The organism is Proteiniphilum acetatigenes DSM 18083, from assembly GCF_000380985.1.
GTDB classification, from domain to species: Bacteria; Bacteroidota; Bacteroidia; order Bacteroidales; family Dysgonomonadaceae; genus Proteiniphilum; species Proteiniphilum acetatigenes.
Map to the genome: position 1 here is coordinate 433545 of NZ_KB905693.1, position 57671 is coordinate 491215.

The window sequence follows — 57671 nt, forward strand, 5'->3', positions numbered from 1 at the left end:
ATTTCAATTCCACTATGGTGCAATTTTGGGCTTACAAGGATTTGATTACAGCGATTGAATCAAAAGATTTCAATTCCACTATGGTGCAATTTTGGGAAAGACATAGCCCGCCCTTCATCCGTTCACACATGAAATTTCAATTCCACTATGGTGCAATTTTGGGCTGCAAACCGGTTACTTTAAGTAAGCCACATTATCATTTCAATTCCACTATGGTGCAATTTTGGGCAAGTGAGAATTAACGAAAAACTATTGAGATGAAATTTCAATTCCACTATGGTGCAATTTTGGGATTCGCCCAGTTCGAATCCAAACTGCCGTTTTACTGATTTCAATTCCACTATGGTGCAATTTTGGGGACGTGTACGAGAATGATAAGTGCGTAGTTAGGCGATTTCAATTCCACTATGGTGCAATTTTGGGTATCTACTGCATTTCATTGCCAGCTCGCCAAACCAATTTCAATTCCACTATGGTGCAATTTTGGGCAGTAAAGCATATCAGCACTATCATCATGTACTCTTATTTCAATTCCACTATGGTGCAATTTTGGGATCTATACCCAAGCTCTTCCAATTTGCCCCTTAATTCATTTCAATTCCACTATGGTGCAATTTTGGGCTAAATGATGCCGATCTTCTTAATTTGATGAATAATTTCAATTCCACTATGGTGCAATTTTGGGGACGTGTACGAGAATGATAAGTGCGTAGTTAGGCGATTTCAATTCCACTATGGTGCAATTTTGGGCTACTCGAAAAAAATGATTTGCGTCACATTTATTCATTTCAATTCCACTATGGTGCAATTTTGGGTTTACAGAAAAGGAGAAAAGAAAATGAATATGAATGAATTTCAATTCCACTATGGTGCAATTTTGGGGCGTTAAAAACGGCAAAAAAGAATGCTGGTTATCAGCATGAAAGTTTAAAATACAGAACAATTTTTATGTAAAAAAGTTGTCGATCGGTAAAGATATGAAAATCCTTGGAGATCGACAACTGATTGTATCATCTGATTTTCAATAAGTCAAAGATCTCTTAAAGGAGACAGACAGCAGAAACAGGCTATAAATAGGTATTATCGACAACCCTCTACAGGAAATTGTCAATACTATTTCTCTCTTTACCAATGATTTGTTTCTCTAACCATTTTTCGCTTCGTCCGGAAAAAATAATCAGGCTATCTTCCTCTTTCATTAGTTTCTCTGCCTGTAAAGTTAATTCTTTCAACTGTACTTCCGAAATCTCTCCTTCGAAAACCGAATTTTGGATCCAATTCAAATACTTCCGGCAGAGTTTAAGCATTTTTCCGACACGCTTCTCTCCAATATCGTACACGAGAATCACATACATTACCAATACATTTTAAAAGGTTTGTATTCTTCCATCCCGAGCAGATGTTTGCTTAACTTGTAGCATTCCAGCTTAATAAGATGCCGGTAACTTACTTTCCGCTTTAGGGAACGGTGTTGAATGGTTTCTGTCAAACGTTCTTCAAAAGCTTGTACAAATATCTTTTTTCCGTTGGGATTCAGCAGACAGCGATTGAGCTTATGATCGAAGTGTTTTTCCTGCAGAGACTTTTTATTCAGCAGTTTGAAGATCACCCTATCGACCAAAATCGGTTTGAATATCTCCGAAACATCGAGTGAGAGCGAATAGCGACGTTCGCCCGGTGTATGAAGATAACTGATCGTCGGATTGAGTTGCGTTTGATGAATCGCCCGGAGGCATTGCGAATAACACATCATGTTTCCGAATGAAATTAGCGCGTTCACCTCATTGCGTGGTGGCCGTTTACTTCGGCCATTCATCTGAAAATCATTAATGATCAGGCTGAATCCATCATAATAGGTTTGACGGATGTTGCCTTCAAGTCCCATCAATTCAGCAACATCCGATGTAGCAGACAATTGCAAAGAATACCGTTCTATAACTTCGATGATTCCATCCAGATCCTTTCCGCGTGTATGATAATACCGGAGATTTTTCAGCATATTAAAAGCAGCACCTTCTACAAACTTTCGAGCCAGTATAATACGCTTTTTCTTATCCTGATGATGCGATGTTTGGGCCAGAAGCATTCTTCCCGACAATAGGCTGTCTCGTGGCATAAACGATCCGGTATAATTTTCGTAATAATCAAAAAAGTGGACGGCAATGTCGTTCTGCCCTAAAAAATTATAGAGAGCGCTATTGGCATTCAATGATCCGAAAGCGTAAAATTCCGCGATGTTCTCCACAGGAAGATATCGTGGTTGTCCCGGATGTTCCAATCCGTTGCCATCTTCTTCGACAGGTGTAAACTTCAACGTATTGTCTTTACGCTGCAACGTACCGGGGTTAAACAAATAATAGGTTTTCTTCATGAACGCTTATGCTTTAATCATTCATTCTTCTTCCACGTAACAAAACTCAAAATAACTGCAACTCTTGCATATTCTGGCGTTGATGATGGGAGGGCAATTGTCGGACCGGATGATTTCCTTTATGCGTTCTTTCATTTCCATGATTTTCGTCCGGTCTTCATCTGATATCGTTACTTGTTCGGTATGGCGCAGTGTGGGGTATTCCAACAGTCCGCTAACACCATCGATCCCGTTTTGTTCCAACACAAAAATGTAATATTTCACCTGCCACTGGTGCGCCCGTTCAACCTTGTCAGATCGTTTTATTTCGTGGATGATTTTGTTGCGGGCATCATAGAAATCGATTTTGCAACCGTCCACTTCCAACTCTTCATACCGTTCAGGACGTTGTGGATAGCTATTTTCATGGATGAGTTTGCCATCATACACCAAGTCGGACGTGTGCTCCATGTTGATCCCGTTTGCAAACAGCCAGAGCTTTCGTTTACAAACCTGATAGTAATTAAAATGGGTGCCTGTGACCTGCATGATGGGAAACCGGTTATTCTTTGGATGAAAAAGGTTCTATCCGTTCGACGGACTTTATCTTGGCCGCGCTTTCGATGGCTTTTACGGCGATATCCCGAACGCCGGCTTCCGCATTCGTGGCTTTTTCACCGTATTCTTTTACCTGGGCCTGCAACTCCTGTATCTTTTCTTGCAGCGACTTAATCTGCTGGTCTCTTAACCGGATTTCTCCTTCGTGTTGTTTAGAGGCAAGCTTTATATCAAAATCGTACTGCGTTTTCAATGCTTTTGCGACCTCTTCTTCTTTTGCTCGAACAGCGTTTTCCAGTTTGTCGGGAAATGCAGCATTTTCTTTTCTTAACTCGTTGAGTTCCGTTTCCGCGTTTTTGACCGTCTGTTCCCGTTGTGCTATTTCTTGTTCGAACGCTGCCCTGCGGTCGGTCAACTCTTTTTCGAGGCTGGCTTTTTTCGTCTCGTATTCGTCCTTTTCCTTCTGACGGGTTACTTTCAACGTGTACTGATATTCGTCTTCTTCACGCTTGCGTCGCTTGACTAATTCGTCGGCATATTCTTTTTCTTCCGTTTTATGCTTTGCCTGTTCCTGCTCCCATTGGTTTTTCTTTTCGTTTATCTCTTTGTTGAAAGCTTCTTCTTTCTCTTTCATCATCTGCTCGAAACTTTCTTTCTTTTCCTTTTGGGCAAGCAGCATGGCCGCCAGTGAGTCGGTGTTGGCCGACAGGGAATAGAGGTCTTCAAGATACTGTTTTTCAATGGTGATGGCGGCACGGAGCTCTTCCAGTTTCTTGAATTCGCCGCTTAAGCTCGCCTGAAGTTCATCCAACGAATTGATTAGCGAAGATTTGAGGTTGGCAATGCTCTTTGTAATGTTTTCATTGTTGATGCCGGCAACCTTTTCCACTATCTCTTTTTTTACTTTTTCTTCCTGCACCTGTTTGGGGACACCGGCTTTTTCTTCCTGTACTTTTTTCAATAAAGCGTCATATGCTTTGAGAATTTCTACTTTTGTATTCTTTTCCGTTACCATATTTGTTTTGTTTAGTGAATTTATTGTTCGTTGTTCGTTTCAAAATTAATTATTTTGGATGATTTCTCATGCTTTTTGCCTGAAAAGAACCCATTCTCCGACAATTCCGGGCATGATTATGCGGTACGGGGGATTTTATGTCCATTTTACTTTACTGCACAACACTTTTAGCGTTTCCAAAACATGATCGACAGAAGGAAGCATATTTTCTTTCAAATGACCCCTCAGACTGTTTTCCCACGCTTGTTTCATTTTTTTTATCTGTTCTTCTTCAAAAAAATCTCCATAATCTTTAAAAGGGATATTCTTAAATGCCGCTTTCTGTTTGAAAGTTGTTTTAATGGCTTCCCAATTTATTAGTTCCGGCTGCTGTAGCAACTTCCACAAGTCATAATAATCTCTTGGAGCCGGATAACTTCTTTGTAACAAAGACCTGAACTTTTCTGCGATCACTTCCGTCAAAGAATAGCAGGGGATTAATATTTGTTCAAAAAAACAAGCATCCGAATAGTTGCTTAAAAGCAAACGCGGGACAGGAGCGTTTACTATCTTCTCATAATGTACGATCTCTATTTTAATCATGGTTGTCCATCTCTTGTCATCCGGAGGTTGATGCGTTTTTTTGTGATTGGCTCCCCAGAATCGGATATTTGACGTGTAGCCTACCTGCATATCATTCCACCAAACAGGTTCTATTTTCACTTTTGAGAACAGAATTCCAATCTGCATTGTAATCGCATCGCAGACCGATTGTAACATTTTGTTTGTTATTTGTAGTTGAGTGTTTGCCAGCGTGAAATCGAGGTCCTCCGAAAAGCGATAATCGTCAAAATAGCATTTTTTCAAACAGGTTCCGCCCTTGAAAATTAAGTTTTCTTGAGCCCATTCGTTACGGAACAAAGCAGCAAGAACATGTCCCAGTACCCAGTTTTTGTCAATTGTATCGGGAGGAACTCCTTCTTTTTCCGCAATCCTCAGTATTTCACGCTGTAAAATCATCAATACATCTTGTTGATCATAGACGATAATTTATCTTCCGGAACATTTACGCGGATACGCCATTTGGAATTAAATATACCTTCATCACTGCTTGACGGGTCTAACAAAGAATATTTCCGGTTCACGAGCTTAAGCACTTCGGATTGAAAGCGGATGAACCCTTTCATCTCAAATAACTCGGACAAATAAGCCATCCGCTTTAATACGGATAAATTATTCATTTGTTTACCATATTTCAAAAGTTTAGTACTACTCGGTGCCGCCATATAGAATGCCCGTATCAATTCCTCGTATCCTCCCGAATATTGAGGTAGATCAAAGCAATCCAGCAAGGTCTTTTCCACATCCGTCATATAATAGGCTTCATTGCCATAACCCGCCTGGACATGTCCGCACAGTTTTTCCGGTTTTACCTTTATAAACTTGTAGCGTACACCAAACACCTTCTTGTCGTTTTTGCGCGATGAAGATTGCACATACACCACATTCGGAATCTGTTCCGTCAGTCCATGCAAGTTTAACGCCGACCAGTAGGCAACAGCACTGTTTTTCAACAAAACATTGGCAATAACATACGGATTACGGAAATTACGAACACAATACTTCGATTTTTCAATTCGATATAAAATTTCTTTTGCTGTTAATCTTGTAAGTATATCTTGTAATACAGCTATACTATACCCTCCCATTGACAGAACTTTATCAAATTCAAAGAATAGTAACTCATTATCATTTATTGACTTTAAAAAAGCCAATTCGTCTTGAGATAAATTTTTTCTGTTAGTCCTCATATTTTTATTACTTTTTGTTGCAATATTCCATAGCAAAAGTACACATTTTATTGCAACAAAAGGTAACGATGTTATACACATTTATAACTTGTATATGACTTTGAAGAATTTTGACTTATTAATGGTAATACCAGAATCTTTTTACTTCGTGTAGTTTTAGCATTACTATAACTGTTGACATTATCAAAAGTAAGTTTATTTGCAAAATCATCGTATTCCTGCAACAAACCAAATGACACGTCTTTCACGTCAAATACCTTAACATTAGGTTCGTTTGGGTTATCATTGTATCTTACAAACTGAAAGAAACAACCACGTTTTCCAAAGTGATTTATCCGATGAAGATATTGTTTTAAAAACGCAGCGCCTTCATCATTATTAACTTCAAAGATTATTTCCAAATCATCATCTATAAAGACATATTCCCGAAAACTCACGGTAGATTTGAATGGTTCATTATCCCGTTGCTTTTGAATCTTAATGAAACAGTTATTTACGCAAAAGTTCCCCTTAATATAATAATCAATAGCTGCATCCCGAATGATTTCAAAATGCTTTTTATTCTCATAAAAATCTTCACCTCCTAATGAAATTGCCTGATTAAGAAAAGCCATTTTAATTGCATAGGGAGACGGTAAAAACAACGATTTTGCACCGGAACTTGTAGAGTTACTATCCCGCAGAGAAAATAATGCAGTAGGTCTATAAATCGCTGAAAACCTCATAATCATTGAATTTTATATGGTTTATCCTTGATAAGTTCCACAAAAATTGCAGATAATTCTCCCAATCCATTAAAATTTTTAATCTCAATAGACTCTGTTTCTATTGAATTAAGATTTCTTGCAATTGTCTCTATTTCTTGTTTATATTTAGGATTGATAGCACTGATAGTTGGAGCCGGTAATAATTTATATGATATTGCAACTACTCCTTTAAAATCTGTAATATGTGGCTTCTGAGTGCTTGTCATTGCCCCTTTAGGATTAAGGAATGAACTTAGTAAGCTTTGAAGAATTGCTTTGTATCTACTAATTCTTTCCGACTCTTCAATAGAGTATTTACGCGAGATATCATTGAAGCCGATACGATATGCATCTAAACTACAAACAAAAGCATAAACACCGTAATTGGCAGGACGATGAAAAATATTTTGTCCTTCATTGCTTCCGGTTCCGCTTCCCTTTTCTCCCGCATCCGCAACTAACTTTGTGTGAACATAGGTTTCCGTATTATTTTTATCAGGAATACCAACTGTCCATGCGAATTCAATCACTGATTTTCTTGGCGTATTAGAAGCCCCTTTGTTTTCACCGACTTTATCCGTTATCAATACACCATGCGTATCGCATACTGTACAAGTTTTAATTAATGCGTCAATTACTTCTGACGAATTAGAGTCTTTTTCCCCCACATTAGGAAATTTTTTCAATAAATCAGCGGATGAAATCCTATTAGGGTCTAACCTCCTGGAATAATCGCTCAATGCTAATCCGCTTTCAACGCTATGATTAACTAAATGCCCTGCATGAATATGCTTGAACATATCTCCACTGACACCATTTACTGTTTGTTCGTTCCCTTCCTTATCAATGATAGTTAATTGACGAGTCATGATTTGATTACCTTCTCCACCTTCATTGTTGAGCGAGTGAAGGTTTAATGTTATTTCTCCACTGATTGAGATTGATGCTACTTGTTTTGCCATTTTTGTATGATTTAAATTGTTATTATTCTTCAACTATTTCTTCTGTTGTATCTTGTTCTTGCTCATTCGATTTGGTTGTTTCCTTTGCAGGAAGAGCAAATCCATAAGAAGCTAATAATGCTCCAACCAACTTGGAGGGAAATTTATCCAACAGAGTATAAAATTCGATAAGTTCATTTTCCCTGACACTTGCTCTTAATGAGCTGCCGGTTTTTTCAGCTTGACGTGCAGTCTCCGAATTATAGAGAGCTATAAATTCTCCTGTAAATTCAGCCAAATCTTCTTTTGATTTTGATTTGTTTTGTAAAGTTTGTGCTATCCCATACCGAACATCGTATTTACGATTTTCTTTCGGGGTGTACTGTAACGAAACAGTACTTTTGCGGATTGCTCCTGCAACCGCTTTGAACCCAATATTTGAGATGATTTCCGATAATTTTAATTCATTTGTATCCATACATTTATAAAATTGATTAAGTGTTTCTATTGAAAATGACCGTGCGTATTTCTTATTCGAAACTCGAGTACTTAGATAAATTGCATACCAATATGAAAATCTGAAAAAGCTATTGATATCCGACCCACTGATAAAATTACGATATAATAATAATCCTTGAACTGTATCGCCTGATTCCTTTATACTTCCTATTATTTGCCTTTGCTCCTCTAAGATATCAATCCAAGTTTGGTTTTCTTCTTTACTGCCTGTTTTAATAAAGTCCGGAACCTGGATAAATCCAATATTGACAACCGCTTTATTTTGTCCCAAATCTTTTTGGTACACAGAATGTAGTCCGGCAACTATGTCTTTTACTTTTTTTCTTCTTCCCATAAATCCGGAATGTTCTATTATCATTTGGGTGAGCAAAAGAATATTCAGTATATCTATCTCAATTGGCGTATTTCCTTTTAAATATTTCTTGAACTTCGGAATTAAAATCGATTTAAAGTGATAATTAATTTGCCTGTATTCAGGTACAAAAACTTTTAAATCATAACTACTGCCTACTTTTACCAATTGACAAATCATATCTGATAATGCTCCTGATATCTTCAGGCTTTCGCTAATCCAGGAGGAATCAAAATTCTTTCTGTTAAGTCCGTCCGCTTTCGGTTTGTTTAATCCTTGTCCCTGATTCGGATTATATAATTGGGTTGCCGTTACACTCTTACTAAATGAGAGAGATTTTATTTTTTTCTCAGATTCTTTATTGACATAGCTGTCTTTTCCATAGGTATGAATTATTTCATTGATAAATTGAGTGAAAAACTCTTTGTTATTAAACAAGTTTTGATAGAGTTTCTCAAAACTCGGGAAATTATTTGGCGTAATTATTTGTGCATAAACATCTAATGTAAAGTCTATACGTTTTTCATTCTCAAAAATTCTTTCGATTTCATTAACCCTTCTCTCTCGTTCAGATTTTTTATCTTTTCCCTGATACTCTTTATAAGCTTGATTTAATAATGCCTGTCGTTCCCTCTTCCATTCTTTCTGAACAGGATAATCAAAATAATCGGGAAGTTGACTCACTTCACTATCTGTTTTTTGTTTTACATATCTAAAAAGAGGAAAATAACTCAGTTTTTCTATCATTTCATCTGATACAGGAGCATTTGTTGACACTTCATAGTACACTTCTTTATCGGAAATGATAATATCAGCATCAGAAACATTAATGCTATCAAATACCTTGGAAAGCAAATTGGCAAAACCATAGGTTTCCAATAATTCGGCATAAGTACCTGTCCGTTTTTCTATCTTAAATGTATTCATATATAGTATTTTTCAAATGATTCTGTTGCTTTTTGGTCACATAAACGTAAAATTCTGACAACAAAAAAATAAAGTATCCATTCTTTGTCATTATTTGGTATTATATCATCCAATAATTCACCTCTCTCTTTTTTTATAAGATTCCCTTTAATTTTATATTCCATTAATAGATGCTCCATTTCTTTTATACAAATATCTGAAATAAAAAAATCAGGAAAAGATTTGGTTTCAGGACTATGATGTTTTAAAATAGCATTACATACTCCTTTAGCAATACTTTCAGAATACTCATCATAGAGTATCTCATATGCCTGTAATGCACCTATCCCTGCATGTGGCGGTTTGCTTTTTATACGACATTCTTTCGCAAGTTCTTTGTCTATACTATCGTCATAATCAGTATGCGCCAATACTTCGGTTGGATTGTCAATACCTGTTTTCCGCTTCTGAAATTCTTTCATTGGCTTTTGCCAGGCTGCATTCAATTTACCGTAATCGTGCAAACAAATAGTCAATCGTATCAACTGCTCCCAATCATTCTTTCCGCCCCAAAATCTATCCAATTCATTAAAAGTAAATTTTAAATATGGTTTAAACTCTGTTTCAAAGCAGTTCAATAAAGCTTTATTATGTTGATAAAACGTATCCTTTTTATATGTAATGATTTGTTTATTTTTTTCCCGACTATCTTTTATTGGCGATGAAATATTATTATCATTGGAATGTACCATTAACCCTGCTGTTGTGTAATCAAAATAACGATTATCAACAAAAACAACATCAAAATGATTTTTCAGTTCTTCGAATTGCAATCTGCGAAGAAAACAAGAATCTTTGTCTTGCCATTCAAAATCAAATACACTTTCCTCTCCATGTATGGCTTTTGCAAATACCCAATCGTCCGGGGCTATCTTGTTTTGTTCAATTTGCTTTGCCCAACCAATAAAACTCCATTTATATATGCTTATCGTCTCGTACTTCCAAGGAATAATCTCTTTATTCTTCCAATTCTCTAAATCTATCAAAACGATTTCAATGCCTTGTATATCCCGAATCGTTTCCTTGTAATGGTTTTTGTTACAATCATTCCATGACTCCCTGATTCTTACTATATTATATAGATTGGCTGTGATGTTTCCTATTTTTTGACTTTCATCTTCTCTCAAAATGGTATTTACAAGAGCTATGGCTGTGTTTTCATTGATTGAATCATATTTGCTTAATTCAATTAATGACTTCTCACAAAGTTTCTTGCTATAAGGCAGATACTTGTTGTTTAATTTTTTAATTTCAGCGCGATCATCCTTATCTTCTGTCTCTATTTTTATTTTTTCTTTCTCTTCAAGATTAAGAACGTCATAAACAAATATATCGCCATATTCGTTGGCAAAACGGGCACATCTTCCTACCCTTTGTAAGAATGAGTTAATGGGTGAAATCTCCGTATGCATTGTATCGCATGAGATGTCCATGCCGGCTTCTATCACTTGTGTAGCGATAAGAATCGCATTTTGTTTTTTGTTATCCTTGCCAAAATATTCTTTTACTTTTTGTTCCTGCTGTTTTCTGTCCGAATCAAAATAACGGGAATGAATACAAAACAACATTGTCTCTTTTGGCTTATGCTTTTCCAATTCCAAATATAACTTCTGTGCTGTCTCCACTCTATTGCAGATTACAATTGTTTTGTCTTTATGCTTATCCAGAATGTCAGAAGCATTTATCTTTTTATCGGAACAAACGGTCACCGATTTTTTTATGATTTTACCTTCAGCCGGTTTAAGTGAGTTTATCTTGTCGATATCTTCGGGAAAATCATTGATTGAAACTACTTCAAATCCAAGTTCATTCTTTATAAACTGAATATAATCATCCGTCAAAGTGGCAGTCATAATACAGACATGGCATAGGTTTTTTAGTATTCGAATCATCCCTAAACTTGTCGCCATTGACAATTTAGGCTCTAATAAGTGAAATTCATCAAAAATCAGATAACTGCCAATCAAAGCTCCAGCATTAATATTTGCTTGTCGTTGTGAAAGAGGTAACGGAAAACACAAAAAATTGCTTAATGTTTGATCTATAGTTGAAAAGATAATTCTTTTTTCAAAATACGGGTCATCACTGTATTCTCCGGTTTGAATGGATATTAATTTGCTCAATTCAGGGTATAATGCTTGGGTATCTTCTTTATTTAGCGTTGCCTCAATATCATTATAAATGGAATTTGCCAATGTCCGCAAAGGCAAACTGTAAATCATTTTTTGTGGGAAATCTGATATTTTATTTTGAGTTGCATACAAAAAAGGCATTACGGAAGCCCATGTTTTCCCTGCTCCGGTAGGTACGGACAGAATTACATTTTTCCCTGAGAGTAATAGTTCAACAGCCTTAATCTGATATTGATAAGGGGTAAAACCTGTTAGGTGTTTGTAAAATATATTAAATGTCTCTTTCATTTTACATTTCAATTTCGAATTTTTTCCAAAAATGGTGTTTTCTCAATATCCATTGACGATCCGCAAAAATTACTGGGAATAATACCTAAATACTTTCTTTATGCGACGTGTATTATTCTATAGGCCTGTTCTCCTTACTTTATTGCTCCAAACCCAATCCCCGTGGAATTTCCTAATCCGACATTCCATGCGAAAAGTTTTGTTTCCGGTTTCCCATTGATAATAACCGGGCACCAGTTTGTTTTATTTTGTACTCCCTTATAAGTGATTATTTGAGTTTCTGCTTTCGGGTAGGTGGTATCAAATCTTATTTCGAGCGTGTCGTCCACGATACCGACTTTTTCCATCTTCGTACGTAATGTCTTTTCCATACATTCTTCCGAAACGGGATCGCCAAAAAGAATATGGTCGATAAGGTTCCCATTTCTCCTTTTGATGAGTATCGGACTGGCAGGCATAAACCGTTCCTTTTTGCTAAGATCGGGGTCTTCCTTTAGTGCCACTTCAACGACTTCCAGATCATAAAACATGGTTTTGTCCTTCATGATGCCGGTCACTATTTTACCGATCAGTTCTGGATCATGGGCGCTAAAAAAAAATGATGTTCCGTTATCAAATTTTAATCCCTTTTGAGTGGCTCTGCCTCCCGTAAGACGGGAAAAGGAATAGAGGGAAAGCGCTCCGTGTTCGGTATTCTGCCCCATCCATTTATGTATGCACCCTACCAACAGCGGTTGATGGTGGAAGGGGATTACTTGCTTTTTCGTATCGATTCTAAGATGTATTCTCATACTCGGTTTCGCTATGTTTACATAGAATATATAACCGTGGTAATCCTTACTTTTCCCTTTTCAATTCATGAGGGTATAAAGCAATAAATATTATTATAAGCAGTGCATACAAAATTAGCGATATTTCTTCTAAAAAGAAAAAATATTTAATAGGTGTTTGAGTATGGCTGTGTGCACTATCAAAAGATCTCCCCACTATGATTGCCGGGGACGTTCAGAGGGTCTGATTATAAATTACCTGGTCATGTGACATATCTTCCGACAGTAGATACTCACAACCTGAACTTAAAGCCGAAGCAAGTATTAAAGAGTCATAGTAGGAATAGCCATAGTTTTCATGTATTGTCAAGGCTTGCTTTATATCGTCCGTGCCTATCGGAACAACAATAAATCCTTCCGTAATTTCGTCTATTGCCGCTTTGACCGTGCTGGAAGGCATTTTAAGTTTCTTCAGGCATACATTACTAAATTCATTTATTACCTGAATACTTGTGATACAATCATGAGTTTCGATAGCATCATAAACCCGTTTTTGTTTCCATTCCTCATCTTCAGAATATAAATAAACAAAAACATTGGTATCTATAAAAGCTTTAGCGTTCATTTGCTTCTTCGCGGTTAAAGACAAAATCCTTTGTTCTTAATTTCATAGCCGTGAATCGTTTTCTTTTTCTATCATGTTGAGCATTATCCTCGGAAAACACAATTACCCTGACAGCAGATGTAATTTTTGTTCTGTACTGTTCAGGAATAGGAATTGCTCCATCTCGAACAAACGAGTTAAATTCAATTGCTTGCATAATTTTATGTTTTAAAACTTCTATGCAAAGATATAATTTTTTGCGTATAACCAATGATTCTTTTTGAGTCAGATTTATTTAAGAAATATCTCAATCACCGGTACATCGTGGTTCGGACGTTCTACCGGAAGGGTCAGGATAACATCATTCTCCCTTGAGGTTTCGACGGTATGGCTGCCGGACTGGGTTCGTGAGTGGAATTTAATCTCCGAGGCATCATGTAGCAATTGCACGTATTCGATCTTATCTTTCAATCCCGGTAAGTGGAGCGACTTGAATGGCCATTCGAGCACATGAATATACAACCTGTGTGTTTCCGGATTATATGTCAGAAGGCAGTTCTGGGGAGTTTGGTATTCGTCCGGCGCCTGTGTACATCCGTAGATTGAACGGTCATGAAATCTCATCCACTTGCCGATACCGTCCAGACGTTCATTGGCACGATCATCAAATACTCCCCGTGCTGTGGGTCCTACGTTGAGGAGCAGATTACCCCCCTTGCTGACGGTCTCTATCAGCATTACAATTAACTGATGTGTACTTTTCCATGTATATTGGTCACGATAATAACCCCATGAACCGGAAAAGGTCTGGCAGGTTTCCCATGGCACACGTTCACCATTGACGGTTGGCCATTCCTGCGGCATAAATTGTTCGGGCGTGATATAATCCCAACCCCAGTCGGTATGATCCAGATCCATCCGGTTGTTAATAATGATCTGCGGTTGCAATTCGCGGGCGAGCCTTGCCAGACCCTCCGAATCCCAATCCTTATGCCCTTTTCCCCCTTCACCCGGATAGGAGAAGTCCATAAACAATTCGTCTATCTGACCGAATTGGGTCAACAGTTCCCGTAACTGGTCTTTCATATATTGACGATATATATTCATATCCCGTTTTGCATTCTCTTTCTTTCTCTCTTCCGGGTCAGTGGGAACAGGGGGATGGCCCCGGTCGAAGGCAAAATGCGGATGGTGCCAGTCGATCAGCGAATAATAAAAACCGATGCGTATCCCTTCAGCACGGAAAGCATCCACGAAAGGTTTTATGAGATCTTTTCCATAAGGGGTATTGGTTACCTTATAGTCGGTGTATTGGGTGTCCCACAGGCAAAACCCGTCGTGATGCTTGGTTGTCAGTACAACATACTTCATTCCGGCTTTCTTGGCTTTGGCCGCCCATTCTTTGGGATCATAAAGGTCGGGATTGAAATGGTCGAAATATTTTTTATACTCGGCAGCCGGAATTTTTTCATAAAGTTGTACCCATTCGTGCCGTGCCGGCAGGGCGTATATGCCCCAATGGATAAACATGCCGAACCGGTCGTTGGTCCACCATTCCATCCTTTGGGCTTTCTGTTCTTTGGTTTCACTCCATGTCTGTCGTTGTGAAAACAGTAAATTGCTGCTAACCATAGTGAAAAAGACAACAGCCAGAATCATTTTTTTTGTGTTCATAGCGATTAAACGTTATAAGTTGTTTATTATAATAAAGTGCCATGTGGGTAATTACCGGACAGATTTTTGTGCCGGCGGTATCTATTTTTCAATCCGGAAACTGTCTCTTAACCGGATATCGATGGAGGCAGCCCCTATCATCACCGTAAACTCACCCGGCTCAGTGACTTTTTGCATGTTTGTGTTATATAAGGCAAGGTCATCGTGTGTCAATATAAATTCCACGTTTTCCGATTCTCCTTGTCGAATATGAATGCGCTGAAAATCTTTCAGTTGAATGGGAGGAGTAACCACCGAACTTACGTTGTCACGTATATAGAGTTGTACTACCTCATCTCCATCAATACCGCCTGTATTGGTCACGGTGCAGGATATCCGCACCTGATCCTGTGCTGCTTTTACGGAAAGATTACCGTAACTGAAATCAGTATAGCTTAGTCCGTATCCGAAGGCATACAGTGGTGAACTGCCCCCATCGACATAATCAGCCTGCCTGCCTAATGAGTAATATACCGGTAACTGCCCTACCGAACGCGGGACGGAAACCGGTAACCTGCCTGCGGGATTATAATCTCCAAAAAGGATATCAGCAATAGCACGGCCCCCTTCCTGTCCCGGATACCATGCTGTCAGCAGCGCATCGGCTTTTACCGAAGCATTGTTCATATTGAGCGGCCGTCCCTGTATATAGACTACGATCAATGGTTTTCCGGTATCGGCGAGAGCATCAAGCAGCTTTTCCTGGTCACCCAGCAGGTCGAGTGAACTGCGGTCGTATCCTTCACCGGACTCCATATCCGGAAGAATTTCATCCCGGTTGCTGCCGACTGTTGCCGCTCCGGTTTCGATGTATTCTGTCTTGAAATCCCTTGCGCTGGATCCTCCCACAACCAATAGTATCACGTCCGATTGGCGGGCTATCTGTACCGCTTCTTTTATATCGCTTTGGGTAGTATCCCGGATGGCGCACCCTTTCGCGTAGCGGACGACAGTCCGGGGACTGACGGCTTGCTTGACCCCGTCAAGCACGGTCACAATATTGCTTCGCTCCTGCGGGGCAGTATAATCACCCAACTGGTTATAGATGTTATCGGCGTTCGGCCCGATCACCGCAATGGAACCGGTCTCTTTCGGGAGAGGCAACACGCCATTACTGTTTTTGAGCAATACGGTACCCTGGCGGGCTACCTCGCGGGCGATCTGCTTATGCGCTTCACTCCTTACGAAACGAGCTGCCTGATTGGGGTCAACATACGGATCCTCAAACAGTCCCATTTCGAATTTCATCCGGAGGATGTTGGCCACGGCATCGTCTATATCCTGCATGGTGATAAGCCCTTCTTCCAACGCTTTTGCCAGGTTCCTTCCGTAGGCATTTCCTCCCAGATCGGCATCTACTCCCGCCTGCAATGCCATGACGGCTGCATGTTTGATATCGGGTGCAACGCGGTGTGTACCTGCGATACCTTCAATACTGCCGAGGTCGGAGAAAACAAATCCATCAAAACTCCATTGATCGCGCAAGACATCTTTTAGCAGAAACCGGTGTGCAGTAGCGGGGATACCGTCAATAGCATTATAGGAAGTCATAAGGGTCTTCACTCCCGCGGCAGTCACCTTTTTGAAGGGTAACAAATGGTCGGAGAATAATTCCCGCATTCCGATATGCGCCTGTTGTCCGTTGTGTCCGCCCAAAGGAACACCATAAGCGGCGAAGTGTTTGGGTGTGGAATAGATATGTCGGCCGTCACGAATATCATTTCCCTGCAGCCCCTGAACAAAGGAAATACCCAGTTTTGCCGTCAGTACCGGATCTTCGCCGAAAGTTTCTTCCACTCTCGACCATCTGGGTTCCCTTGCCAGATCGAGGATCGGACCATATCCTATATGGGCGCCCTGCAGCCGTGTTTCAAGAGCGATTGCTTCCGCCATTTGCCGTATCAGCCCGGGGTTCCATGTGCTACCTTGCCCGAGTCCGGTAGGAAAAACGGTTGTGCCGATAGCCATGTGCCCATGCATGCACTCTTCGGCGAAGAAAAGGGGAATGCCCAGCCGGGTATGTTCTACGGTATATTTTTGTAATTCGTTCAGCGCATTGGCCGCCAACCTGGGATTAAGTCCTGTCTGTAACGTTTTCCGGGTCCACGGGTCGGCACGGAGTGTGGCCCAGAAGCCCCCCAGAGGCATGGCTTGCATCCGTTCCCTGAACAGGTCGGAAGGCGTAACGGAATATTCACCTGTTTTGGTGTACATCTCCCATCCTGTGGGAAAACACAGCTGACCGATCTTCTCCTCTGTCGTCATAAGGCTTAGCAGATCCTTTACCCTCTCTTCGACCGGCGCGGAAGAGTCTTTATAGCGTTGTTGTGCCATGGATAACTGAGTAACGACACAAAAACAGAGAACAACTATGAAAGTGACTTGTTTCTTCATTTACTTATAAAAAATCCAGTTCAGCAATTGCTACAGATTTCCCGTCTCCCGCGATACCTGTGGCTTGTACCCGTATATAACGGGTAGTTACCGGGTTGGCGAACTGGTGTGTTCGCGGAGTGGGATCGTTAATCAGATTCCCGAATTCAAAGGTTTCCACCGTTTTCCAGTTTTTCCCGTCAGCACTGACCTGAACATTTCCTTTGGTCATCATCCCATCACCATGAAAAGTTTGTGGTGTGTATACCATCACCTTCAGTTCATATTCCTTACCAAGATCAATAGCGATGAAGTGGGGCATTGCACCTTCCTGTGATTGCCAGTAAGTACGGCGATTTGCATCGAAAGCGTGCAGGGCGGCAGTGCGGTCACTTCGTTGACTATTGACGCCGAGCAATACCCAGTCTTTTTTCACAATTCCGAATGCTTCACTGTATACCGGCCCTTGTACGTCATTGTTGAACGAGACTGCTTTCAGTATATTGTTCTCTACTTTTACAGGATTCTCATATCGTTGGGAATTTTGGGTCGGTTCCGATCCATCGAGTGTATAAAAAATCTCATATCCGGTATTCAGATTGCCGGCGGCATTCTCGCCATGGGGATTCCAGTTAAACTCGGTCTGCAGCGGAGCAATAGAGACCATTCCCTCTTTGTCGCGTGTAAATGCCAGTTGGGGCGGGCGGGTACGGTAATAGTGTGCCGATATATGACTGATAGCCGGATCCAGCCGAGACGCCAATACTCGCAGACGGAGTTTATTGGTCGTGACTTCGGGAAAACGGAGAATACGCTTATAACCGATGTTGGTCGCCGTGGCAATCTCTTTCCACTGATTGTCTATCCATGCGTCCACCGCATGTTGTTCCACACGTTCACTGTGGGTGGCGATGGCTTCCTGTAACATCAGCCGGTTGATCGTGGCGGGTGCGGGAAGTGTAACGACGATCTCGCGTTTGTTTTTAGACAATAACAGGTAGGTGTCCGGATCGCCGTCCAGTGCCTGTTTCGGCCCTTTAGCATCTTGTAAGAGGTTTACTTCGTAAGTTTCCCGGATGCGTTTTCCCACTTCTTCGAGCACCTCTACATCCCGGGGAGAGAATGTCCCTTCACGGTTGGGCGGAATATTCAGTAGGAATGTGGAATTTCCCCCGACGGAACGTTCGTAAATGTCGAATACATCATCGGCACTTCGTACTTTCTGGTGCGTATCGTCGCGGTAAAACCACCCTTCGCGAATGGAAGTATTGGTCTCGGCCTGTTGATAATGAAGGTATTTACCCTCATAAAGTTTCTCCTTTGAGCCCAGATCGGTATCGGTCAGATCAGAAAAATGGGTAGAGGAATGGGGATCTTCGGGATAAGTGATCACGTTCCACTCGGTAGACCGTGTAGCTCCTGCTTCATTGCCGCACCAGCGGATATCTTCACGCCCGAAAATGACCGCTTTGGGTGCGAGGGTACGGATCAACTCCTTCCATGCCGGATAGTTATATGTCTGTCCGCCTTTTCTTTTGGGATGTGCGCCATCAAACCATACTTCATGGATCTCACCATATTCTGTCAGTATCTCGAAAAGCTGATTCAGGAAATATTCATTGTAATCATCTACTTCAAACTCGAACGTGGTATTGTTTTCGAACGGGCGTCCCGGCATTTCACGCGGAATGGTACGTTTGGTATATTCACTCAGGTTACCGTATAACCCTTCGGGATGTTCAATCTGATACAGATCTGCCGGGGAGAGATAAACCCCGAGTTTCAATCCATATTTTTTGCATGATTCCGAAAGGTCTTTGAGTATATCGCCTTTCCCGTCGAGGAATCCCGATGACATAATGCCATGATCGGTATAACGGCTTTGCCACAGTACGAATCCGTCATGATGCTTGACGGTGAGAATGACCATTTTCATACCGGCTGCTTTCATGGCCTGGCACCACTGGTCGGTGTCGAGCGTTTTCAGATCAAAAACCGCCGGATCTTCCATGCCGTCGCCCCATTCTTTACGGGTAAAGGTGTTGGGACCGAAGTGGATAAAAGCAATAAACTCGTTTCTCAAAGCATCTAACTGGTTCTTTGTAGGAACCACATGGGCCGCCTTTTCGATAATGACCTCTTTACTGTCTCCCTCTTCTATTTTGATTGTACTTTGGGGAGTGATGGAACTTTGTGATCCTGTTTGGCAAGATAAAAGAAGAATGCCGGCCAGGAATAGAATTATTTTTTGCATTATTGGAATGATTTATCTGCTCGTTTCATATGATTAATACTTTTATTCTCAAAGGTATCATATGGAACTCGCTTTAATAGTTTTCTTGTGTGAAAAAGGTTTATCTGCTCGTTTCAAATGAAAATACCAATGGCAAGTTAATATGATTTTTTATAACCGGCAAAACGATACGGGTTTTATTTCCATCTACTGTCCATTTTACCTGTTTTTGGATGTGGAGAAGAGTAACCTTGCTCCCTTTTTTGGGTGTATTGCCTTCCCACTCAATCACGGAAGGTATTTTCTTGTCGTTTTCAGGAACATAATGGGCGTAGATTGTTTTGCTGTCCTTGTCTGCTGTAAACCATACGTCCCCGCTATGGTAATGAGGAGTGATACGGGTGTTGTATATGCTTTTGCCGTTTATTTTCAGCCAGTCACCGATTTCTTTCAATATTACTTCCACTTCCGGCTGGATAATCCCTTCAGATGTAGGGCCTACACCCAGCAGAAGGTTTCCACCTTTGGCCGTCACTTCGATCAGTAAAGCAATTACTTCGACCGGTGTTTTGAAGGTCGCGTCCGGTATCCACCCCCAGTCGCTGCTTAAAGGAATACAACTTTCCCAGGGATAGGGAAGTTGTTCTGCGGGAACGGAGCGCTCCGGTGTCTGATAGTTTTCGTATTTTCCGCGGATAGTACGGTCTACGATCAGCAAACCGGGCTGGTTGCTGCGAGCCATTGCCGCGATTCTGTCCATATCGATATCCTGTCTGGGAGGAGCTACCCATCCGCCGTCGAGCCAAAGGATGTCTATATCGCCGTAGTTGGTCATCAACTCCTGCATCTGGTTGAAGGTAAACTGTTTGAACTTATCCCATCGCTCCGGATGGCGTTCGATTTTGTAGTTTACATTCCGGGTAGGTGTAGCGAAATAATCCCACCAGTAATATTGACTATGCCAGTCGGGTTTGGAGAAATAGGCTCCTACCATGAAATCTTTCTGTCGGAAAGCTTCGAATACGAATTTTGCCACATCGGCTTTCGGATGATTCTTGAAGGGGCCTTTGGCAATAGAGAAGTCCGATTCCTTTGTGTCGAACATATTGAACCCATCATGATGTTTAGTAGTGAAGATGGCATATCTCATTCCAGCCTTTTCCATGACATCACTCCACTGGTCGGGGTCGAAATCTACCGGGTTGAACTGGTCTTTCAATCCCCAGTACCATCGCTTGTATTCCTCATAGGAAACGGTACTATCGCGCGGTATCCAATCGACATCTTCCGAACAGATCGACCATGATTCTACTATTCCCGGGACAGAATACAAGCCCCAATGGAACAGTACTCCAAATTTGAGATCCTGCCAGTTATCCAGTTTTTTGAGTACGTTCTCTTCTTCCGGCCAGACATATCCTTTCGATTGTTCGTGTACGAAACCCTGCTGGGAATGGATCAGTGCGGAGAATAGTATCCCACATAAGATCAGGATTTGTTTTTTATACATTTTCTTTTTATTTCTTTGGTCTCACTTCTTCTTTTTAACAGTGAAAATAAGAAGTTGTTGCGACCCATAGTAATAAACACAACGGCTAAGATCATTTTTTGTGTTCATAGCGAACAATTCTTATGAACAGTTTTTAATAAAGTTCCACGTTGGAAATCACCGGACAGGCTTTCGAATCGGTGATATCTATTCTTATTTTTGAGGTTTTCACAGGGTTTATCTGCAAAATTCTTTTGTACCCGATGGTTGTAGCTTTGGACACTGTTTCCCATTCATCGTTGTTCCATACTTCGACGCGGAACGATTTGATCCGTTGACCTAAAGGAATATATTCTTGCAGGAGAATGTAGGAAACCGTTTGGGGTTCGCTGAATTCCAGTTCAAAACTACCTGCCACTACATCGTCGTCCATTGCCCAATATGTTTCTTTATCTCCGTCAATCAGGTTTTCAGGGGAAAATTGAGACGATTTACCTCTATAACTGCTTGCTTTAGCTGTTGCTCCGATTGCCAGGTTATTCGAAAAAGCCTCGTTAAGTAGTTTCCTGAAACCCTGAAGCGAGCGGATATCGTTCTCATGGATCAGCCCCCTTCTGTCGGGTGGGACATTCAATAATAACACCGACCCTCTACCTACTGAAGTAAGGTAGATATCGAACAGTTGTTCGGGTGTTTTTACAAGGGAGTCTTCCTCTGCATGGTAAAACCATCCCGGCCTGATGGATACATCCACCTCGCCCGGAATCCAGTGGGAGCCGTCGATGGAGCCGGTGTTCAGAAGTTTCTGGATTCCTGCTTTTCCGGCGTATAAAGTATCCGGAGTGATAGTGTTCCAGTTGGTTTCTCCTGCATATCCACTTTCGTTTCCTATCCAACGGATATCGGGTCCGGCATCGCTGAAGAAAACAACCTGCGGCTGGATACCCCGTACCAGATCGAGCGTTGTCGGCCAGTCATAATATGTTTCGCGGTCGATCCTCCGCATTTCTCTTTTTCCGCCGTAATAACCGTCGCCGCCGTTGGCTCCGTCAAACCACATTTCAAATACAGGACCGTAGCCCGTAAACAGTTCTTTCAACTGATTACGGTAGTAGGTTATGTATTCAGTGGTTCCGTAATCCTTATGGTTCCTGTCCCATGGGGAGAGGTATACTCCGAATTTCAGACTATGCTTTTTGCAGGCATCACTTACTTCTTTGACGATGTCGCCGTTCCCGTTCTTATACGGACTGTTCTTGACAGAGTGTTCCGTATATTCGGAAGGCCACAGACAGAAACCGTCATGATGCTTGCAGGTCAGGATCACACCTTTGAATCCGGCTTCTTTCAAAACAGATATCCATTGGTCGGCATCCAGTTCGGTGGGATTGAAGATGGAGGGGCTTTCGTCGCCATATCCCCATTCCTTACCGGTAAAGGTATTGGTCGTGAAATGAATGAATGCATTCATTTCCATTTCGTGCCAGGCAAGCTGGTTTCCGGACGGCACCGGCAATACCGGAGCCGGCGGCTCTACACTTTTCCCGGGTTGACAGGCTGTCAGTAACAGACCGATAGTGCAACAAACCAGAAAGGTGATTGTAAGGATTCTTTTTTTCATTATTATGAGTAGTTTTAAAATAAATTATCAGGAGAAGTGTGAAGCCACACTTCTCCTGATAATAATCAAAATTAGTTCCATCCTGGATTTTGAATTAAATTCGGATTTAATGTAATTTCATTGGTTGGAATAGGAGATAACCATCTGCGATCGCTACCTGACCATACACGGCCCGCATCATTTAATGTTTTTGCCGCTGCATACTGATACAGATAAGTTTCTCCGTCATACGTAATAATTGGGCGTCCCGAAGCACCGCCAAACGTTATATTCGCGGCAGCGTAGGCTGTAATAACGTCATCAGTAATCCTTAAGCCGAACATTGTTTTCGGATTTTCCAACAATTTCATTGCGTTCCAACGTTTCAGGTCATCCAGACGGAACCCTTCTGCTATTAATTCGATACGACGTTCTCTTCGGATTTCATATAACAAATTTGATAATGTATATCCGTAATTAATGGGTTTAGTATCTGCAACAGGGTTTACGGTGAGATGGGTCATTTCCACGCGATCGCGAAGCAGATTAATGGTTTTATCCAGCACATCTTGTGTACACAGATCCAACTCTGCTTGAGCTTCGGCATAAATCAGTAAAATTTCTGCATAACGATATACGAACCAATCATAAGATGTGTTTCTTGCTTCGGCTTGTTGAGAATTTGCTGATCGGAATTTTACGCAAGGGTATCCTGTGACGCCCTGGCTGGCAGCGACGTTGGCAACTGCGTTTACGTATTGTGTACCACTTATTACGGTATATGGTCTGTGCTTATTGTCGATTATCTGATAAATGCGCGGGTCTCTATCTGCAAATTCATTTTCCTGGTTATCATCGCCTTTATAGCCCGATCCGGCATTAAAGATCGGGGTTCCATCCTTCATTAAAAATGATTCCACAAAATCTTTTGATAAACCCATGCCATTTTCACTCACCTGACGGCCTGTTTCGTGTGTCAATACACCCGTTTCGTAAAAACGGCAAAGAATACCTTCGGCATTGGTGCTTAAATCTTCCTGGGTAAATTGGTTTGAATAATATAATGGATATCCGTCAAAAGATAATTGATCGCTTCCCGCGTCTGTTCCTTTTACAATCGAGTAATTGCCTGAATCCATTATTTCTTTGGCCAAAGAAGCCGCTTTTTGCAATAACGAGGTAGAAGAAAGAGAGTCAACTGACGATGTTTCGTTATGGTATTTTTTATAAGTACCATAGTACAGGCAAATTCTGGCCAATTGAGCTTTAGCTGCATCTTTGTGGAGTCGTCCGCTTTCCGCGCTTGCTTTAGTTGGTAACCAATTGATTGCAAATTCGAGATCTTCTATGATTTTGCCTAACACGTAGTCCCGGCTGTCTCTTGCTTTATACAATTCTTCCGTGTCGGATGTTTGCAAGTCCGTTTCGTACCAGGGAACATCGCCAAAAGATTTAATCTTGTCGTAATAAAGTAACCCGCGAAAGAAACGAACTTCGGCCACATATTTATTAATTTCTTCTTCTGAGCCGGATACTTTGTCATAACGCTGCATGAAATAGTTGCAATTACGAATGGTATTCCAATACCAGCCATTGTCTGAGGATGCTTCTGCAGGAATCGTCAATTCATTAAAAAGATAACTACTATAGCTGTTTGTAACAAAGTTATCACTTATATTATCTCCTGTAGCAGTGGGAGCGCTAAGGTTTCCGTATAAACCGTTAGCATACAGTTTCAAATCGTTCACCGAGGTCCAGTAAGATTCATCCGTGAATGAATCTATAGGGGACAGATCCGTAACATCGCAAGCAACGAGTGAACCTGAAAAAATTGCAATGTATATTAAATATTTTAATTTCATTGTTTTATTCTTTTAGATATTAAACTTTAAAAAGTCAAATTTAAGCCGATAGAAACTTTTTTACTAATAGGATAAACCATATTGTCTATCGTTTCAGGGTCAAATGATTTTATTAAGGAAGTGAATGTCAATAAGTTTTCACCTTGTATGAAAAATCTTACACGCTGGATTTTATATTGTGATACGACAGATTGTGGAAGAGAATATCCTAGAGTGACATTTTTTAAGCGTATGTAGCTCGCATCCTGCAGATAACGGGTAGAGGTTTGCCGGTTCCCTCCATTATTCCAGTTGGGACGGGCAAAATAGGCATCTTTATTATCTTCTGTCCAATAATCCAGAGCGGTTTTTAATGGCGTGTCCCATTCAGAGGTAAAACCCCAGAATGAACTCCCTCCCGGCATATAATCGCGTTTGCCGATACCTTGCCAGAACATTTCAAAATCTATTCCTTTATAATCAAATCCGGCGGTAATACCATAAGCGTAACGCGGGGTATTATTCCCAATAATTTTGCGATCGCCCGGGTCGCTCAATGTATTACTTCCGATGTTTATTTTGCCGTCACCGTTCAGGTCTTCGTATTTCACGTCACCTGCACCCCATCTTCCGCTATACAGATAGGATTGGTCGTGGCCTGCATCTGCTTCGGCATCGGTTTGGTATAGTCCGTTGGATACATAACCCCAAATTTCCCCTACTTTTCTGCCTACATAATATTGACTGAGTAATCCTGTCGGATTTGCAAATTTGGTAATCGTGGATTGGTAGTCTGATAAAACCCCCTTTATATAGTAACTGAATCCGCTCGACAGCCGATCTCTCCAGCCAAGAGAGAGTTCCCAGCCTAAAGTCTTCATATCAGCAGCGTTCTCATTGGGGACACTTGTTCCCAGCACTGCCGGGAGAGCTTGTCCTGCAGTAAGCATATCCTTCGTATTCCGCCGATACCAATCGAATGTTGCAGTCAGACGATTCTGTAAAAATGAAGCATCGAATCCTACATCTATTTGATCTACCGTTTCCCAGGTAAATGAAGGACTTATGAGCCCCGGCGCGGATACGGCAACCGGAAGACTACCGTTTAAAAGATAGCCATATTGGGTATTCACACCATATGATGCCAGATAGGGGAAATTCCCCAGGTCCCCGACAACCTGGTTTCCTAAAGAACCATATGACAGGCGAATTTTCATATTATCCCAAACATTTTTAAGCGGTTCCCAGAATGTTTCTTCGGAAATTCGCCATGCTCCGGATACCGACGGGAAAAATTGATAGCGCTGTCCTTTTGCAAATTTAGAAGAACCGTCGTAGCGTCCATTCATTTCTAATAAATAACGCCCTTTATAATCGTAATTAATACGGGAGAAGATGCCGTTTATAGCCCATTGACTTTCCGAGCCACTGGTGGCAATTTCGCCGGTAGCCAGGTTGATAGAGGGGTTGTTGTTGTCAATCAGATCTTTACGGCCTGTGAAATGATACTTTGTCGTTTTCATTTCTTGATTATACCCTGCCATAACCTTGAAGTTATGCGTATTTTCTCCTGCCAATGAAAAAGAATATTCCGCGAAAGTGTTGAGGGCATAGTAGTAATCATCATCATTCGTCAGAGTTATACTGCTCGGGTTAGTCCAGGGATAGTAGTTCTCTGTTCCGGGAACGGCTGTATAATCATAAAAATTTCTTACATGTTGTGATGTCGCCTTTCCATAATAATTCCACGTATAGTCAGCATTAATTATCAACCCTTTGAGCGGGGTAAGCATAACGGCTCCCGTCATCCAGAGATCGTTTTGTTTATAGATAGCGTTACCGCCTTGAGCTTGTATGGCTACCGGGTTAGTATAACTGCCCTGACCGGCATAATTCCCGTCGGGATGCTTCACAGGCATCAATGGACTTAAGTCGTTTTTCATCATTCCACTGTATGCGGAAAGCCCGGAATAAGCCGTTGGATTCATGGCTGTAGTACCGCCCGTAGGATGCTTTTCGTCCGTATAGGTATGCATGATTTTAGCGGAAACATTCAACCAGTCCGTAATGTTTGTCGAAACATTGATGTTTGCATTGTATTTACGGTATTTATCATCGGCCGCTTTCAAAATACCTCCCTGATCATTCATTCCCAATGATGCGTAATACGTTGTTTTATCGTTCCCTCCGTTTATACTTGCATTATATATGGAAGAGAAGGAGTTTTTATATAGTTCATTCCACCAGTCGGTATTTCCGACATACTGATACTTATAAGGGTCTATACTCGCATCAAAGAATACGGGTGAATCATAAGTACCATTAAAATACCTTTCGGCATAGTCGTATATTGCTTCATTATAATAATGGCCGCTACCACCCGAATTCTGGTAAGCAAGATCTTTCATCGTTAAAAACTCTATTGAATTTACGTTGTGAAAAGACAATGCGGGTTGTTGCCAATAGGCAGTCGTTGAAAACTGAATGGTTGGTTTTTGACCGATCTTGCCTTTTTTCGTGGTAATCAATATGACTCCATATGCTGCGCGTGCTCCATAAATAGCTGCGGAAGCCGCGTCTTTCAAAACCGAGATAGATTCAATATCGTCAGGATTTACCAGATTGGGATCCATCTGTACGTTATCTACCAAAACCAAAGGACTGCCACCGTTTAAAGACGTAGTACCGCGGATATTAAAATTCGATGATGCTCCGGGTGCTCCTCCGTTATTCATGGTGATATTAAGGTTTGGCACCACACCTTGTAGTCCTTGTCCGATATTCGTGATAGGACGGTTTTCCAAAACCGAACCGCTGACCGACTCTACAGCCCCTGTCAAATTTACTCTCCTTTGTGTTCCATATCCTACAACCACAACCTCATCCAGCGCCTGAGTGTCTTCTTCAAGTTGGACATCCAGGCGATCTTGTCCTTCATACCGGATTTCTTGAGTTACATACCCTACATACGTGAAAATCAGCACGATATCTTCGGGGGGGGGGGGGAGATAAAGAAATACTATAATTACCGTCTAAATCGGTAACCGTTCCGGAAGAACTTCCTTTCACCCTAACCGTCGCTCCGATAACCGGTTCATTGTTCGCATCTGTTACCGTTCCGGTCACGGTAATGTTTTGTGCAAACAGACCAATGGATACTATCCACATACATGCGAACAGTAATCCTTTCCATTTAAACAACTTCTCTTTTTTCATTCTTTTTCTTTTAAGGATTAATAATTCATAACATTCATTTAACTACAAGATATCTTTATTTTTTAATATCTCACATTGTACCATATCGCTATATCATGCGTACATGTTTATTTTACTCCTTTTATATGCCTGAGTACCGTACCAGGCTACCACCACAAAGCATATGAGCGGCAGAATAAATGAAGCATTTACTGCAGGGAATGCCGTTCCTATTGTACCCATATCGATAATCGCTGCCTGCACCGGAGGTAATATGGATCCTCCCAATATGGCCATGATCAGCCCTGCCGCACCGAATTTTGCATCATCTCCCATTCCTTTCAGGGCAATACCATAGATAGTGGGAAACATGAGCGACATACAGGCTGACACTGCTACCAGACAATAAAGTCCCCAAATGTTCTGAAGAAAGATCACTCCCAGCGTAAATATTCCTGCGGCAATGGCAAATGCGCGTAACATTTTTCCGGGATCGAAGAATTTCATCAGGTAAGTGGCGATTAATCGACTGATACAGAATATAATCATCGCAACAATATTATATCTCTGTGAAAGGACTTCGGCTGCCTGTTCTTCCATTCCCTGGTTCATGAAAACACGTGTACCATACTGAATGATAAATGTCCAGCACATAATTTGTGCACCTACATAAAAGAATTGTGCGATGACTCCCTGGCGATAGTTGGGAATGGAAAAAATCCGTTTCAACGTGGCACCAAAATGGAGGCTTTTGTCTTTATCTCCGTTTTTCGGCATTCTCGCTATAAGGATAATCAGGAACATGGCAAGGACCACCAATCCTATAGCCAGATAAGGCGCGATCAGGATAGAGAGGTCGGATTGCTTCATCACTTCGAATTCCGGATCCGAAAGTAGGGCACGCTCTGCAGTACTCATCGGATTGAGCCGTGCCTGAATGAAGTTCATGGCTACGTACATTCCCATGAGTGATCCTATGGGATTAAATGCCTGCGCCATATTAAGTCGCCGGGTGGCATTTTCTTCGGGCCCCATCGTCAGGATATAAGGATTGGCGCTGGTCTCCAGAAATGATAATCCGCAGGTGAGTACAAAATAAGCTGCCAGGAAGGGATAGTAGTTGCCCGACATCATGGCGGGAAAAAACAGAAAAGCACCCACGGCATATAATGCCAATCCGAACAAAATTCCCGATTTATAGGAAAATTTCTTTATGAATATAGCAGCAGGAAATGCCATGGCAAAATAACCTCCATAAAAAGCCAGTTGCACCAGTGCACCCTGTGTAACGTTCATCCTGAAAATTTTGGAGAACGCTTTTACCATGGGATTGGTAATGTCGTTGGCAAATCCCCACAGGGCGAAGCAGGCGGTAATGATGATAAACGGCAACAGATAATTGACGCCGTTGTGTTTAAGTAATGGTAGTTTCGTTCTATTCATCTCATTATTTATTGAACCACTCCTGATCATTATCTGACCACCCTGTCCCCCTCCCCGTTGAATCTTTATCAATTCAATTGGGGAGAAAGGAGTTGGTGCAGTATAATTGTTGTGAGGTTATTTATAAATAGGACCAAAATTTTTACAGGCACGGAAATCGGCACCTTCTTTGTCCATACCGAAAGCGTTCCATGCTGATGGACGAAAGATCTCGTCTTCTTCCACGTTGTGCATACATACCGGAATGCGAAGGATCGATGCAAGTGTGATCAGATCCTGACCGATATGACCGTAGCTGATCGCTCCATGGTTGGCTCCCCAGTTGTTCATCACAGAATAGACATCTTTGAAAGGGCCTTTTCCGGTAAGACGAGGGGCAAACCAGGTGGTAGGCCATGTTTTATCTGTACGCTGGTTGATAATGTCGTGCACTTCGGGATCGAGACCTACCGTCCATCCCTCGGCTATCTGTAGTACAGGCCCTAAACCGTCTACCATATTTAACCGGGACATGGTGACGGGCATACCGCCTCTGGTGAGGAAGGTGGATGAATATCCGCCACCACGGAAATAATCACGGTTAGCCGGCGACCAGGTGGTAGCTGCAAGACAGGCTTTTGTTTCTTCTTCGGTGATATTCCAGGGTTCTTTCAGGGCTGGTCTGCCATCAATAGCCATGCGACCTGTACCGTCGAGAGTAGTAGCTCCTGAATTGATGAGGTGAATTACGCCGTTCGCAGCTAATCCCGTGAGCTCTTTTCCGGTGATGCGTTTTACGGCATCAGGACTCCAGTAAGTGCGAACGTCTGAGAATAGCTGTGCCGTATTGGTAAGCAAGTGGCCGAATAACATGACGACAGCGTTCAGGGAATCGTTTTCAGTGGCAAATGTATAAGCTTCACGGATGCCATTCCAGTCAAAGGATGTAGTCAGTATCGTCTCGCTGAAATCGCCATTGGGCAGGAAATCAGTCCATTGTCGTTGTCCCTGGAATCCTCCGAAGATGGCATTGTGTCCGATCGCCTCTTCCTTGAAACCCATTGCTTCGAGTTTAGGGTTACCCTGCAGCAGGTCACGGATGATAATGGTCATTTTTACCACAAACTCCCAGTCATTGTCTTTCTCTTCCCGGCTCTTTTGTTTTTCCGGTCTGTTGAAATCGGTACCTTCATTCACTTTACAGTATTTTTCTGTCCACGCCATGGCTTTTTCGAACTCCTCGTGGTCGTAGATCCCCTCCTGTATCCGTCGTAAGATTTCTGTGGAATCGACTGATTCGTTGCGGACGCCCAGGTATTTCTGGAAGAAATCGGGATTGACAATAGATCCGGCAATACCCATCGAAACACTGCCGATGGATAGGTATGATTGTCCCCTCATTGTGGCTACGCCTTGTGCTGCACGGGCAAAACGCAAGAGCTTTTCGGCAACGTCTTCAGGTATGGTGTTATCCTGCAGATCCTGTACCTCGTGTCCGTAGATGCCAAATGCCGGTAGTCCTTTCTGTGAATGGGATGCCAGGACTGCTGCCAGGTATACGGCGCCGGGGCGTTCCGTTCCGTTGAACCCCCAAACGGCTTTAGGATAGTGCGGATTCATATCCATGGTTTCCGAACCATAACACCAGCTTGAAGTGACAGTAATAGTAGAACCTACACCTTCCCGCTCGAATTTTGCTGCACAGGCGGCACTCTCACCTACGCGTCCGATGGTGCCATCGGCAATCACGCACTCTACCGGACTTCCGTCTCCATTCTTTAAATTGGTTCTGATTAGTTCTGCAACTGCCTTTGCCAGGCTCATAGTCTTCTCTTCGAGGCTTTCCCTGACGCCTCCCTGACGTCCGTCGATTGTAGGACGGATCCCGATTTTAGGATACTTCTTCTTCATACGATTATGATTATGTATTTAAAATAAAGATGAAAAATCACTTTATCACTACTAGTCCCGACTCATCGGGGATCAATAAATTGTTTTTTAGTCGTAATGGCTGCGTGCTGAACTGTGCTGATTATAGATGAAATTTTTTTCAGGAGTTCCAGGATTAAAGCGAATCCCGCAACATAATCTCTGTAGGTAAAAATTCCTGTACAGGATCTTCATTAATGATAAAATCAGCGGCCAAATTTCCCATTCTTTCCCAATTGACCCCTATGCTCGCTATCCCGTTCTCTATCACTTCATAGAACGGGTTTTCATTGTATGCCAGTAATCCGTAATCGCTGCCGGCCTTGAGTTGTTCCAGTCTCCCTTTCTTTATGATCGTAACGAGATCTTCCTGTTTGATAACCAGATAAAATGCGTTATCCAGAATAATCATTTTTTCGGTGATCTCATCGATAATCTCAAACGGAAGATTGTTGTCAATACAGAATTTACTAAAATACTCCTTGCTGCTCTGTGGATGTTTATGGTTTTTATTGAATACGAAGAACAGTTTCCGGTATTTTTTTAACCGGGTTTTAATTGTTTCCAGGGCATTGTAAAGCGCGGTATCGAAGTCCTGACAAACATAAGAATACCCATTTTTGTCAAATTTACCAAAATCCAAAAGTAATAATTTCTTTTTATCAATTTTTATCAATGCTTCGGAAAACTTCTCGTTGTGATAATTCATCACAAGATACCCATTGTACATGCCTATGGAATCGTTGATTATCTGGTTGAAAAGATGTTCATTGTACTGATGGAACCAGAGATCGATCTCATAGTAAGAGGGTAGCCTTTTTCGTAATGTGTTGTACATTACCTCTTTAAAGGGTGTGTACTCATCCAGTAGCAACAATATATTTTTGGTACGCGATGCAACATAATAGTTTTTACCATGTACAGAATCAATTATTCCCCTGTTTTTTAAGTCGGTGAAGGCTTTGAATACTGTATCGCGGGAGAGGCAGAACCGTTGACTTAACTGATTGATGGAGGGTAATTTATCCCCTACCTTCAATTCACGCGCGGCAATGGATTTCTGTATAAAATCCGTCAGTTGCTGTACTTTGGTGTTTTTGTTATTGAATTTTAATTCCACGGGTTTAAATCTGCTATGCTGTACTGTACTGTGCTGGTGCAAAAATAGAACAAAAAAAAGAGGTAAAAAAAGATTTTTACATGTTATATAACATCTGTTTGCAGGAAAAGTAAACCGGACGATCTCTTCACAGAGGCCGCCCGGTTATTGGAAAATCAAAAAGTCATATAAGAAATAGAACTAATTAAGTTGTGGTTTAAAAAATTAATAGTATTCATTGGATGATATTACAGGTGTAGGTATTCGGGCGGTTGTTTTTTCCTCCGCAACCGGTTGGTTATACCTGTAAACTACATCGTATGTTGTTGTTTCTCCGTTCCATCCTTTCACTTTAATGGAAAGATTTACAGAGTCGGCGTCATCCGTTCTGAAGGGTTTCAGGTCGAAACAGACAAATCCTTCATATAATTTCGTCTGCGGACTCTGATAGGCGTTATGGCGGAATTCGAGATCAATTGCGTCGGATGATGTTTCATCTGAGAGTGTGTTCTCGACGAGGTTGATCAGGTGTGGTCTGACACCGCCGTAATTGAACAAAAAGGATACATTCAGATAATCTCCCCCTACCCATATGTCTTTGACTTTTACCGGATCGTTGCCTATGCTGTCCTGGTTTTCGGCATTCAGTTCAATTGCTTGTTTTGTAAGGATATTCCATATATCGTTTACTTTGATGTCATAATCGTATGTTGCTCCCGAACTCTCCCACAATATGGTGTAATTGAGAAAGACACGCTGGTTGTGTGTTGGTGCATATCTTACATTGCCGGCAGCAGGCCATAGGCGTTTGTCGTTGTCCAATAGGAATGAATAAGCATTTTCACCTTCGGGTATAACTGTGGCTATACTGATATAGATATCTCCCAGCGACCTTCCATTATCGTCACAGGAGGGGATAGCCAGTAAAATTCCAACCAAAAGGATGCTGATTTTTAATACTGTTTTCTTCATGCGACATTTTTATTTTTCTTTATTAATCAGATGCAGAAAAAGAGAAAACGCTGCATGGAAAAAGAGGAAAATTTTAATATTTAACGTTATTTAAGGTATTCTGGTGAAGAGTTATCAAATGGGATATTTTTTCTTTATAAAATATCTCTGGAATAGAGTTTTTTAACCAGGTCGGACCTGCCTATGCGTTTGAGTTTTTTGATTACAGAGTGTCTTTGTTTAGGATCGTGCCAAAAAAAGAATTGACGCTGATCGTTTTTTTCCTCTCTGCTTTTGGCTGTATATACCGGTTGTAATGTATAGGGATGGTAACCTGTGTAATAGATCTCGGTAGCGAGCGTCATGGGGGATGGCGTGAAGTCCTGAACCTGTTCCAGTTTGAAGTTTAGTTTTTTTGTGATAACGGCCAGTTCCGCCATATCTTCCTCATTGCATCCTGGGTGTGATGAGATGAAGTAGGGGATAAGTTGCTGGTTCAGCAAATGTTTTTTATTCAGTTCATCGAAGATTTGTTTGAACCGGTCGAAATACCGGAAAGAAGGTTTTCGCATGATTTTGAGTGTGGTATCTGAAGTGTGTTCGGGAGCGACTTTCAATCTGCCGGAGACATGGTTTCTAATCAGTTCGTGGAGGTACATCCGGTGGGATTCGTTGATTTTCTCATCGTTGCTGTCCTGCAACAGCATATCGTAACGGATTCCGCTTCCGATAAATGATTTCTTTATCCCAGGCAATGAATCTACTGCTTTATATATATCCAACAGATCGGAATGATCGGTATTCAGGTTGAAACAGATTTTCGGGAAGATGCAGGAGGGTTTCTTACATTTTTCGCAAATTGTCAGATCTTTCCCCTGCATACGGTACATATTGGCCGATGGACCTCCCAAATCGCTGATATATCCTTTGAAGTCGGGCATTTGGGTGATCTTCTTCACTTCATCTAAAATAGATTGTCTGGAGCGGGAAGCGATAAATTTCCCCTGATGTGCAGAGATAGTGCAGAAAGCACATCCGCCGAAGCACCCGCGATGGAGGTTGACCGAGAATTTGATCATCTCGTAAGCCGGGATATGCTTGCCCTTGTATTTGGGATGAGGCAGGCGGGTATAGGGAAGGTTGAATGAGGCGTCTATCTCTTCATCCTTCATCGGAGGGTAGGGAGGATTGACAATCAGGGTTTTACCGTCTACTTTTTGAAGAATGCGTGCAGCGGAAAGCCGATTGGACTGTTCCTCAACTATGCGGAAATTTTTGGCCTGTTTCAGTTTATCTTTTGCACATTCCTCATGCGAAAAAAGTGTAACTTCTTCATTGAACGGATTTTCAGATGCTTCAGTACGAATAAAAGCGGTTTGCGGGATATCATTTATTTCCCTGATATGTTTACCATCACGAATCTCACGTATCAGTTGTTTGAGAGGGAGTTCCCCCATTCCGTATATCAGCAGGTCGGCTTTTGTATCGGCCAGGATGGTCTTGTGGAGTTTGTCGTTCCAGTAATCATAATGGGTGATCCGGCGTAATGAAGCTTCCACCCCGCCGATTACGACCGGCACGTCGGGATAGAGTTCCTTCAGGATACGGGAGTATACTGTTACTGCCCTGTCGGGACGCATATCGGCTCGGCCGTCAGGGGTGTATGCATCCTGTGATCGGAGCCTTTTATTGGCCGTGTAATGATTGATCATTGAATCCATTACGCCGGCTGTCACTGCAAAGAAGAGTCGGGGAGCACCCAGTTTCTTGAAATCACGAAAATCGTCCCGCCAGTTAGGTTGCGGCACAATTGCCACGCGTAATCCCTGGCTCTCGAGCAGACGGCCGATAACAGCTGTGCCAAACGAGGGATGGTCGATATAGGCATCACCGGAGAAGAGGATCACATCAGGACTATCCCATTCGCGAAGATCCAATTCTTTCTTGGTGGTAGGTAGCCAATCGGTGAGTTGATAGGATTGGTGGTCCATATGGTCAGCCTTTGTTGATCTGTCTTTGTTTTCGTTCTGCATCCAGCAATTCCGCCCTTTTTACTGCCAGATGAATATTGGAACAGATATTTTCGCTACCGATGATCTGTGGAATATCGGACTTTTCGATGCTTTCGCGCACGCTGTCTTTCACACCTGAAAGAATAATTTGTATCTTCTCTTTCTTTGAACGTCTACACAATATTTCGAGGTTGTTCAATCCGGTTGAATCGATGAAAGGTACCTTACGCATACGGATAATACGAATACGCGGATGATCTCCCAATTCCCGCGTTATCTCATCGAATTTACTGGCTACTCCAAAAAAGAAAGGTCCTTCGATCTCGTAGACTTCCACACCATCGGGCAGGTGAAGTACTTCTTCCTGTATGTCTGTATAATGGGACTCCGCCTCTTTCGCCAAATCAATACTTCCGGTGGTGCGTGATACCTGAGTGCTTTCATTCATTCTCTTCAGAAAACCGAAAATGGCAAGCATCAGGCCGACTCCTATGGCGATGGTCAGATCGAAAATGACAGTGAGCAGAAAGGTCGTCATCAAAATACCCATAGTCGATTTCGACTGCCTGGTGAGTGATACGAATGTACGCCATTCACTCATGTTGTATGCTACAACCACTAATACACCTGCCAGGCAAGCCATAGGTATATGTCGGGTAAGATCACCCAGGAACAGGACAATCAGTAAAAGTACTACGGCATGAACAATTCCCGCAACAGGTGTTCTCCCGCCATTGTTGATGTTGGTCATTGTACGTGCAATGGCCCCGGTGGCGGGAATACCTCCAAAAAACGGAGTGATAATATTGGCGGCACCTTGTGCTATCAACTCCATATTCGAATTGTGCTTGTGTCCTGTCGCTCCATCAGCTACAGTAGCCGATAATAGGGATTCGATAGCTCCCAGCATGGCAATGGTAAATGCGACCGGAGACAGGAGGCGGATACTTTCGAGATTCAATGGTATTTGCTCCATATCCGGTAACTGACTGTTGATAATAAACCTGTCACCAATAGTTTCTATGGTCGTGACACCTCCGTAGGTTTTTATCAGGTAGGCCGCCAATGTCATTACGACAAGGGCTACGAGTGAACCCGGCACTTTTTTTGATATCTTGGGAGTGAATACGATAATAGCTACGCTTACAACAGCTATGAGTGCTGCCCACCAATTGATCGAGTCGAAATGCTGGAGGTAAACGCCCCATTTTTCAATGAATCCCGAAGGTAATGCCGGAGTGGTAAGCCCAAAGAAATCTTTTATCTGTGTAGAAAAGATGGTCAGGGCGATGCCACTTGTGAAGCCGATGACAATGGGATAAGGGATAAACTTGATAACTGCTCCCAGTTTCAGAAAACCCATCGCCAAAAGCATTATACCGGCAAGTACGGTCGCGATGGCAAGACCCTGCACTCCATATTGCTCTACAATACCATAGACAATCACGATGAAGGCGCCGGTAGGACCTCCGATCTGAACTCTGCTGCCACCCAGAAATGAGATGATGAATCCGGCAATTATTGCGGTATATATTCCTTTCTCAGGCGTAACTCCCGAAGCAATCCCAAAAGCGATGGCGAGTGGTAGTGCCACCACACCCACAATCAATCCCGACATCAGGTCGGCAAAGAATTTCTCCTTGCTATAGGTTTTTAATGATTGAAAAAGCGCTGGTTGAAAATCCCGTAGGAAATCTATTCTCATGAAACTAATGTATCAATATGACTAATGTGACTAATGTGCCAATGAAAAGCGGTGCAAAGGTAGAAAATTAATGTGATAATTTGTTGATGTGATGATGTGCCGATATCTTGATTATGTAATTATAATCTGCTAATCGTTAAATCTACTAATTGGCTAATCAAATATATTATACCGCTCCCTGTTCTACGAGTACGCAGACACGCTCGGTTACACGGTCTTCGCCGTAAGGGTTGTAGCGGGTTTTGAGGCTGTTGCCGAACATTCCGGCGAACAGGTTGTACGACCAGGCTTTGAAGCTCCCCATAAAAGCATCGATAATATGATAGGAGGAAGAATTGGTTTCCCGGTCTACCAGTTTCATTAATAACTGTCCCTGCGATCGGGTGAGTTTTTTCATTTTCGGGGTATATTGATCCATGAGGTATTTCTCCATCCGGTTCAGATGCTTTTGCCGCTCTTTATCGTTGGGAAGCGTCTCCATATATTCATATGTTTCCAGGATGATGGCAGCAATCTCCTTCGCATAAGGGAGTGTTTTCTTTACATCACGGACCAGCCTGGTATAGGCTATCTGATCTTTGGTGTTGCGGAAGGTGAGAGGAGAATACTTAATAAAATCCTTCAGCCACATACAGGCGACGGTATCACCTTCCAATACCACGGCAGGATACACGTTGGGCATTAAAAAGAAGGTAGACACCGGTGTATCGGAATCTGGGCTTATATTGGCTGCATAATATCCCTGTGCTTTTATCCCGGGAGATAAAAGAGTTGTGAATAGTGTAAGGGATATGAAGATAAGTCTTTCCATAACGATGCAAAGATAATGGGTCACTTTTATTTTCAGTCAAAAAAACTCGTTAAGTGTAGTTAATTAATCTTCGAGTTTTTAGATTGTTAAGTAAAATTCCGGTAATAATAGGAGTATAATAATCATTTTCACCAGCGTTTTGATTTTATCCTGTCAAAGATACGGTTTGTCTTGCTCCCTGCTTATAAAATCTTGATTTGTTATTTTAAATATTATATGTCTCCCCTTTCCACAAGTATGCAGACGCGCTCAATATCGCGGTCCTCGCCGTAACGGTTGTAGCGGATTTTGAGACTGTTGCCAAACAAGCCGGCAAACAAGTTGTAGGACCATGCCTTGAAACTACCCATAAAAGCATCGATAATATGATAGGAAGAGGAATTGGTTTCCCGGTCTACTAATTTCATTAGTAACTGTCCCTGTGACCGGGTAAGTTTTTTCATTTTATGTTTCCAGAATAATGGCGGCGATTTCCTTTGCGTAAGGGAGGGTTTTCTTTACATCGCGGATCAGTTTGGAATAAGCTATCTGTTCTTTTGTGCTTAGAGAAATGTAGGACGAATAGTTGATAAAATCCTTCAGATACATACAGGAAATAGTATCTCCTTCCTGCCAGCAAATAGCAGTATCTCCTTCCAAAGGGATAGTGACATAAGTGTCGGGCATAAAAAGAACATCAGATGCCGGCGTATTGAAGCCGGAATCCTGATTTGCCGTGGAATGACGCTGAGCTTCCAATGTGAGAGGCAGAGCAACTGTAAACCATGCTATAAGGTATATGACTATACGTCTTTTCATAACAATACAAAGGTAGTCGCTCTCTTTTATTTCCAGTCAAAAAAACGCGTTAAGTGTAGTTAATTAATCTTCGGGTCTTTAGGCTGTTAAGTGAAATAGAGATAATGCAGGTCAAAGCAGGACAAAACAAAAAAAAGTGCATTTTTTGAGAAATAATCGGAGAAAAAGTGTATTTTTGACTGGATTAAACTGAAGACAATGGCATATTCTCATTTAGGTGGACTTATTCACAAACAGGCTCAGAAATACGGAAATAAAACAGCGGTAATGTATCAGGGGCCGGGTGGCGAATGGTTGCATTTGTCGTGGAACAATCTTTCGGATAGGATCATAAAGGCTGCTCAAGCTTTGGCCGAGATGACCCTGAAACCGGGTGATAATGTCGGGATATACTCTCAGAATATGGAAAAGTATCTGATCACCGATTTCGCTGTGTATGCCAACAAGGCGGTGATGGTGCCGATGTATGCCACTTCGTCTCCTATGCAGGTGAACTATATTGTAAACGATGCCCAGATAAGGCTACTTTTTGTGGGTGAGCAGTTTCAATATAATAATGCATATAAAGTGCAGCAAGAGAGTCGTTTTCTGGAAAAACTGATTGTCTTCGACAGGAATGTAGTGTTGAAACCCGACGACAAGACGTCGGTCTATTTTGATGATTTCATCACTACAGGTGATAATTCCGAATCACAAGCACTGGTGAATGCCCGGTTGAAGCAATTGGAAAATAATGATCTGGCGACTATTATCTATACATCGGGTACTACCGGCGAGCCGAAAGGAGTGATGCTGACACATGCCAACTTCTCAGAGATATTCAGGATACATGATATCCGGATCGCCAATTTGTCGGACAAGGACCTCTCTATGTGTTTTCTTCCTCTTACTCATATATTTGAAAAGGCGTGGAGTTATTACTGCCTGTGTAAAGGCGTAACCATTGCGGTAAATAAGGAGCCGGGAGAAATCAGGGAAACCATTAAGCAGGTGCGTCCCACGGTGATGAGCAACGTCCCTCGTTTTTGGGAAAAGGTGTATGACGGCGTGAAAGAGAAGATGGACGATGCTTCCGGCATCACAAAGTGGTTGTTTACTGATGCTGTCAAAACGGGACGACGGCATAATCTGGAATTTGTGAACAAGGGGAAAAAACCACCGATAGGTAACCGGCTGAAATTTTTTATTTACAGGCATACGGTTTTTTATCTGGTAAAGCGGGTAGTGGGAATTGACCGGGGGAATTTCTTCCCCGTAGCCGGTGCTCCCTTGTCGGACACCATCAACGAATTCATGCAATCGATAGATGTGCATATTATTTATGGTTACGGTCTAACCGAAACTACTGCCACAGTAAGTTGTTTTCCCGAAAAGGGGTTCCGTATAGGTACGGTAGGAAAAGTGATGCCTGATGTGGATGTGAAGATAGGGGAGAACAATGAGATATTAGTGAAAGGGGCAACAGTGACGTGCGGCTATTACAATAAGCCGGAGGCAACCAAAGCTGCTTTTACGGAAGATGGTTATTTCCGAACCGGAGATGCCGGTTCTCTCACGGAAAATAATGAGATTATTCTCACCGATCGGATCAAAGATCTCTATAAGACTTCCAATGGGAAATATATTGCACCGCAAATGATCGAAACACGTATCGGCGAAGATAAATATATCGACCAGGTAGCTGTGATCGGAGATCAGCGAAAATTTGTAAGTGCGCTGATCGTTCCTAACTATGATGCGCTCAGATCGTATGCCCGCGAACAGGGTATCCTGTTTGATTCGACAGAAGAGTTGGTGAATAACCCTGAAATCAATGCTTTTATTTTCGGTCGGATCGAATTGTTGCAGGCGCAATTCACCTCCTATGAGAAAATTAAGCGTTTCGCCCTGCTGTCCGAGCCATTCCGGATGGAAACCGGTGAGTTGACCAATACACTTAAACTACGGAGAAAAGTGATTCTGGAAAGATACGCCGATGTGATTGATGGACTGTATGTTTAATTGAAAATTGAAAATTGAAAGTTGAAAATGATTATCCTCTATCGTGCGAAGTGTATATCTACCTTTCCACTTTTTCACCTTCCCACCTTATGATTCCATCATCATATCATTAAATCAACAAATCATCACATTGAATCACTATCTTTAGAGAATATAGGATGCGCCTCGGAATAACTCAAGCAAGCTTGGTTATTCCCTAGGCTTTCACTATATTTTCATAATATAGGATGCGTTTTGGAAAAGCTCAAACAAGTTTGGCTTTTCTCTCGGCTTTCGCTATATTTGCACCGTTTTTTAAAGCGAAAAGGGATGGATTACAATTTTAGAGAAATAGAAAGACGATGGCAGCAGTACTGGATTGATCACCAGACGTATAAAGTTACTGAAGATCGGTCAAAACCCAAGTTTTACGTACTCGATATGTTCCCTTATCCTTCGGGAGCAGGGTTGCATGTGGGGCATCCACTGGGATATATTGCGTCGGATATCTTTTCAAGATATAAAAGATCACAGGGATTCAATGTGCTGCATCCTATGGGGTATGATGCCTATGGGTTGCCGGCAGAGCAGTATGCCATTCAAACCGGACAACATCCGGCTATTACTACGGAAAACAATATCAAACGTTATCGCGAACAACTGGATAAAATTGGTTTCTCCTACGACTGGAGTCGTGAAGTACGAACCTGCGATCCTGACTATTACAAGTGGACGCAGTGGGCATTCATCCGTATGTTCCATTCCTACTATTGCAATCAGGCGCAACAGGCCCGCCCCATTGCCGAACTGACGGAGGTATTTTCCCAACAGGGGACCCGGGGGCTCGACCTTGCCTGTAACGAGCCAATGGAATTTACTGCCGAAGAGTGGAATGCCAGGTCCGAAAAAGAACAACAGGAGATATTAATGAACTACCGTATCGCCTATCTGGGAGATACTATGGTGAACTGGTGCCCGGAACTGGGAACGGTACTCGCCAATGACGAGGTAAGTGAAGGCTTTTCTATTCGCGGAGGATATCCCGTGGAACAGAAAAAGATGCGTCAGTGGTGCCTGCGAGTATCAGCTTATGCACAGCGCCTGCTGGATGGCCTGGATAAGGTGGACTGGACAGACTCTCTGAAAGAAACACAGCGAAACTGGATAGGACGTAGTGAAGGCGCCGTAATGCATTTCAAAACCTCTCAGGGTATTACCTTTGATATTTTTACTACCCGTGCCGATACAATCTTTGGTGTGACGTTTATGGTGCTTGCTCCTGAGAGTGAACTGGTAAAAGAATTGACTACTGGTGAACAGCGTGAAGCGGTAGAAGACTATATCAGCAAAACCAAGAAAAAAACAGAACGGGAACGTATTGCCGACAAATCGGTCAGCGGCGTATTTTCCGGTTCATATGCCCGTCACCCCTTTACGGGAGAGCAGCTTCCTATATGGATATCTGACTACGTGTTGGCTGGATACGGTACCGGTGCAATTATGGCGGTACCGGCGCATGACAGCCGTGACTATGCTTTCGCCAGACATTTCAACCTGCCCATCATTCCTTTAATTGAAGGATGTGATATATCGGAAGAGAGTTTTGATGCGAAAGAAGGGATTATGATGAATTCCGGCTTCCTGAACGGGATGACGGTGAAAGAAGCTATTCCTGCGGCTATTGATGAGGTAGAGAAACGAGGGCTTGGTTACCGGAAAATCAATTTCCGCCTCCGGGATGCTATTTTCTCCAGACAACGCTACTGGGGCGAACCATTCCCTGTTTATTACAAAGATGGAATGCCCTACACACTGGAAGAAAGCGAATTACCACTGGAACTTCCGGAAGTGGATAAATATCTTCCTACTGAAACAGGCGAACCTCCGTTGGGACGTGCTGCAAACTGGCATACCAAAGAGGGTTATCCGCTGGAATTGAATACGATGCCCGGTTTTGCTGGATCGTCGGCCTATTACCTGCGTTATATGGATCCGCAGAACGACAATGCACTGGTATCGGAAGATGCCAACAGCTACTGGCGTAACGTAGACCTCTATATAGGAGGAACGGAACATGCTACCGGGCACCTTGTCTACAGCCGTTTCTGGAATAAATTCCTGTTCGATCTGGGTATTTCCTGCGAAGAGGAACCCTTTAAGAAACTGGTGAACCAGGGGATGATCCAGGGTAGAAGCAATTTTGTATACCGGATAAAAGGGACGAATCAATTCGTGTCTCTGAATCTGAAAGAGCAATATGATGTGACACCCATCCATGTGGATGTCAATATAGTACACAACGATATTCTCGATATAGAGGCATTCCGGAACTGGAACCCTGAATACAAGACAGCAGAATTTATCCTGGAGGATGGGAAATATGTCTGTGGATGGGCCATCGAGAAAATGTCGAAGTCAATGTTCAACGTAGTGAACCCGGATGATATCGTGGAAAAGTATGGGGCCGATACCCTCCGTCTCTATGAGATGTTCCTGGGTCCGCTCGAACAATCCAAACCGTGGGATACCAACGGGATCGATGGAGTATACCGTTTCCTGCGCAGAGTATGGAACCTCTTCTATAAGGAGGGGGATTTATCGGTGACGGACGACGAACCTGTAAAAGAAGAGTTGAAATCTTTGCATAAACTGATTAAAAAGGTGTCGTTCGATATTGAGCATTTTTCCTTTAATACGTCGGTTTCCGCTTTTATGATTTGTGCGAATGAACTGACCTCATTGAAATGCTCCAAAAGAGCGATCCTGAGCGATCTGATCGTTTGCCTTGCTCCCTTTGCGCCGCATATGGCAGAAGAACTCTGGCACACGTTGGGTAATAGTACATCGGTATGTGATGCACAATGGCCGGTATGGAATGAAGAGTATCTCAAGGAGGATGCTTTTCCCTACGCGATCTCTTTCAACGGGAAATCACGGTTTGTACTGGAATTCCCGACAGATGCGACCAACGAAGAAATCGAAAAAGCGGTACTGGCTCATCCCAATTCCCAAAAATGGATAGAAGGCAAAAATCCGAAGAAAATAATTATCGTTCCGAAAAAAATTGTGAATGTGGTGATATAAGATGGAAAAATTACCTGAATTCAGTCTGAAAAGGTTTTATTGGAAGGATTACCTGATTATTGCCCTGGGAACTTTCATGTATGCATTGGGTGTTACCCAGTTCATTATGCCGCATCATTTCGTGATGGGTGGACTTGCAGGAGCCGCTGTACTTTTAAATTATGCTTTTGGATTGCCTGTTTCGTTGATGGTATTTGTAATGAATGCCTTGCTATTGTTGGCGGCTTTCAGAGTATTGGGTTTTGAATTTTTAGTAAAGACTATTGTGGGAGTTTCGTTGCTTTCCGCATTTATCGGCATGTTCGAGAGTTTTCAGTGGCAACCAATTATGATGGACGAACCGCTGATGGCGGGACTGATCGGTGCTATCGTAGCGGGTTCCGGGGTTGGTTTAGTAATGTCTGTCAACGGGAGTAGTGGCGGAACCGATATCGTAGTACTTATTATCAATAAATACCGGAATATTACACCCGGTCGGACAATGTTGTTTGTCGACCTTGTTATTGTAGCTTCTTCTTTCCTGATTTTCAGGAGTGTGGAGACCATTGTATTCGGGATCATTATTATTGCGGTGATGGCCACTTCAGTGGATTGGGTGTTGAACGGTATTCGCCAATCGGTACAGTTCTTTATTTTTTCAAGCAAGTATGAAGAGATTGCTACGCAGATCAATCTGCAATTACACCGCGGTTGTACCGTACTGGATGGCATTGGATGGTATTCCCAAAAACCGCAGAAAGTGCTGCTGGTAATGGCCAAACGAACAGAGTCGACCTCCATTTTCCGGCTGGTAAAACAGATCGACAGCAACGCCTTTATCTCCCAGAGTAATGTGGTAGGCGTCTATGGGCAGGGATTCGACCGAATGAAATAAAAACGGCTCTCAGTTCGTAGCCTTGTCGACCAGATAAACCAGCGATTTATAGGCAATACCACTGTTTATCGATAATCCTATTTCACATGTCCGGCTGTTGGAATACCCTTCAGTGGCATCCCGGATACCCTCTTTCAACGGTGCGAGTGCCGAGTTATTGAGTTCCGGATAGAAAAATCCCCGATCGCCCGCCCAACCGCAGCAACCTATATTTTCTGGGACGATCACTTTTTCCGCACAACGTGCCGCCACTGCATGGAGTTTCTCTTCCAGATGCATCTTGGTAGAACTGCAAGTGGTATGTATGGCGACAGAAACAGGTTGTCTGGTAAATTTCAGACGGTCGAGCAAAAAATCGTGAATAAACTCTACCTGGTCGTACAATCTAAGCCGCTTGTCGAGTGTTTCACGCATATGTAGCAGACAAGGGCTCATATCACATATAACGGGTAACTCTCCGTTACGACTTGCTTTCAGAAGCGCTTCATTCAACTCATTCTCCTTTTTTTGTGCCTGCTTCCGGAATCCCTTGCTGCTAAAAGCCATCCCACAGCAAAGTCTGTTTTTTTCTTCAGGAATGATAACAGTGTATCCTGCTTTTCGTAATATGGAAAGCATCTTCTGCGGTATATCTTCCGTCTCTTTATAGCCGAATGAGGAGCCGCCCATGGCACGGGTGATACACGAAGGGAAATAGACCGCCACGGGAGCGTCGGGAGCGCACGCAGGGAAAATATTGTGTGTGATCTTTTTGCTGCCGGAAGGGGTATGACGTGTCCATAAAGGGAATGTTCCGTCGCCTAACCGGTAAAGACCTTTTGTCACGCTTTCCATTACCCCGTATCCCAAACTCTTTCCTATGTAGTGAGGAATCGGCAACAGTCCGCGCAATAGAGAGGTCGTACCTGCCATATTGCCGGCAATAGTGTCGGCAATCCGGTTGGCCAATCTGCCGTTTTGCTGCCAGCGTAATTCTTTGACGAGCTTTCCGGTGTCGATCCTCACCGGGCAGGCAAGTCCGCACAACCCGTCGGTAGCACAGGTCTCTTCCAAAGGATAGGAAATTTCTTTCACCTGTTTCTGAATCGGGTTGCTTTTCTTAGTGCCTGATACCTCCTGTTCTGCCAGGTGGCGGTAGGCTACAATCCGTTGCCGGGGGGTAAGGGTCAGATTCTTTGAAGGGCAGTTCACTTCACAAAAACCACATTCAATACATTTGTCAATGATCGGATTGGCTTCCGGAATCCGCTTCAGGTTCTTGATGAATATATCTCTGTCATCGTTGATCAATACGCCAGGATTGAGGATGTTCTCCGGATCGAAGGTTTTTTTGATACGTTTCATCAGATCGTAGACTTCGCCACCCCACTCTTTTTCTACAAAGGGGGCCATATTGCGTCCTGTACCGTGCTCGGCTTTGAGACTGCCGTTATGTTTTACCGCAACCAGTTCGCATAATTCTTCCATGAAGACAGCATATTTTTCCACTTCTTCGGGAGTGTTGATATCAGGGAAGACGGTGAAATGGACATTGCCGTCGAGCAGATGGCCCCACATCACAGCATTTCCATAACCGGTACGTACGAGTAACTCACGTACATCTGTGAGTGCATCACCTAACGATTCGGCTCTGAAAGCGATATCTTCAATAATGCTTGCCGTGCGGGGAGGTCGGGTGGCTGCTGCCGAAGTGAAGAGTCCGTTGCGTACGTTCCAGTACAGATTATAGAGGTGTTTGTCGGTAGTAAACCTGATTGGGGTAAGTGTCTTGATATGTGCGAGCTTTTCTTCAATCTCAGCCATCTGTGACAGTAAAGTCTCTTCGTCATCGGCTGAAGTATCGATCAGCAATGCGGCTGCACCCTCCGGTAACGATTTCAGCTCTTCGGGCATACCATCCTGATCTTCCACGGCACGCAGGGCATTGCGATCCATCAATTCAGCAGCACTTACCTGACAACTCCTCAATGGGATGATGGTATTGCTCACCTCCCGAAGGTTGGAGAAATAGATCATTGCTGTGGCTTTCATCGGGGCATCGTGTACAGTCTTGAAAGTAGCTTGTGAAACAAACCCCAGAGTACCTTCGGAACCAATCATCAGATGCTGGATAATCTGGATAGGATTATTGAAATCAATCAGTGAATTTACCCCGTAACCACAAGTGTTTTTAAGTTGAAATTTTGAAGCGATCTTTTTCCGGATCGCTTCATTGCTGACCACATCGTTGTGTAACTGCTCAATTTCCGCGATAAGTTGGGGATGAGAGGTGATGAAAGTCCGACAACTCTCATTGTCAGCAGTATCTAATAACGAACCGTCGGCAAAGATAATACGCATCGACCTGATCGTATTATAGCTGTTATGCTGGATCCCGTAACTCGATCCACTTGCATTGTTGGCAATAATCCCACCGATTTTTGCAGAGTTGATAGATGCCGGCTTTGGTCCCAATTTACGTCTATATCTCATCAACATACGGTTTGCTGCAGCACCGGTAAGTCCACACCCAAATATGGCGGTACGCCCTTCATCGGTAATGGTGGAAAATTCAAATCCGGTACCAGTTTCCATTAGTATGGAGTCGGAGATGGTCTGTCCACTTAAACTGGTGCCTGCAGCTTTAAATGTTACAGGCAGATTTTCTGTCCGGCAGAATCCCAATAAACGAATTACTTCATCTTCTGAGTTTACCCTTACTACTGCTTTAGGAATAAGCCGGTAGAGCCCTGCATCCGTTCCTTTGACGAGACGTGAAAGTTCATCGGTGAAAACCTGATCTTGAGGGAATAATTGTAAGAGCCGGTTACGTAATTGTTTAGTTTCCATTTAATCCGTATCTTTTTCGTAAAGATAGATGATAAATTCATAGGAGTAGAAAAAGTAACAAGAAAAAAGCTGTCATTTCAGACAGCTTTTACACGCTTTTTCATTTAAACGATGAGTTTTACTTGTCAGCTCAATGACGCAAAGACTTCTTTTTCTTCGGCGTCCAAAGCAACTTTTCCCTCTCTTGCCAGCCATCCGAGTGCTGCGTAGAGGTCTTTATCGGTCAATTTCGTTGCTTTTTTGATCTCTTTGACATTCTGCCGGCCTTTCTCGTCCAGAATCGTCCATACTTTGCCGGCGTTGATTCCAATTTGTTCAACCATTCATTTTGATTTTTAATAGTATAACCTAATAATTTCGGGGCAAAGTTACGGTTATATTTGCAGAAAAACAACGTTTTCGTAAAGTTAAATATACAAATAAGTAATGATTATCAATCAGGTAGTACTTTTATATCAATTTTCAGTTACTCTTTTCATCAGTTCTGAGACCTGTTTGATAAGAGAATGCCTGTTGTCATTGCAGATTACATAATCGGCATACTTTATTTTCTCCTCTTCAGGGAGTTGGCTGTTCATCCGGGCTTCTACCTCATTGCGTGCCGAACGGTCGCGCTGCATAACCCTGGCGATACGAAGTTCTTTCGGAGCTTGTACCATAACCACTTTGTCTACGAATTGGTGAAAGCCCGCCTCAATAAGTAGGGCGGCATCTAGAATCACCATCGGGCAATGTTCCCGCATCCGACACCATTCGGTAAAATGCCTGGCCAGTTCCGGATGGATAATGGAATTGACTATAGCCAATTTGCGACTATCATGAAAAATAATGGAAGCCAGCTTTTTTCTGTCTAGTTTGTCATTGATATAAAGATCTTCTCCGATCTGCTGTGTCAATTGCGCACGGATATAAGGTGACGAATCATTCAGTTTTTTTGCTTCCTGGTCGGCATTGTATAAAGGAATTCCATGCAGGCGGAAAAGTTCGGATACGACTGATTTCCCGCTTCCTATTCCTCCGGTGATGCCGATCTTTATCATCTGTCAGTCTTGCTTTCAAACAGGAATTCCACTGAAGCCGGGGAGATCCGGGGATTGATAATGGAAGAGGGCCTGTCTGTAAGTTCAAGTTCCACACGTCCATCCTCGTTAGAATGAAACTTTCTGTAATCGAGCTCTATGGAGAAATCTTCCGGTACAATTTTCTTGTACTCTTCAAGTGTAACCGAGAAAGTAACGTTGGCACGGGACGGGAAGAATTTTACATCGAGCCTTGCAGGCATATGGGTGGCCGTAATGGGCACTTCAAATGTCCGTTCGGTATACTCTTGTATGGGAATATATATATCTACCTGTGAAGGTACAAATTTTACCCCTCCCACATTATTTATCCTAATGGGTAACTGAGACGTAGCTTTCAGATTTTTGAATACCGTATATTCGGTCACGGCACCTTTCAGTTTATCGAGTGATTGCTGGGAGCCGTAGGCCATCACTACCTCCGGAATAAAGATTGCGCTGTCTGCCACTAAATTAGCCCTGCTTGTGGTGATTTCTCCGTCGAAGACCACGGGCAATTCTTTACTCTGCAGTTTGGAGGTTGCCAGTGAGATACTCATAGGATAATAACCTCTTATGTTAGTGCTGGGGAATAGTTGGGTGCGGATAAGCTGTTCGTACTGGTTACCCTGAAGCACCTTATTACCACCTTCGGTTATCTCAGTAACATTGATCTCGAGCGAATCTCTTTTTCTCATGTCGAGACGAAAGATCTGCGCTCCATTGTCGGCCACACTCACCTCTAAAAAGGGGGGCAGGGGATTATCGAACACTACATCGTCGGGGATGTTCGTGTATTTCAACGGTATCCTGTAGGTACCTTCTACATTCTCTTTCTGAAAAAAGAGCATTAACCAGAAAATAAAAGCCAGCACCAGGAAGAACAGAAAGGCCAATACATTTTTCCACGGGAAGGTGGAAAAAAATACCTTGATCCCGGGCTGCCATTTCTTGATGATAGCTCTTACTTCCATCACAAACGCAGTTTACTTGGTCTGTTGTGCTACGTCGGCCGGTGAGGCATATACCGAACCTTTTTCGAATTTTAATTTTACGCCATCAGCTACTTCCACTAAAAACCATGTGTCGCCTACTTCTCTGATCCTTCCATGGATACCACCTGAAGTGACAACCTTATCTCCGGTTTTCATGGCTTCGCGGCTTTTCTGCAGTTCTTTCTGTTTTTTCTGCTGGGGACGTATCATAAAGAAATAAAATACGGCAAAAATGGCAACCATCATTAACAGGGTGCCGCCCATACCACCGCTAGGAGCGGCTGCTTGTAATAAAACATTCATAAGAATTATTGTTTAGGTGTTTATAATTAGTTTTTAAAGATACGATTTTCTTTTTTTATTTCCTGCACAATCGCATCCAAAATTCCATTGATAAAGGTACCACTTTTGGAGGTACTGTACGATTTAGCAATCTCAATATATTCGTTAAGCGAAACATTGGTCGGGATAGAATCAAATGTAAATATCTCGGAAAGAGCTACCTGCATGATGATAAGATCCATGAACGCAATGCGGTCAAAATCCCATTTTTCAGTGTGTTTCTCAATGAGTCCGCGGTATTCCTTTTCGTCCAATATGGAATTATGCAGTAATTTCAGCGCATACTCCTTATCTTCTTCATCTTTAAACATTGGCAACAGAGGTTGATTATCGCCATTCTCTGCCGAAAACCGCTTGATGGTCTTCATTACAAAGGTCTGTACAATCTCAATATCGTCATTCCAGTATATACACTCATCCTCCAGAATATCATCCAGTTCTTCATTCAGGTAGATAAACTGCTTGAATGTTTTCCGCCAGAACTCCTGATCTTCTTCGTAGGTAGGAGAAGCGATCGCGGCGTATTCTTTGTAAGTGTCAGAAGATAAAATCTCGTCTAACAGGTTTTTGATGAACGCTTCGTTCGATTCCCAGGACATGGGACGTTCCGCAAGCTGTTTTTGGAATTGCCTGTTCCCGCGCAATTGCACGATGAACTTATTGTCGATAAGATGGGTGTTGGGATGTAGATCCTCCTCCGTCGGCAAGAATTTATTCCGTTTTGTCTCCACCCTGTTTTGATACGAATCGGTGAGCTCTACCATCAGAAGAAGTAGAAAATAATAAAGATCGTATGATTTCTGCAGGCCGAATAATAATTCTTTTTCGGCGTTACGTAAATCTTTATTCGTATTTTGGTACCAAGCATAAACCAATTGTACTACCCTGATACGAATTAAATTTCTGTTAATCATTGATGCAATGAACGTTTTCGTTAAGCTAAATGAGCAGAAGACAAAACTCGCTTGGATTATGCCATAGCGAGGAAATGTCTACTTTAGTGAACGTTTTCGTTAAGCAGGAGCAGAACAAATTTATTTGTTTTGCCGGGCGTAGAAAACGTCTATTCTTTAATGAACTTAGTTTTAGAGTTGCAAAAGTAGCTAATTTTTCGGTATTAAACACACTGTTGAGCGAAAAGTAAGTATGTCGGGTAAAATCGGGAGAGTATCCGGACAATTATTTTAAACAAATTTCGTAGATTTGCAGAGAATGTGGGAAGGTGGAAAAGTTCGAGAAGCGGTAAATAATCTTTCAAATCCGACATTCTGAATCTCAAGTCCTCAATTAAAATAAACTAATCATATGAGAAAAGGAATTTTTATACTTGCACTTATGTTGATCGGTATATCGGTTATGGGACAACAACGGGAACGGAATATTGCCATTATTCCGGAACCTGTCTCGCTTCTTAAGAAAGGCGGGCATTACGTCTTGCCTGACGAGGTGGTTATTTCAAGTCCGGCAGATAAGTCGACTGCCTATGTGAATCAGCTGTTAAAAGAGAAACTTTCTATAGCGTCCGGTAAGAAGGTAAAGTTGACTACTTCAGCTACCAATGCCGATATTGAATTACTATTAAATAAAACTACCGATAGAGAGATTGGTAGTGAAGGATACAGGCTGCATGTAACACCGGAGAAAGTGGTTATAAAAGCAAACGAGCCGGCTGGTTTGTTATATGGAGTGCAGACGCTTTTCCAGCTTTTGCCTCCCCAAATTGAAAGCGATAAAAGAGAGGAGCATGTTTCCTGGCAGATACCTGTGGTGGAGATTGTGGATTATCCCAGAGTAGAATGGCGAGGGTTGATGCTCGACGTATCTCGTCATTTTTTCACGGTGGACGAAGTAAAACGATTTATCGATAACATGGTGAAATACAAATACAATATATTTCACTGGCACCTTACTGATGATGAGGGGTGGCGCATTGAGATAAAAAGTCTGCCGAAGTTGACTGAAGTGGGTGCATGGCGTACCGAACAGATAGGATGGTTTGGTAGTCTTTCTGATCCTGACCCCAACGCACCCAAAAACTACGGTGGTTTTTATACGCAGGATGAGATCAGGGAGGTGATTGCATATGCAATGGAGCGTAATGTACAGGTAATGCCGGAGATCGATGTGCCGGGGCACAGTTCGGCAGTATTGGCTGCATATCCCGAACTGGCCTGTTTCCCGGAAAGCGGAGACCATTTCGTGCGTACGGGAGCTCCTTTTCTCGACTGGAATACCGGAGGGCGACCTGCTGCCATTTATGAGAATACGCTTTGCCCTGCCAATGAAAACGTCTATGAATTCATGGATAAGGTGATCACTGAAGTGGCGGAGCTTTTCCCGTTTGAGTACATTCATACCGGTGGCGACGAAGCTCCCTATACCTTCTGGGAAAAGAGTCCGGCTGTCAAACAGTTGATGGTCCGTGAAGGAATAGAAGATATGGCCGGCGTACAATCCTATTTCGGCAAACGGGTAGAACAGATCATTCTTTCCAAAGGGAAAAAAATGATGGGCTGGGACGAGATCCTTGAAGGTGGTATTACACCCACCACTGCATTGATGAGTTGGCGTGGGATTGAGCATGGGATCGAAGCCTCCAGGTCGGGACATTATGTCGTAATGAGTCCGACTAATTATGTATATATCGATTATATGCAGGGTGATCGTTCTATGGAGCCAATTGTATATAGCAGTCTGCGATTGAATCAAACCTATCAATTCGACCCTATACCGGAAGGTGCCAATGCGGAGTATATATTAGGTGGACAGGCGAATTTGTGGACAGAGCAGGTCTATAATATCCGTCAGGTGGAATATATGGTTTGGCCGCGTGGATTTGCCGTGGCTGAATCGCTCTGGTCTCCAAAGGACAAAAAGGATTGGACCCGTTTCACCTCCAAGACGGAAGATCATTTTGTGCGCTTGGATTATGCACAGACCAAATATTCCCCGGCGATGTACGATCCTATTGTAACAGTAACAAAGGAGGGGGAGGAGCTTGTTGTGACGCTCACAACGGAGATCGATGGGTTGGATATTTATACCAGTTTCGATGCCTCTACTCCCGACAATTTCTATCCGGTCTATAAGGAGCCGTTACGGGTTCCTAAAGATGCTTATATACTGAGAATTATTTCCTATCGTGACGGCAAGCCTGTCGGGCGACTGATGAGTATTTCCGCAGAAGAACTGAAGAAAAGAGTGAGATAGATAAGACTAATAATAAGTATTAAGTTGTTGTTTGATAAAAAGAAAATCATTACCTTTGCGCCGCTTTTTTGAAAGCTCCCGTGTGATGGGAAATAAAGAAAGCACTTTATTTTGAGTAACACAAACAAATTGTAAAAATGAAAACATTTGAATTAAAAGGCGAGATCAGAGACGATTTCGGAAAAAAAGCGGCCAGAGCATATCGCAGTGAAGGGCTGATCCCGTGTGTTGTATACGGAGGACATGGCGAAGGTAATGTGAACTTCGTAGTGAAGCAGGGCGACGTGCGTAAATTGATTTACACGCCGGAAGTCTTTCTGGTAAATCTCGACCTTGGAGAAAAGAAATTACAAGCCATCGTAAAAGAGTTACAGTTTCATCCGGTAAAAGATACCATTCTTCATATCGACTTCTTGCACGTGGTCGAAAATGCACCTGTAGTGATTGAAATTCCTGTTCGTCTGGTTGGTCTGGCTGCCGGCGTGAGAGCTGGTGGTAAGTTGTCACTCGATACACGTAAATTGAAAGTGAAAGCATTGCCATCCAAATTGCCCGAAGAATTGGTGGTGAACGTAGAAAAACTGGAATTGGGTAAATCTATTCAGGTTGGGCAGTTGAATTTCGACGATGTGGAAATATTGAATGCCAAGAATGCCGTCGTATGCCGTGTGCAGTTGACACGTGCTGCAAGAGGAGCAGCAGCAAAGGCTGAGTAAAAAGAGAGAGGTATGAAACGAGCATGAGAACTGTTCACATCCGGAAACGTTTTCGATAAGCGAATACAGAGGAAAAACTTGGTTTTACTATGTTGAGCGTAGAATTGAAAATCGAGGAGCGAAGGCGACTCAAAACTACTAGCTTTAGTGAACATGACAATATGCGAGTTCCATACGAACTTAGTGTTGAAAATTGATATTGTCGTATGAAATATTTGATTGCGGGATTGGGCAATATCGGACCCGATTATGAGCAAACCCGCCACAATATTGGATTTATGGTATTGGACGCTTTTGCTAAAGCGTCCAATGTTGTTTTTGAGGACAGGCGATACGGTTTTGTCGCTGAGATGCGGCTTAGAAACAAATCGCTTATCCTGCTCAAGCCTTCTACCTTTATGAATCTGAGCGGGAATGCTATCCGCTACTGGTTGCAGAAGGAAAAGATCGAAACCCAGAATCTACTGGTGGTGGTTGATGATCTGGCTTTACCTTTCGGTACATTACGAATGAAATCGAAGGGGAGTGATGCAGGCCATAATGGTTTAAAGCATATCCAGGATCTGATAGGGCAGAATTATCCACGGCTCAGGTTCGGGATCGGAGATAATTTTCCGCGGGGAGGACAGATTAATTATGTGCTGGACCGGTTTTCGGAAGAAGAACAGCGACTGTTGCCCGAACGGATCGATATGGCAGTAGATATGATCCGCAGCTTTTGTCTGGCGGGTATTCATGTTACAATGAATCAGTATAATAACCGGTAGACCCTGCCTGTATGAGCAGGCTTGCTGCTGTGAATTTTCCCCGTCTGATGATAGTCTTTGTTCTGTTAATCTACTAATCTGAAAGAAATGGATGAAATAAGGATAGATAAATGGTTATGGGCAGTGCGTATCTTTAAGACACGTACTGCCGCTTCTGAAGCCTGCAAGAAAGGACGGGTGATGATCGGTAAGGTTGCTGTAAAACCTTCAAGAAATATCAGGGCAGGGGAGATAATTGAAGTGCGAAAACCGCCGGTCACTTTTTCATTCAAAGTGCTGGAATTGACCGACAAACGCATGGGTGCAGCCAAAGTGCCCGAGTTCATGGAAAACGTGACCCCTCCCGATCAATACGAACTGCTGGAGTTGAACCGGATCAGCGGATTTGTCGACAGGCAAAGGGGGGCCGGCCGGCCTACCAAGAAAGAGCGGCGTGACCTGGAGCAGTTTACCGACTCCTTCGATTTTGACGAATCTGATTTTTAAAACAAGTTTGACCTATAAAGATTTAGTAGTTATGACTTTTTTTTCAAATAAATATCACCTCATCCTCGCTTCCAATTCTCCGCGGAGAAAAGAGTTACTTTCTGGAATTGACGTGGAATATGAAGTACTGGCTTTACCGGATATTGACGAGTCGTATCCCGACGATCTTCCTCATGAGGAAATCCCGGAGTTCCTGGCAAAGAAGAAAGCATTGGCTTATATTTCACTGCTGCAGGATGATACATTGCTTATTACGGCTGATACCGTCGTACTGTTACATGACCGGATTTTGGGTAAACCATTGGATAAAGCGGATGCAAAGCGGATGTTGAAAGAGCTTTCCGGTGAGACGCACCGTGTGGTTACGGGAGTTTGCCTGACCTCGAAACAAAAACAGGTCTGTTTCTCGGATACCGCCCATGTTACATTCGGACTGCTGACGGACGAAGAGATCGATTATTACGTGGAGAAATACAATCCGTCGGACAAGGCTGGAGCCTATGGTGTACAGGAATGGATCGGTTATGTGGGTGTAAGGAGAATAGAGGGTTCCTATTTCAACGTGATGGGATTACCCATTTTCAAGGTATACCGGGAATTGAGACGGTTTTAGAAGCCACTTTTTTCCTGTCTGTTAGCATGAGAAAAATAAAAAAATGTATCTTTGCGCCCCGGGTACTAATGAGTTAATATGCTAATGAGATGATGTATTGATTTAATAATTGGTAATTATTGTAGGTGTAATCTGCTAATCAGTAAATCATCAATTTGATAAATCGTCTTGGCTCTTGGTTCCTGACTCTTTTTAATTCATAATATTATATATGCTGACAGTAGAAAAAATCGGGGGTACCTCCATGTCTCAATTTCAGGATGTGCTTCAAAACATTATCAAAGGAGATCGCAAGGGAGATGAACTATATAACCGCATCTTTGTGGTTTCGGCCTATAATAACGTAACTAACTGGTTACTTGAACACAAGAAGACCGGTGAGCCGGGCATTTACAATAAATTCCTGAATGGAGAGGATTATAGTAGCGCATTGGATGCGTTTTGTCAGCGTTTACTCCTGATCAATGATGGTTTTGCCGATTACGGCCTCGACCTGAAAGAGGCACGCGACTTTATTCGTTTTCGGGTGGATCAGGCCAAAACGGTGCTTTACAGCCTCGGGAAAGTGTTGGCGTCGGGTTATGTAGATCCGAAAGCGATACATCTGGCTGCGCGCGAAATTCTGGCATCCATAGGAGAAGCTCATTCGGGATGGAATTCCGTCAATATTCTTAATAACAACGGTATCAATGCCCGTTTTGTGGATCTGTGCGGGTTTAATGATAATGAATCACTGACCATCGATCAACGGATCCATAAAGAGTTCAGTGACATAGATTTCGGTAGTGTACTCTGCATTGCTACAGGATACACCAAAGGGACAGAAGGTATTATGCGTGCTTTTGACCGGGGTTACAGCGAAGTGACTTTCAGTAAGATCGCTGTCGAGGTAAAAGCAGATGAAGCGGTTATTCACAAGGAATATCATCTTTCGAGTGCAGATCCCAAGATTGTGGGCGTGGAGAACAGTATTCCCGTGGGACATACCAATTACATTATTGCCGATCAGTTGGCAGATATCGGTATGGAAGCGATCCACCCCAAGGCGGCGAAACCTTTGGAACTGGCAGGTATCAATATCCGTATAAAAAACACCTTTGAGCCCAACCATCCCGGAACACTTATATCGCGTGATTATATTTCACCCGAACCCCGTGTGGAAATCGTTTCCGGTTCGCGAAAAGTGCTTGCCATCGAAGTGCACGACCCGATGATGGTGGGTGAAGTGGGTTTCGACGGGCATCTCATGCAATATTTTGTGAAGCATGAGGTGAGCTATATTCTGAAATCGACCAACGCAAACTCTATTACAATGGTGGTGTGGGATCATGAGAAGAGCAGGGAACTGGTCAAAGTCCTTCAGAAGCAGTTTTATCAGGTTAGAGCAGAGCCGATGGCCATTATCTGTGCCATGGGTTCCAATATTGCACTTCCCGGATTCCTTTATAGGGCGACGAAAGCATTGTATGAGAAAGGGATCAACGTGGAAAGTTTTGCCCAGTCGCTGATGCAGGTCAATATGCAGTTCGTGATCCAACGTGAACGGTATGAAGATGCGGTGATCGCATTGAACGAAGCGTTGTGCAAGTGAAAAATATATATTAAATATTCTTAAATGGACTCTCCGTATATTGGAGAGTTTATTTTTATATATTTACTTTGTATTTCAAAGTACTTTTTAATTATGAAGAATAACGAAGCGGTCGAAGCAGTAAAAGAGATACGGGTAATGATGGAGAAATCATCTCGTTTCTTGTCGTTCAGTGGCACATCTGCAATTCTTATCGGTTTATATGCGTTGGCGGGAGCATTTGTAGCCCGTGGCATTATATCACCGGTTAAAGAGATTCCTGATGAGTATTCTACCCCCGGCTGGATTACCATTGCCCCTCATATTATTCTTGTGGCTCTCATTGTATTCGTATTATCATTGTCTACAATTCTGTTCTTCTCAGCCCGGAAAGCGAAAAAAATGAATCATTCTTTCATCAATGGTCCGGCTTACCGCACGTTTCTGAACTTTTTCCTGCCCCTCACCGTAGGTGGAATTTTCTGTGTTGCACTTCTTGTCGAAGGAGATGTAGGAATTATTGCTCCGGTCATGTTGCTGTTTTACGGACTATCGCTCATTAATGCATCAAAGTACACGTATGGAAATATTTTCTGGTTGGGATGTAGTGAATTGCTTCTCGGACTGATATGCGCATTCTTTCCCGGAAAGGGACTGTTGTTATGGGCGATCGGATTTGGTATCCTGCATATTGTGTATGGTATTTACTTCTATTTTCGCATTGAAAGATATTCTGCAGCATGATTGAACATCTGGAAGATATCAATAAAGCATTTGAGAGCAAGGTCCGGCTTGGGATTATGTCGGTTCTCATGGTGAATGATGAAATCGATTTTAATTCACTGAAGGAATTGCTGGGAGTGACCGACGGTAATCTGGCTAGCCATACCCGGGCACTGGAAAGTCTGGAATACATCGTTGTGAAGAAACAATTTGTCGGCAGAA

The 57671-nt window shown here is 42.7% G+C and carries 47 protein-coding genes and 1 CRISPR repeat array (1 of these 48 only partly in view); of the genes, 11 read left to right on the forward strand and 36 right to left on the reverse strand.

All coding sequences use genetic code 11. From position 1 onward, the window contains the following. Positions 1–882: a CRISPR direct-repeat array (repeat unit 30 nt; unit sequence ATTTCAATTCCACTATGGTGCAATTTTGGG). A gap of 212 nt (positions 883–1094) precedes the next feature. From cas2 to F597_RS22205, 30 genes are all read right to left on the reverse strand, one after another. Then, positions 1095–1355 (reverse strand): CRISPR-associated endonuclease Cas2, encoded by a 261-nt coding sequence (gene cas2, locus F597_RS0103785; protein ID WP_019538384.1) that lies wholly within the window; start codon positions 1353–1355, stop codon positions 1095–1097. Further along, complete coding sequence (gene cas1b / locus F597_RS0103790) at positions 1355–2371, reverse strand: type I-B CRISPR-associated endonuclease Cas1b (protein ID WP_019538385.1); 1017 nt, start codon at positions 2369–2371, stop codon at positions 1355–1357. The genes cas2 and cas1b overlap by 1 nt, the downstream gene beginning before the upstream one ends. Positions 2372–2392: 21 nt before the next feature. Then, a complete protein-coding gene (gene cas4, locus F597_RS0103795) occupies positions 2393–2899 on the reverse strand; it encodes a CRISPR-associated protein Cas4 (RefSeq protein ID WP_019538386.1) in 507 nt (168 codons plus the stop codon). Between the two features lie 13 nt (positions 2900–2912). After that, positions 2913–3923 carry a coiled-coil domain-containing protein gene (locus tag F597_RS0103800; RefSeq protein WP_019538387.1) on the reverse strand — a complete coding sequence of 337 codons (1011 nt, stop codon included), beginning with the start codon at positions 3921–3923 and terminating at the stop codon, positions 2913–2915. Between the two features lie 135 nt (positions 3924–4058). After that, a complete protein-coding gene (locus F597_RS0103805; protein ID WP_019538388.1) occupies positions 4059–4922 on the reverse strand; it encodes a nucleotidyl transferase AbiEii/AbiGii toxin family protein in 864 nt (287 codons plus the stop codon). After that, positions 4922–5479, reverse strand: a complete 558-nt coding sequence (locus F597_RS0103810; protein ID WP_157278936.1) for a type IV toxin-antitoxin system AbiEi family antitoxin domain-containing protein — start codon at positions 5477–5479, stop codon at positions 4922–4924. Before F597_RS0103810 ends, F597_RS0103805 begins: the two co-directional genes overlap by 1 nt. A gap of 305 nt (positions 5480–5784) precedes the next feature. Continuing rightward, the gene (locus F597_RS0103815; RefSeq protein WP_157278939.1) at positions 5785–6438 is read right to left on the reverse strand and encodes a hypothetical protein; all 654 of its coding nucleotides are present in this window, start codon (positions 6436–6438) and stop codon (positions 5785–5787) included. A gap of 2 nt (positions 6439–6440) precedes the next feature. Continuing rightward, a complete protein-coding gene (locus F597_RS0103820) occupies positions 6441–7421 on the reverse strand; it encodes a DevR family CRISPR-associated autoregulator (protein WP_044060040.1) in 981 nt (326 codons plus the stop codon). Positions 7422–7443: 22 nt separating this feature from the next. Further along, a complete protein-coding gene (locus F597_RS0103825) occupies positions 7444–9198 on the reverse strand; it encodes a hypothetical protein (RefSeq protein ID WP_019538392.1) in 1755 nt (584 codons plus the stop codon). Next, positions 9195–11657, reverse strand: a complete 2463-nt coding sequence (locus F597_RS0103830; protein ID WP_019538393.1) for a CRISPR-associated helicase/endonuclease Cas3 — start codon at positions 11655–11657, stop codon at positions 9195–9197. Before F597_RS0103830 ends, F597_RS0103825 begins: the two co-directional genes overlap by 4 nt. A 134-nt stretch (positions 11658–11791) precedes the next feature. Further along, positions 11792–12448 carry a CRISPR-associated endoribonuclease Cas6 gene (cas6, locus tag F597_RS0103835; RefSeq protein ID WP_026327092.1) on the reverse strand — a complete coding sequence of 219 codons (657 nt, stop codon included), beginning with the start codon at positions 12446–12448 and terminating at the stop codon, positions 11792–11794. A 214-nt stretch (positions 12449–12662) separates the two neighbouring features. After that, positions 12663–13052, reverse strand: coding sequence for a PIN domain-containing protein (locus F597_RS0103840; RefSeq protein WP_019538395.1), 390 nt, complete (start codon positions 13050–13052; stop codon positions 12663–12665). Beyond that, a complete protein-coding gene (locus F597_RS0103845; RefSeq protein ID WP_157278942.1) occupies positions 13042–13248 on the reverse strand; it encodes a hypothetical protein in 207 nt (68 codons plus the stop codon). Before F597_RS0103845 ends, F597_RS0103840 begins: the two co-directional genes overlap by 11 nt. 74 nt (positions 13249–13322) lie before the next feature. After that, positions 13323–14705 (reverse strand): alpha-L-fucosidase, encoded by a 1383-nt coding sequence (locus F597_RS0103850; RefSeq protein ID WP_019538397.1) that lies wholly within the window; start codon positions 14703–14705, stop codon positions 13323–13325. An 81-nt stretch (positions 14706–14786) separates the two neighbouring features. After that, the gene (locus tag F597_RS0103855) at positions 14787–17138 is read right to left on the reverse strand and encodes a glycoside hydrolase family 3 N-terminal domain-containing protein (protein WP_026327094.1); all 2352 of its coding nucleotides are present in this window, start codon (positions 17136–17138) and stop codon (positions 14787–14789) included. Positions 17139–17142: 4 nt separating this feature from the next. Further along, on the reverse strand, positions 17143–19371 hold the full coding sequence (locus F597_RS0103860) for an alpha-L-fucosidase (protein WP_019538399.1): 2229 nt from the start codon (positions 19369–19371) through the stop codon (positions 17143–17145). A gap of 100 nt (positions 19372–19471) precedes the next feature. Next, on the reverse strand, positions 19472–20860 hold the full coding sequence (locus F597_RS0103865; RefSeq protein ID WP_019538400.1) for an alpha-L-fucosidase: 1389 nt from the start codon (positions 20858–20860) through the stop codon (positions 19472–19474). Between the two features lie 133 nt (positions 20861–20993). After that, complete coding sequence (locus F597_RS0103870; RefSeq protein ID WP_019538401.1) at positions 20994–22460, reverse strand: alpha-L-fucosidase; 1467 nt, start codon at positions 22458–22460, stop codon at positions 20994–20996. A 71-nt stretch (positions 22461–22531) separates the two neighbouring features. Then, positions 22532–24301, reverse strand: coding sequence for a RagB/SusD family nutrient uptake outer membrane protein (locus F597_RS0103875; protein ID WP_019538402.1), 1770 nt, complete (start codon positions 24299–24301; stop codon positions 22532–22534). Positions 24302–24327: 26 nt separating this feature from the next. Then, entirely contained in the window at positions 24328–27264 is a 2937-nt protein-coding gene (locus tag F597_RS0103880) for a SusC/RagA family TonB-linked outer membrane protein (RefSeq protein WP_019538403.1), read from the reverse strand. Next, entirely contained in the window at positions 27215–27496 is a 282-nt protein-coding gene (locus F597_RS22805; protein WP_026327095.1) for a carboxypeptidase regulatory-like domain-containing protein, read from the reverse strand. The genes F597_RS0103880 and F597_RS22805 overlap by 50 nt, the downstream gene beginning before the upstream one ends. Before the next feature lie 93 nt (positions 27497–27589). Continuing rightward, positions 27590–28918: an L-fucose:H+ symporter permease gene (gene fucP / locus F597_RS0103890; protein ID WP_019538404.1), complete on the reverse strand. Its 1329-nt coding sequence runs from the start codon at positions 28916–28918 to the stop codon at positions 27590–27592. A 117-nt stretch (positions 28919–29035) separates the two neighbouring features. Next, positions 29036–30808 carry an L-fucose isomerase gene (gene fucI / locus F597_RS0103895; protein WP_019538405.1) on the reverse strand — a complete coding sequence of 591 codons (1773 nt, stop codon included), beginning with the start codon at positions 30806–30808 and terminating at the stop codon, positions 29036–29038. Positions 30809–30962: 154 nt separating this feature from the next. Then, complete coding sequence (locus F597_RS0103900) at positions 30963–31946, reverse strand: GntR family transcriptional regulator (protein WP_026327096.1); 984 nt, start codon at positions 31944–31946, stop codon at positions 30963–30965. A gap of 204 nt (positions 31947–32150) precedes the next feature. Further along, a complete protein-coding gene (locus F597_RS20080; protein ID WP_019538407.1) occupies positions 32151–32897 on the reverse strand; it encodes a NigD1/NigD2 family lipoprotein in 747 nt (248 codons plus the stop codon). Between the two features lie 134 nt (positions 32898–33031). Next, positions 33032–34867, reverse strand: a complete 1836-nt coding sequence (locus tag F597_RS0103910; RefSeq protein ID WP_026327097.1) for a YgiQ family radical SAM protein — start codon at positions 34865–34867, stop codon at positions 33032–33034. A gap of 4 nt (positions 34868–34871) precedes the next feature. Then, positions 34872–36593: a SulP family inorganic anion transporter gene (locus tag F597_RS0103915; RefSeq protein WP_026327098.1), complete on the reverse strand. Its 1722-nt coding sequence runs from the start codon at positions 36591–36593 to the stop codon at positions 34872–34874. A gap of 166 nt (positions 36594–36759) precedes the next feature. After that, entirely contained in the window at positions 36760–37404 is a 645-nt protein-coding gene (locus tag F597_RS0103920) for a DUF4294 domain-containing protein (protein ID WP_019538410.1), read from the reverse strand. A 212-nt stretch (positions 37405–37616) separates the two neighbouring features. Further along, positions 37617–37847: a DUF4294 domain-containing protein gene (locus F597_RS22200; RefSeq protein WP_019538411.1), complete on the reverse strand. Its 231-nt coding sequence runs from the start codon at positions 37845–37847 to the stop codon at positions 37617–37619. A 1-nt stretch (position 37848) separates the two neighbouring features. Beyond that, positions 37849–38202: a hypothetical protein gene (locus F597_RS22205; RefSeq protein ID WP_019538412.1), complete on the reverse strand. Its 354-nt coding sequence runs from the start codon at positions 38200–38202 to the stop codon at positions 37849–37851. Between the two features lie 198 nt (positions 38203–38400). Here F597_RS22205 and F597_RS0103930 point away from each other — a divergent pair, with 198 nt between their 5' ends. The 3 genes from F597_RS0103930 (at position 38401) to F597_RS0103940 (ending at position 44140) form a co-directional block, all read left to right on the forward strand. Continuing rightward, positions 38401–40203, forward strand: a complete 1803-nt coding sequence (locus F597_RS0103930; protein WP_019538413.1) for an AMP-dependent synthetase/ligase — start codon at positions 38401–38403, stop codon at positions 40201–40203. Positions 40204–40512: 309 nt separating this feature from the next. After that, positions 40513–43266, forward strand: coding sequence for a leucine--tRNA ligase (gene leuS, locus F597_RS0103935; protein ID WP_019538414.1), 2754 nt, complete (start codon positions 40513–40515; stop codon positions 43264–43266). Position 43267: 1 nt separating this feature from the next. Continuing rightward, positions 43268–44140 (forward strand): YitT family protein, encoded by an 873-nt coding sequence (locus tag F597_RS0103940; RefSeq protein WP_019538415.1) that lies wholly within the window; start codon positions 43268–43270, stop codon positions 44138–44140. Positions 44141–44149: 9 nt separating this feature from the next. On the opposite strand, the gene F597_RS0103945 is transcribed toward F597_RS0103940, so the two are convergent. The 6 genes from F597_RS0103945 to nusB form a co-directional block, all read right to left on the reverse strand. Further along, the gene (locus F597_RS0103945; protein WP_019538416.1) at positions 44150–46969 is read right to left on the reverse strand and encodes an FAD-binding and (Fe-S)-binding domain-containing protein; all 2820 of its coding nucleotides are present in this window, start codon (positions 46967–46969) and stop codon (positions 44150–44152) included. Between the two features lie 125 nt (positions 46970–47094). Next, on the reverse strand, positions 47095–47292 hold the full coding sequence (locus tag F597_RS0103950) for a winged helix-turn-helix domain-containing protein (RefSeq protein WP_019538417.1): 198 nt from the start codon (positions 47290–47292) through the stop codon (positions 47095–47097). A gap of 132 nt (positions 47293–47424) precedes the next feature. Further along, complete coding sequence (coaE, locus tag F597_RS0103955; RefSeq protein WP_019538418.1) at positions 47425–48009, reverse strand: dephospho-CoA kinase; 585 nt, start codon at positions 48007–48009, stop codon at positions 47425–47427. Next, positions 48006–49001, reverse strand: a complete 996-nt coding sequence (locus tag F597_RS0103960) for a YbbR-like domain-containing protein (protein ID WP_019538419.1) — start codon at positions 48999–49001, stop codon at positions 48006–48008. Before F597_RS0103960 ends, coaE begins: the two co-directional genes overlap by 4 nt. Positions 49002–49013: 12 nt before the next feature. Then, a complete protein-coding gene (gene yajC, locus F597_RS0103965; protein ID WP_026327100.1) occupies positions 49014–49334 on the reverse strand; it encodes a preprotein translocase subunit YajC in 321 nt (106 codons plus the stop codon). A 17-nt stretch (positions 49335–49351) separates the two neighbouring features. Further along, on the reverse strand, positions 49352–50278 hold the full coding sequence (nusB, locus tag F597_RS0103970) for a transcription antitermination factor NusB (RefSeq protein WP_019538421.1): 927 nt from the start codon (positions 50276–50278) through the stop codon (positions 49352–49354). A gap of 391 nt (positions 50279–50669) precedes the next feature. Between nusB and F597_RS0103975 the strand changes: the two genes are divergently transcribed. The 8 genes from F597_RS0103975 to F597_RS0104010 form a co-directional block, all read left to right on the forward strand. Next, on the forward strand, positions 50670–52574 hold the full coding sequence (locus tag F597_RS0103975; protein WP_019538422.1) for a beta-N-acetylhexosaminidase: 1905 nt from the start codon (positions 50670–50672) through the stop codon (positions 52572–52574). A gap of 137 nt (positions 52575–52711) precedes the next feature. Next, on the forward strand, positions 52712–53290 hold the full coding sequence (locus F597_RS0103980; protein ID WP_019538423.1) for a 50S ribosomal protein L25/general stress protein Ctc: 579 nt from the start codon (positions 52712–52714) through the stop codon (positions 53288–53290). Between the two features lie 206 nt (positions 53291–53496). Further along, complete coding sequence (gene pth, locus F597_RS0103985; RefSeq protein ID WP_019538424.1) at positions 53497–54057, forward strand: aminoacyl-tRNA hydrolase; 561 nt, start codon at positions 53497–53499, stop codon at positions 54055–54057. Positions 54058–54144: 87 nt separating this feature from the next. Continuing rightward, positions 54145–54543: an RNA-binding S4 domain-containing protein gene (locus tag F597_RS0103990; protein ID WP_019538425.1), complete on the forward strand. Its 399-nt coding sequence runs from the start codon at positions 54145–54147 to the stop codon at positions 54541–54543. 31 nt (positions 54544–54574) lie between these two features. Next, on the forward strand, positions 54575–55156 hold the full coding sequence (locus F597_RS0103995; RefSeq protein ID WP_019538426.1) for a Maf-like protein: 582 nt from the start codon (positions 54575–54577) through the stop codon (positions 55154–55156). A gap of 211 nt (positions 55157–55367) precedes the next feature. Continuing rightward, positions 55368–56747: an aspartate kinase gene (locus F597_RS0104000; RefSeq protein ID WP_019538427.1), complete on the forward strand. Its 1380-nt coding sequence runs from the start codon at positions 55368–55370 to the stop codon at positions 56745–56747. 93 nt (positions 56748–56840) lie between these two features. Then, positions 56841–57470, forward strand: coding sequence for a hypothetical protein (locus F597_RS0104005; protein ID WP_026327101.1), 630 nt, complete (start codon positions 56841–56843; stop codon positions 57468–57470). Next, positions 57467–57671: the 5' portion of a winged helix-turn-helix domain-containing protein gene (locus F597_RS0104010; RefSeq protein WP_019538429.1), read on the forward strand. 98 nt of this gene lie beyond the right edge of the window; only the first 205 of its 303 coding nucleotides appear in the window; it begins with the start codon at positions 57467–57469; its stop codon lies beyond the right edge, outside the window. The genes F597_RS0104005 and F597_RS0104010 overlap by 4 nt, the downstream gene beginning before the upstream one ends.

Excerpts from the sequence above, each read along its gene's own strand:
- cas2 (WP_019538384.1), bottom strand. The coding sequence starts at position 1,355 with ATGTATGTGATTCTCGTGTACGATATTGGAGAGAAGCGTGTCGGAAAA.
- cas1b (WP_019538385.1), bottom strand. The coding sequence starts at position 2,371 with ATGAAGAAAACCTATTATTTGTTTAACCCCGGTACGTTGCAGCGTAAA.
- cas4 (WP_019538386.1), bottom strand. The coding sequence starts at position 2,899 with ATGCAGGTCACAGGCACCCATTTTAATTACTATCAGGTTTGTAAACGA.
- F597_RS0103800 (WP_019538387.1), bottom strand. The coding sequence starts at position 3,923 with ATGGTAACGGAAAAGAATACAAAAGTAGAAATTCTCAAAGCATATGAC.
- F597_RS0103805 (WP_019538388.1), bottom strand. The coding sequence starts at position 4,922 with ATGATTTTACAGCGTGAAATACTGAGGATTGCGGAAAAAGAAGGAGTT.
- F597_RS0103815 (WP_157278939.1), bottom strand. The coding sequence starts at position 6,438 with ATGAGGTTTTCAGCGATTTATAGACCTACTGCATTATTTTCTCTGCGG.
- F597_RS0103820 (WP_044060040.1), bottom strand. The coding sequence starts at position 7,421 with ATGGCAAAACAAGTAGCATCAATCTCAATCAGTGGAGAAATAACATTA.
- F597_RS0103825 (WP_019538392.1), bottom strand. The coding sequence starts at position 9,198 with ATGAATACATTTAAGATAGAAAAACGGACAGGTACTTATGCCGAATTA.
- F597_RS0103830 (WP_019538393.1), bottom strand. The coding sequence starts at position 11,657 with ATGAAAGAGACATTTAATATATTTTACAAACACCTAACAGGTTTTACC.
- cas6 (WP_026327092.1), bottom strand. The coding sequence starts at position 12,448 with ATGAGAATACATCTTAGAATCGATACGAAAAAGCAAGTAATCCCCTTC.
- F597_RS0103840 (WP_019538395.1), bottom strand. The coding sequence starts at position 13,052 with ATGAACGCTAAAGCTTTTATAGATACCAATGTTTTTGTTTATTTATAT.
- F597_RS0103845 (WP_157278942.1), bottom strand. The coding sequence starts at position 13,248 with ATGCAAGCAATTGAATTTAACTCGTTTGTTCGAGATGGAGCAATTCCT.
- F597_RS0103850 (WP_019538397.1), bottom strand. The coding sequence starts at position 14,705 with ATGAACACAAAAAAAATGATTCTGGCTGTTGTCTTTTTCACTATGGTT.
- F597_RS0103855 (WP_026327094.1), bottom strand. The coding sequence starts at position 17,138 with ATGAAGAAACAAGTCACTTTCATAGTTGTTCTCTGTTTTTGTGTCGTT.
- F597_RS0103860 (WP_019538399.1), bottom strand. The coding sequence starts at position 19,371 with ATGCAAAAAATAATTCTATTCCTGGCCGGCATTCTTCTTTTATCTTGC.
- F597_RS0103865 (WP_019538400.1), bottom strand. The coding sequence starts at position 20,860 with ATGTATAAAAAACAAATCCTGATCTTATGTGGGATACTATTCTCCGCA.
- F597_RS0103870 (WP_019538401.1), bottom strand. The coding sequence starts at position 22,460 with ATGAAAAAAAGAATCCTTACAATCACCTTTCTGGTTTGTTGCACTATC.
- F597_RS0103875 (WP_019538402.1), bottom strand. The coding sequence starts at position 24,301 with ATGAAATTAAAATATTTAATATACATTGCAATTTTTTCAGGTTCACTC.
- F597_RS22805 (WP_026327095.1), bottom strand. The coding sequence starts at position 27,496 with ATGAAAAAAGAGAAGTTGTTTAAATGGAAAGGATTACTGTTCGCATGT.
- fucP (WP_019538404.1), bottom strand. The coding sequence starts at position 28,918 with ATGAATAGAACGAAACTACCATTACTTAAACACAACGGCGTCAATTAT.
- fucI (WP_019538405.1), bottom strand. The coding sequence starts at position 30,808 with ATGAAGAAGAAGTATCCTAAAATCGGGATCCGTCCTACAATCGACGGA.
- F597_RS20080 (WP_019538407.1), bottom strand. The coding sequence starts at position 32,897 with ATGAAGAAAACAGTATTAAAAATCAGCATCCTTTTGGTTGGAATTTTA.
- F597_RS0103910 (WP_026327097.1), bottom strand. The coding sequence starts at position 34,867 with ATGGACCACCAATCCTATCAACTCACCGATTGGCTACCTACCACCAAG.
- F597_RS0103915 (WP_026327098.1), bottom strand. The coding sequence starts at position 36,593 with ATGAGAATAGATTTCCTACGGGATTTTCAACCAGCGCTTTTTCAATCA.
- F597_RS0103920 (WP_019538410.1), bottom strand. The coding sequence starts at position 37,404 with ATGGAAAGACTTATCTTCATATCCCTTACACTATTCACAACTCTTTTA.
- F597_RS22200 (WP_019538411.1), bottom strand. The coding sequence starts at position 37,847 with ATGAAAAAACTTACCCGGTCACAGGGACAGTTACTAATGAAATTAGTA.
- F597_RS22205 (WP_019538412.1), bottom strand. The coding sequence starts at position 38,202 with ATGAAAAGACGTATAGTCATATACCTTATAGCATGGTTTACAGTTGCT.
- F597_RS0103930 (WP_019538413.1), top strand. The coding sequence starts at position 38,401 with ATGGCATATTCTCATTTAGGTGGACTTATTCACAAACAGGCTCAGAAA.
- leuS (WP_019538414.1), top strand. The coding sequence starts at position 40,513 with ATGGATTACAATTTTAGAGAAATAGAAAGACGATGGCAGCAGTACTGG.
- F597_RS0103940 (WP_019538415.1), top strand. The coding sequence starts at position 43,268 with ATGGAAAAATTACCTGAATTCAGTCTGAAAAGGTTTTATTGGAAGGAT.
- F597_RS0103945 (WP_019538416.1), bottom strand. The coding sequence starts at position 46,969 with ATGGAAACTAAACAATTACGTAACCGGCTCTTACAATTATTCCCTCAA.
- F597_RS0103950 (WP_019538417.1), bottom strand. The coding sequence starts at position 47,292 with ATGGTTGAACAAATTGGAATCAACGCCGGCAAAGTATGGACGATTCTG.
- coaE (WP_019538418.1), bottom strand. The coding sequence starts at position 48,009 with ATGATAAAGATCGGCATCACCGGAGGAATAGGAAGCGGGAAATCAGTC.
- F597_RS0103960 (WP_019538419.1), bottom strand. The coding sequence starts at position 49,001 with ATGGAAGTAAGAGCTATCATCAAGAAATGGCAGCCCGGGATCAAGGTA.
- nusB (WP_019538421.1), bottom strand. The coding sequence starts at position 50,278 with ATGATTAACAGAAATTTAATTCGTATCAGGGTAGTACAATTGGTTTAT.
- F597_RS0103975 (WP_019538422.1), top strand. The coding sequence starts at position 50,670 with ATGAGAAAAGGAATTTTTATACTTGCACTTATGTTGATCGGTATATCG.
- F597_RS0103980 (WP_019538423.1), top strand. The coding sequence starts at position 52,712 with ATGAAAACATTTGAATTAAAAGGCGAGATCAGAGACGATTTCGGAAAA.
- pth (WP_019538424.1), top strand. The coding sequence starts at position 53,497 with ATGAAATATTTGATTGCGGGATTGGGCAATATCGGACCCGATTATGAG.
- F597_RS0103990 (WP_019538425.1), top strand. The coding sequence starts at position 54,145 with ATGGATGAAATAAGGATAGATAAATGGTTATGGGCAGTGCGTATCTTT.
- F597_RS0103995 (WP_019538426.1), top strand. The coding sequence starts at position 54,575 with ATGACTTTTTTTTCAAATAAATATCACCTCATCCTCGCTTCCAATTCT.
- F597_RS0104000 (WP_019538427.1), top strand. The coding sequence starts at position 55,368 with ATGCTGACAGTAGAAAAAATCGGGGGTACCTCCATGTCTCAATTTCAG.
- F597_RS0104005 (WP_026327101.1), top strand. The coding sequence starts at position 56,841 with ATGAAGAATAACGAAGCGGTCGAAGCAGTAAAAGAGATACGGGTAATG.